Origin of the sequence: Pseudomonas sp. TWI923, assembly GCF_039673365.1 — a bacterium.
Taxonomy (GTDB): Bacteria; Pseudomonadota; Gammaproteobacteria; order Pseudomonadales; family Pseudomonadaceae; genus Aquipseudomonas; species Aquipseudomonas sichuanensis.
The window spans coordinates 1-55,880 of the sequence record NZ_JBDJLM010000027.1 but is presented as its reverse complement, the minus strand read 5'-3'; the positions used below and the strand labels follow the sequence as shown (position 1 = coordinate 55,880).

The following is a 55,880-nucleotide window of genomic DNA, read 5'->3' as shown; positions in this document are numbered from 1 at the left end:
GCATCAGCTTCACCCATTTCCAGCCCAAGGACGTGGTGCGCCATCCGTTGGTGCAACGCATCGTCGAAGCCTACGACCGCTTCGAAGCCCGACAGGCCCAACCCGAGGCGCGCGGCAAAGATGCTTGAACTCGATCTGCAACGGGCAACGGATGCTGCCAGCCCGGATGACGCCGCCTTCCGCCGCTGGTGCGAGCTTGCCCTGCGCCAGCGCAGCGCCGACTCCGAGATGACCATCCGCCTGGTCGACGAAGCCGAAGGCCGCGAGCTGAACCATACCTACCGGCACAAGGACTACGCGACCAACGTGCTGTCCTTCCCCGCCGATGTGCCCGACGACCTGCTGGACATCCCGCTACTCGGCGACCTGGTGATCTGTGTCGCCGTGGTCGAGCGCGAAGCTCAAGAACAAGGCAAATCCCTCGAAGCGCACTGGGCCCATCTGGTCATCCATGGCTGCCTGCACCTGCTCGGCTACGACCACATCGACGACGACGAAGCCGAAGAGATGGAAGCGCTGGAACGGGAATTGCTGGCGGAACTGGGTCACCCGGACCCGTACGCTGACGACGAAACCGACCCAATCACACACTGACACTGCAAGGAACACGAGTAACCGCCATGAGCGAAGACCGATCGAGCAACGGGCAAAAGTCCTGGCTGGGTAAACTGACCCAGGCTTTTGCCCATGAGCCGAAAAACCGCCAGCAGCTGCTTGAACTGCTGCGCGAAGCCCATCAGAACAAGCTGCTCGACAGCGAAGCGCTGACCATCGTCGAAGGCGCCATCCAGGTCGCCGACCTGCAGGTGCGCGACATCATGGTGCCGCGCTCGCAGATGATCAGCATCAAGGCCAGCCAGTCGCCACGCGAGTTCCTGCCAGCGGTGATCGATGCCGCGCACTCGCGTTACCCGGTGATCGGCGAGAGCCATGACGATGTGCTTGGCATCCTGCTCGCCAAGGACCTGCTGCCGCTGATCCTCAAAGAGAACGGCGACAGCTTCAATATCAAGGACCTGCTGCGCCCGGCCACCTTCGTGCCCGAGTCCAAACGCCTGAACGTGCTGTTGCGCGAGTTCCGCGCCAACCACAACCACATGGCCATCGTCATCGACGAATACGGCGGTGTGGCCGGCCTGGTCACCATCGAAGACGTGCTTGAACAGATCGTCGGCGACATCGAAGACGAGCACGACGTCGAGGAAGACAGCTACATCAAGCCGCTGCCCAGCGGCGACTTCCTGGTCAAGGCACTCACCCCGATCGAGAACTTCAACGAGTTCTTCGACAGCGAATTCTCCGATGACGAGTTCGACACGGTCGGCGGCCTGGTGATGAGTGCGTTCGGCCACCTGCCCAAACGCAACGAGACCACCGAGATCGGCGGCTACCGCTTCCGCATTCTCAACGCCGATAGCCGGCGGATACACCTGCTACGCCTGACACCGATCAACCGTTAAGGACGAACATGCGCTGGATCACCCGCCCCGGCTGGCCCGGTAACCTGCTGGCCATGGTGGCCGGCGCTTCCACCCTCCTGGCCCTGGCGCCTTTCGACATCTGGCCGTTGGCGCTGCTGTCCATCGCCGTGTTCTACGCCGGCCTGCGTACCCTCAGCCCGCGCCAGGCCCTGGCCCGCGGCTGGAGCTTCGGCTTCGGCCTGTATGGCGCCGGCACCTGGTGGATCTACGTCAGCATGAACACCTACGGCGGCGCCTCGCCGCTGTTGGCGATCCTGCTGCTGCTGGCGTTCTTCGCCTGCCTGGCGTTTTTCTTCGCCTTGCCGGCCTGGCTCTGGGCGCGCTGGTTGCGCCGCGACGAGGCGCCCTTGGCCGATGCGCTGAGCTTCGCTGCGCTGTGGCTGCTGCAGGAAGCTTTTCGCGGCTGGTTCCTGACCGGCTTCCCATGGCTCTACGCCGGCTACAGCCAGCTTGACGGCCCCTTGGCCGGGCTGGCGCCGCTCGGCGGTGTGTGGCTGGTGTCGTTCTGCCTTGCGCTGACCGCGGCATTGCTGTGCAACCTGCTCCGCCTGCGCGCGCGCCCATCGTTCCTGGCCATCGGCGCCGTGTTGCTGGTGGCGCCCTGGGTCGTCGGCATGGCGCTCAAGGGCCACGCCTGGACCCAGCCGGCCGGCGACCCGCTCAAGGTCGCCGCGCTGCAGGGCAACGTCGAACAGGACCTGAAATGGGACCCGGCCCACGTCAACGCCCAGCTGGCGCTGTACCGTGACATGAGCTTCAGCTCAAAACCGGTAGACCTGCTGATCTGGCCGGAAACCGCGGTACCGGTGCTCAAGGACCAGGCCCAGGGCTACATCGACATGATGGGGGCGTTTGCCGCCGAGCGGCATTCGGCGCTGATCACCGGGGTGCCGGTACGGCAGATGGTCCACCACCAGCGGCGCTACTTCAACGGCATCACCGTGACCGGTGAAGGCGACGGCCTGTACCTCAAGCAGAAGCTGGTGCCGTTTGGTGAATACGTGCCGCTGCAGGACATGCTGCGCGGGGCGATCGAGTTCTTCAACCTGCCGATGTCGGACTTTGCCCGCGGCCCCGCGGACCAGCCGCTGCTGCAGGCCAAGGGCTACCAGATCGCGCCGTACATCTGCTACGAAGTGGTCTACCCCGAGTTCGCCGCCAGCCTGGCAGCCCGCAGCGACCTGCTGCTGACCATCAGCAACGACACCTGGTTCGGCACTTCGATCGGCCCGCTGCAGCACCTGCAGATGGCGCAGATGCGGGCATTGGAAGCCGGCCGCTGGATGATCCGCGCCACCAACAACGGCGTAACCGCGCTGATCGACCCGTTCGGCAAGATCACCACGCAGATCCCGCAGTTCGAGCGTGCGGTGCTGTATGGCGAGGTAGTGCCGATGCAACAGCTGACGCCTTACCTGCAATGGCGTTCGTGGCCGCTGGCGATTGTCTGTGCATTGCTGCTGGGTTGGGCGCTGCTGGCCGGGCGGATTGCCAAGACTGTCTGACCGGCGCCGCTCACCCTGTAGGAGCGGCCTCGTGTCGCGAAAGGGCCGCAAAGCGGCCCCGCGATCTGTGCATGTACGCCAATGCCCTGGGGCTGCTACGCAGCCCTTTCGCGACACAAGGCCGCTCCTACAGGGGCCAGTGCATGCTGGATATCAGTAGAACACCCGATACCCCACCAGCCCCACCGCTTCGTTCAATAACTGTCCGCTCTGCCAGATCGCCCGGCTTTCCGGCAGCAACCCCGCGAACGGCCGGGCATGATCGCGCCCGAGGAACCCCACCGGCGCCGGCACCACCTCGAACCCGGCACGCTCAAAGCTCCAGCGCGAGCGCTGCATGTGCCAGGCCTGGGTCACCACCACCACACGGCGGATCCCCAGCGGCTGCAAAACCTGCGCGCTGAGCGCGGCGTTCTCCCAAGTGGTGTGGCTGGCCTCTTCCTTCCAGCTGACCGAGACACCGAAATCTGCCTGCAGCCGCTCAGCCATCAACTGCGCCTCACTCGGCGGCGTGCCATAGTGCAGGCCGCCGCTGGTCAGCACCGGCAATCCGGATGCCTTGGCCAGTTGCGCGGCATAGCGCATGCGCTCCAGGGCCAGGTAGGAAGGTTGATCGCTGCCGCCCCAGGCCGGATCGCCTCGATCACGCCCGGCGCCGAGCACCACGATGGCATCGGCACGGCTTGCCAGGCTCGCCCAGCTCTGCGGCGCCAACGCAGGCTCCGTTTCCAACTGCCGGGCCGCCTGCTCCACGACCAACGGCAGGCTCATCAGCCACAGCCCGCCCAGGCCCAGGGCAAAGCACGCAGCCGCCAGGCGCGGCCGGCGCCGGCGCCACCACCAGGCCGCCAGCAGCAACAGCAGCAGCACGCCCGGCGGCATCAGCCATTGTTTGATGAAAAAGCGAATCGGCATCGCACACCTCCATGGAAGGCATGCAGCCTAAGAGGATCGGCGTCGGGCCTCAAGGGGAGGTCGACGCCGATCGCAGTGTGGGTATTGAAGAACCGGCGCGTGAGCACGTGCGCCTGCAAACCTGAACGGCTATCGGGATGGCTGCGTCCTGGATCTTGCTGGAGCAGTGGCGCGTTTTCGATCCTTGAGCCAGATGATCCTGGCCGAGGATGGTTCCGGTTGCGGGTAGGCACCGGCGCTTGCATGGCGACCTGCCGGGAGTGACTCCAGGTAGGCCTTGATCACCTCGAACTCGGCGTGGCTCAGGCCACGCAATTCCAGCTCGGCAGGCATCTCGTCGCGCAATCGTACCGAGGTTCTGGCCACTTCCAGTGCCAGGCCCAGGCGGTCGATCAGGCGTTCGTAAAGCTCCGGTTTGCTTGCAGGTAGTTGCGACTCTCCCATCCGTTCACCTCATTGAAGGTAAGAATATCTCCCCCCACAAATGAGCTTAGCGTTGTCATGAAAAGCAGCTGCCCGCCGCGACCAACGGCCCGCGCGGCAGGGGACGCAATCAGGGTTTCCCACGATGCGCGACGCTCATGTATGCTACGGCGTTCACTCTATCGACACCGGAGTGCCGGTCGCAGCGAGGTTCCGCTGCCTGGAAACAGGGTCCTTTCTCTCTCAGTTAAAAAGTAGCCATGCACGAACAATACACGCCCCGTGATATCGAAGCCGCCGCCCAGAAGTTCTGGGACGAGCAACAGTCGTTCGCTGTTACCGAACAGCCAGGCAAGGACACCTACTACTGCCTGTCGATGTTCCCGTACCCGAGCGGCAAGCTACACATGGGCCACGTGCGCAACTACACCATCGGCGACGTGATTGCCCGCTACCAGCGCATGCTGGGCAAGAACGTCCTGCAGCCGATGGGCTGGGACGCCTTCGGCATGCCGGCGGAAAACGCGGCGATGAAGAACAACGTCGCCCCGGCCAAGTGGACTTACGAAAACATCGACTACATGAAGACCCAGCTCAAGAGCCTGGGCCTTGGTATCGATTGGGCGCGTGAAGTCACCACCTGCAAGCCGGACTACTACCGCTGGGAACAGTGGCTGTTCACCCGCCTGTTCGAGAAAGGCATCATCTACCGCAAGAACGGTACCGTGAACTGGGACCCGGCCGACCAGACCGTGCTCGCCAACGAGCAGGTCATCGATGGCCGTGGCTGGCGCTCGGGCGCGCTGATCGAAAAGCGCGAAATCCCGATGTACTACTTCCGCATCACCGACTACGCCGACGAGCTGCTGGAAAGCCTCGACGAGCTGCCGGGCTGGCCTGAGCAGGTCAAGACCATGCAGCGCAACTGGATCGGCAAGTCGCGCGGCATGGAAGTGCAGTTCCCCTACGACCAGGCCAGCATCGGCCACGAAGGCACGCTGAAAGTCTTCACCACCCGCCCCGACACCCTGATGGGCGCCACTTACGTCGCCGTCGCCGCCGAGCACCCGCTGGCCACCCAGGCCGCCCAGGGCAACCCGGCGCTGCAGGCGTTCATCGACGAGTGCAAGAGCGGCAGCGTCGCCGAAGCCGACATGGCCACCCAGGAGAAGAAGGGCATGGCCACTTCCCTGCTGGTCGAACACCCGCTGACCGGCGAGAAGCTGCCGGTGTGGGTCGCCAACTACGTGCTGATGCACTACGGCGACGGCGCCGTGATGGCCGTGCCGGCCCACGACGAGCGCGACTTCGAGTTCGCCCACAAGTACAACCTGCCGGTGAAGGCCGTTGTGCGCACCAGCGCCGGTGATGAAGTTTCCAGCGAATGGCAGGCCGCCTATGGCGAGCACGGCCAACTGATCAACTCCGGCGACTTCGACGGCCTGGACTTCGCCGGCGCCTTCGACGCCATGGAAGCCGCCCTGATCCGCAAGGACCTCGGCAAGTCGCGCACCCAGTTCCGCCTGCGCGACTGGGGTATCAGCCGCCAGCGCTACTGGGGCTGCCCGATCCCGATCATCCACTGCCCAGCGTGCGGCGACGTGCCGGTGCCGGAAGACCAGCTGCCGGTCACCCTGCCGGAGAACGTGGTGCCGGACGGCGCCGGCTCGCCGCTGGCGCGCATGCCCGAATTCTATGAATGCACCTGCCCGAAATGCGGCACTGCGGCCAAGCGCGAAACCGACACCATGGACACCTTCGTCGAGTCGTCCTGGTACTTCGCCCGCTACGCCTCGCCGAACTACGACAAGGGCCTGGTGGACCCGAAAGCTGCCAACCACTGGCTGCCGGTCGACCAGTACATCGGTGGCATCGAACACGCCATCCTGCACCTGCTGTACGCGCGCTTCTTCCACAAGCTGATGCGCGACGAAGGCCTGGTCACCTCCAACGAGCCGTTCAAGAACCTGCTCACCCAGGGCATGGTCGTCGCCGAAACCTACTACCGCGTCGCCAGCAACGGCGGCAAGGACTGGTTCAACCCGGCCGACGTCGAGATCGAGCGTGATGCCAAAGCCAAGATCATCGGCGCACGCCTGAAGACCGACGGCTTGCCGGTGGAAATCGGCGGCACCGAGAAGATGTCGAAGTCGAAGAACAACGGCGTCGACCCGCAGTCGATGATCGACGTCTACGGCGCCGACACCTGCCGTCTGTTCATGATGTTCGCCTCGCCGCCCGACATGAGCCTGGAATGGTCCGACTCCGGCGTCGAGGGCGCGAGCCGCTTCCTGCGCCGCGTCTGGCGCCTGGCCCAGGCCCACGTTGCCCAGGGCCTGCCAGGCAAACTGGATGTCGCCTCGCTCGACGACGCACAAAAAGTCATCCGCCGCGCCATCCACGCGGCGATCAAGCAGGCCAGCACCGATGTCGGCCAGTTCCACAAGTTCAACACCGCCATCGCCCAGGTGATGACCGTGATGAACGTGCTGGAAAAGGCCCCGCAAGCTACCGCCCAGGACCGTGCCTTGCTGCAGGAAGGCCTCGAAGCCGTAACCCTGCTGCTGTCGCCGATCACCCCGCACATTTCCCACGAGCTGTGGAAACACCTGGGCCACGACCAGGCCGTGATCGACGCCGGCTGGCCGGCCGTTGACGAAAGCGCGCTGGTGCAGGACACCGTCACGCTGGTGGTACAGGTCAACGGCAAGCTGCGCGGCCAGGTGGACATGCCTGCCGCCGCCAGTCGCGAGCAGATCGAAGCGGCCGCCCGCAACAACGAGAATGTCCTGCGCTTCACCGATGGCCTGACCATCCGCAAGGTCATCGTGGTACCGGGCAAGCTGGTCAACATCGTCGCCAATTGATGGCAACGCCCGCCCGCGAATGCCGAGGGCGGGCGTATTCGGCCCACGAGGGAGCTACAACATGATCAAACGCAATCTGCTGGTAATGGGCCTGGCCGTACTGCTCAGCGCCTGTGGTTTCCAGCTGCGCGGCACCGGCACCACCGAACTGACCATCAAGGAGCTGGACCTCAGCGCCCGCAATGCCTACGGCGAAACCGTCAAGCAACTGCGCAACACCCTGCAGAACAGTGGCGTGAAGGTGTACAGCGGTGCTCCGTATAAGCTGGTGCTCACAAACGAGCAGGAAACCCAGCGCGCGGCGACCTACAGCGGCGGTAACCGCTCGGCGGAATACGAGCTGACCACGGTGCTGAACTATGCCATCGAAGGCCAGAACGACACCGTGCTTCTGGAAGACAAACTGCAAGTGCAGCGCTACTACGTGCACGATGGCAACAACATCACCGGTTCTGGTCAGGAAGCGACCCAGGTTCGTCAGGAAATGCGCACCGACCTGGTGCAGAACATGATGGTCCGCCTGCAACAGCTGACCCCGGATCGTCTGGCCGACCTGCAGCACAAGGCCGACGAACGCGCCCGCGCCGAAGCCCAGGCACTGCAGGAAGCACAACGCGTCCGCGACGAGACGCCCCAGCAGTCCCCGCTGGAAGTCCCGGCCAACTGAGCCTGAACGGGGTGCCCCGGCACCCCGCCTTTCGCCATGAAACTCTCCCCAGCCCAACTCAACAAACACCTGCAGGGCCAGCTGGCGCCTGTGTATATCGTCAGCGGCGACGACCCGCTGCTGTGCCAGGAAGCCGCCGACGCCATTCGAGGCGCCGCGCGCCAGCAAGGTTACGACGAGCGCCAGGTGTTCAGCGCCGATGCCAACTTCGACTGGGGCAACCTGTTGCTGGCCGGAGCCAGCCTCTCGCTGTTCGCCCAGCGCCGCCTGCTGGAGTTGCGCCTGCCTTCGGGCAAGCCTGGCGACAAGGGCGCGGCCGCACTCATCGAGTACTGCGCCAACCCCGCCGAAGACACCTTGCTGCTGATCAGCCTGCCCAAGCTCGATGGCAGCGCGCAGAAAACCAAGTGGGGCAAGGCACTGATCGAGGGCGGTCACTGCCAGTTCATCCAGATCTGGCCGGTGGACGCCCAGCAGTTGCCGCAGTGGATCAACCAGCGCCTCTCACAGGCCGGCCTGACAGCCCAGCGCGATGCGGTCGACATGATCGCTGCCAGGGTCGAAGGCAACCTGCTGGCCGCCGCCCAGGAAATCGAAAAGCTCAAGCTGTTGGCCGATGGCAACCAGATCACCGTCGAGACCGTGCAGGCGGCGGTTGCCGACAGCGCACGTTTCGATGTGTTCGGCCTGGTCGATGCCATCCTCAACGGCGAGGCAGCCCATGCTCTGCGTATGCTCGAGGGGCTGCGCGGCGAAGGTGTCGAGCCGCCGGTGATCCTCTGGGCCCTGGCCCGTGAACTGCGCCTGCTGGCGGGGCTGGCCCAGCAGTTCAGCCAGGGGGTGCCGCTGGACAAGGCCTTCAGCCAGGCCCGGCCACCGGTGTGGGACAAGCGCCGTCCGCTGGTGAGCAAAGCCCTGCAACGTCTCTCGGCGCAGCGCTGGGCCATGCTGTTGCAGGATGCCCAGCGTATTGATGCGCAAATCAAAGGGCAGGCCCAGGGTTCGCCCTGGACCAGCCTGGCGCGCTTGTCGCTGCTGATGGCCGGGCAGCGATTGGCACTGCCGGCCGAGTAAACGACCTGCCCTCACCTCATCGTCAGTACCCTTGGTCTTCCCGACGATAGCTGAATACCTGCTCAGCCACACCGAAGTCCACGCGCACGACCGGTTTTACAAGGCTGGCGGAGCTACGGAACAGATCCTGCTGTATCTGCTTCGCCTGCCCGAGTGCAGCTGCGCCACCCGCAGAGGTGTAAAAGACCGCATCCAGTGGCAACTGATCAGGGATGTTCTGCGCCCAGGCATTGAGCAGAATTTCGTTGTACCCGTGATACGGGCTCTCCGTTCCGTTGATCAACTGGGCTCGCCCATCGATCGCGAGCATGAAGCTGTTGGGCTCGATCGCCAAGCTGCACTGATGATGCAAGCGCTGCCAGGTCGGACTTGCAGGCACTTGTCGAAAATGCGTGCCAAGTGCCGTCAGATCATTGATGTTCATCGACGCGCAAGGACCACTGTCGGTAGGGTAGCCACCTTCCGCACCACAGCCTTGGAGCGTGGCGCGGCCCCATGTGTTGGCGTCAGCCATGAAAATGCAAAGTGGTGCGATCGCTACCAGGCCGCCTGGCGTGTACCCCAGATGGTCGAAAAGCAGCCCCTGCGGGTAGAACAGTTTCACCGTCTTGACGTCCGCTCTCATGTACGAGAATGGAACCGCATCCTTGGGATTGGTATTCGGATTCGGGTTCCAGGCATGGAACGCGGTGCTGTATTGCGTGGCGCGCGCCAGCACGCCATTGCAATACACCGGTGCACGACCGTCGGCGCACTGCCGGGACTTGTCCGCGAAACGGGCGTTGAGCCGCTCGGCTACCTGCCAGCCATCCTCTTGGTCCTGGGGACGCTGACTGAAGCGCTGGGTCGCAGGCTTGGCAAAGTCGAGCCTGACGAGCGGCAGCGACAGGCCGGTTCGCACGCGGTAATCGTGACGCAGCATTTGGGCGGTGATCAGGCTGCCGGGACTAGCAGCGTTGTAGAAGAAGGCTTCGATGGGCAGCCGCTCCGGCGTGTTCGCATCCCAGGTCGGGATCAACAGTTCGTTCAGCAGGGTGCTGGCCTGTTGCAAAGAGCCCCGCACCTTGAGACTGACCATGAACTGTTTGGCATCACGCGTGCTCAGCGAGCATTGATTACGGGGATTCGACCCGTACTTTTTAAAATTCGCTAACCATGACTCGACAGTCTCCACTCGGTCGGTCAACCCGCTACAGGTGCTTTGCTCAGCGCCCGCACGTGTCGCAAAACCGCAGCCATTTTCCGGCCTTCCGGCATTCTGAGTACCTGCGATCAACGGATAGATACAGCGCGGCTCAGCCCATGACTTGCCTTGCTGCTGGGCAGTCTGTTTGTCCATGAAGATGAAGCCACTGGCATCCGCCAGCGAAATCGTCGCATCGGCACGCAGGTAGGAGAAAGTGACCGAACCCAATGCTGCAGCCGCCGTGCTGTGTACCCAGAAGTTGCTGGAACTCGAGCGCCTGATCAATACCCCCGAGCACTCAAGGGCAGCCCCGCCATTGCTGCAACTCTCCACCGTGTTCGCATAACGCGCATTCAGCCGGGCCGCGACATCAAGTACCCCCGATGGCTGCGGTGGCGCTGGAGGGGGGCGCAAGGGCTCATCGACACGCGGCCCGATACAGCCACTCAAGCCCAGAATAATGAACATCACTAACGGTAGGGCGAAGCTTGGCTTTATTGATCTTGTGATGTTCATCGACGCCATCCTCACATAGTTTCAATCAATTGGCTCGGTAGTCCAGGGATGGCTTACTCTGCCCGCCCTACTCGAGAGGTATCGAAATGACCAGGAAATCCAAGAAGCATCCGCCCAACAAAGCCAAGTCGATCGTCGCCCAACCCCTGTTCCACTGCCGCCAGGAAAAACCGGAAAAGGGCAAAGGCAGCTACCGCCGCGAAGCCTTCCAATCGAGAAATTGGGAGGTTTCTTGCTTAATGGCCGCCTGAAATTACTGTTCGACGGACAAGCGAACGAACTTCGAAAGTTTGCGGCAAACTTCACTGATACAACGACCATTAAACTTACTGACGATACGCAACATATAAAACGGCGTATCCAGGCACAACTGACAGTTCTGTCAGTTGACAATCACTTGAGCAAGCGCCCATCGATACGATTGCTCACATGCATAATTTTCCGGTCGGCCCGGCAGCCATGGTAAGGTTCACGCCTGACCTGTAAGCCTTGGACCTGTGCATGCTTTCCAGCCTTTCCCACCGCTGGCCCCCCCGCCAGCTGATCGCAGCCACCAGCTTCGTCCTGCTCGTCGCCTGCGCTGAGAAACCCACCGCCGCCGACGCCCTACCGCTGGCACCTGCCCAGCCCGCCCCTGTAGTGACGCTGCCCGGTACCAGCGCCGACACCAGCACAGAAATCCAGCCCCTGCAGACTTTCGCCCAATGGCAGGCGGGTTTCCGTCAACAGGCCCTGCAAGCCGGCATCAGCCCGAACCTGTTCGACCGTGCCTTCCTCGGCGTTACCCCGGACATGGACGTGATCAAGGCCGACCGCAGCCAACCCGAGTTCACCCGCCCGGTCTGGGAATACCTGGACGGCGCGCTCTCACCCCTGCGCGTGCGCAACGGCAAGAAGCTGCTGGAGCAGAACGCCGAGTTGCTGACCCGTATCGAGCAGCGCTACGGCGTCGACCGCCAGGTGCTGGTGTCGGTGTGGGGCATGGAGAGCAACTTCGGTCAGTTCCAGGGCAGCAAATCGGTGATCCGCTCGCTGGCTACCCTGGCTTACGAAGGCCGTCGCCCGCAGTTCGCCCAAGACCAGCTGATCGCCGCCCTGCAGATCCTGCAGAACGGCGACATCCAGCCCGACGCCATGCGCGGCTCCTGGGCCGGGGCCATGGGCCAGACCCAGTTCATCCCCACCACCTACCTGACCCACGCCGTGGACTTCGACGGTGACGGCCGCCGCGATATCTGGAACAGCACCGCCGACGCCCTGGCGTCGACCGCGCACTACTTGCAGGCGTCTGGCTGGAAACGCGGTCAACCCTGGGGCTTCGAAGTGCAGGTACCTGCCGGCTTCGACTTCTGGCTGGCCGACGGCAGCCAGCGCAAGAGCGTCAACGAATGGTTGCAACTAGGCGTGAGACTACCGACGGGCACCCAGCTGCCGGCCAACAGCAGCCAACTGTCCGCCGCCCTGCTGCTGCCGGCTGGCGCTCGCGGCCCGGCGTTCCTGGTGCTGGACAACTTCCGCGCGATCCTCAAGTACAACAACTCGTCGTCCTACGCGCTGGCGGTCAGCCTGCTGGGCGATCGTTTCTATGGCTGGGGGTTCATCGCCGGCAACTGGCCGAAGGACGACCTGCCCTTGAGCCGCAGCGAGCGAATCGAACTGCAGACCCTGCTCAATGCCAGCGGGCACGAGGCGGGTAACCCCGATGGCATCATCGGCGCCAACACCCGCAAGGCCATTCGCAATGCCCAGCAGGGCCAGGGCTGGCCGGCGGATGGCTATCCGACGCACAAATTGCTGGATAGCCTGCGCCGCTAGTGAATATGAGGGGCGCTTTGCGCCCCTTTCGCGGCACAAGGCCGCTCCTACAGAGAAATGCGACCTACCTGTAGGAGCGGCCTCGCGCCGCGATAGGGCTGCAAAGCAGCCCCGGCGATCTCAACCCTTGAACAGATCCTGCGACAGCACCACGCGCTGCTCTTCAGCATCCAGCCGCACTCTGGCCCCCATCGGCAAACACAGGTTCGGATCACAGTGCCCGCTGCGCCACCCGGCCAGTACCGGCACCCCGAGCGGACCGAAGATATCCAGCAGCAGCGGCGTTATCGCTGCAACCGTCACCCCGGCAAAGTCCCCCACCAGCACACCCCGCAGGCCTTGCAGCTTGCCCGCCAGGCGCAGCTGGGTCAGCAGGCGGTCAACCCGGTATAGCGGCTCGTTGACGTCCTCGATGAACAGAATGGCGCCCTGGCTATCCAGCTCGGCCACCGTGCCCAAGGTGGCACCGAGCATCGACAGGTTGCCCCCCACCAGCCGCCCGCTCGCCACGCCCGGCACAACCGTCGTCAGCGGGTAAGCCGTCGGATGAACAATCGCATCCCCCTCCCCCAGCCGCCCATCCAGCTGCTCGAACAGTGAGCTCACCGTCGGCTCAAGCTTGCCCCCCAACAGATCGGCATTGAGCATCGTGCCGTGGAAGGTAATCAGCCCGGCATGCCGATTGAGCGCCGTATGCAGCGCGGTGATATCGCTGTAGCCCACCAGCGGCTTGGGGTGGCGACGGATCAGGTCGAAGTCCAGCGCATCCAGCAGGCGCATGCTGCCGTAGCCGCCACGCATGCACACAATGGCGTCGATGTCCGGGGCCTGGAAGGCATCGTGCAGGTCTTGCAGGCGCTGCTGGTCGCTACCGGCCAGGTAACCTTCGGCCATGTTCACACCAGGGTATAGCCGGCATTGGTAGCCACGATCGCTGAACCACTGAAGCGCTTTGTGGGCGTCCAGCCGGGCAGGCCCGGCCGGGGCGACAATGGCGAAGCGCGCATTGGCCGGCAAGGCCCGGGGCAGTGGTGAGTCGAGCGTTTCAACACAATTCATCGAGCAACTCCTTGCAGTTTCAGGTGCGCCAGACTGGCTGGAACTCACGTACCTGGGCATGGGGAATGCCCCCCACACAAACAAAAATGCCGATGCGGCCTCGCGGCGCACATCGGCATGTTCAGCTCAAGCCCGTGTCAGAGTTTGATCTTGGCTTCGTGAGCCTGCTGGTCGGCGTGGTACGAGGAGCGTACCAGCGGGCCGGAAGCGACGTTCTTGAAGCCCATCTTGTAGCCTTCCTCGGCGAACCAGGCGAAGGTGTCCGGGTGCACGAAGCGCTGCACCGGCAGGTGGCTGCGCGACGGCTGCAAGTACTGGCCGAGGGTGAGCATGTCGATCTCGTGCTCACGCATGCGGTGCATGACCTCGATCACTTCCTCGTCGGTCTCGCCCAGGCCCAGCATCAGCCCGGACTTGGTCGGTACGTGCGGCACCATCTGCTTGAACTTCTGCAGCAGGTCCAGCGACCAGTCGTAGTCCGAGCCCGGGCGCGCGGCCTTGTACAGGCGCGGTACGGTTTCGAGGTTGTGGTTGAACACATCCGGCGGGGTCTGCGCGGTGATTTCCAGCGCCACGTCCATACGGCCGCGGTAGTCCGGAACCAGGGTTTCGAGCTGCACACCCGGCGACAGCGCGCGAATCTCGCGAATGCAGTCGGCGAAGTGCTGGGCACCGCCGTCGCGCAGGTCGTCGCGGTCCACCGAAGTGATCACCACGTACTTCAAGCGCAGGTCGGCAATGGCCACGGCAAGGTTCTTCGGCTCGTCCAGGTCCAACGGCTTCGGCCGGCCATGGCCGACGTCGCAGAACGGGCAGCGACGTGTGCAGATGTCACCCATGATCATGAAGGTGGCGGTGCCACCCGAGAAGCACTCACCCAGGTTCGGGCAGGAGGCCTCTTCGCACACGCTGTGCAGCTTGTGCTTGCGCAGCAGCTGCTTGATACGGTCGACTTCCGGCGAAACCGGGATGCGCACGCGAATCCAGTCGGGTTTCTTCGGCAGTTCTTCGGTGGGGATGATCTTCACCGGAATGCGCGCCACCTTTTCGGCGCCGCGCAGCTTCACGCCGGCTTCGACTTTCTTGGGCGCGGGGCGCGAGGTGACGTCTTGCGTCGGGATCAGGTTCGGCACGGCTTCTTGCACAGTTGTCATATTCAGTCGATTCCGCCCGTGAGGGTCGTCTGCTCAGCGTAGTCGAGGTGCTTGACCAGCTGTCCGCGCAGCCTTGTCCTGACCTCGTCGAGTTCGATCGGGCCTGCCAGGTCGCGCAGCTGGGTCATCGCCAGCCCCGCATACCCACAGGGATTGATTCGGCGGAATGGCGCAAGGTCCATGTCCACATTCAGAGCAAGGCCGTGGAAGCAACGACCGTTGCGGATTCGCAGGCCAAGGGAGGCGATTTTCGCTCCATCGACATATACGCCAGGGGCATCGGGCTTGGCGTTAGCCTGCACGCCGTAGCTGGCGAGCAGCTCGATCAGCGTCTGCTCGATGCGGCTGACCAGTTCGCGCACACCAAAGCCCAGGCGGCGCACATCCAGCAGCAGGTAGGCGACCAATTGGCCGGGGCCGTGGTAGGTCACCTGGCCGCCACGATCGGTCTTCACCACCGGGATGTCGCCAGGCACCAGCAGATGCTCGGCCTTGCCAGCCTGGCCCTGGGTGAACACCGCCGGGTGCTCCACCAGCCAGACTTCGTCCTGGGCATCCGGGCCACGCGCCTCGGTAAAGCGACGCATGGCCTCCAGCACCGGTTCATAGGGCTGCAGGCCGAGCTCGCGTATACCGAGGCATGCGCTCATCACAGCACCATTTTCACGATGCCGGTGGCACGCAGGGCACTGTTGATGTCGTGCAGTTGATCTTCGCTTTCGGCAATGATGTGCAGCTGCACCGTGGTGTACTTGCCTTCCTTGCTCTGGCGCTCCGCCAGCGTGGCCAGATCGACCTTGGCGTACTTGCTGAGGATCTCGATCACCGTGTCCTTGAAACCGACCACGGTATCGCCGATCACTTTGATCGGATAGTCCTCGCAAGGGAATTCGATCTTATGCGACTTGACGTCTTCTTCGCTCATTGCGGGATGGCCTCGTAAGCCGTGGCAACAGCAACGCCCCCGCCTGGTTCACGGGGGCATGCAGGTCACGTATCAGTTGAACAAACCATAGAAGAACAGGCGGATGCTGTCCCACATACGGCCGAAGAAACCAGCTTCTTCCACGCCATCGAGGGCGATCAGGTCGGCGCTGTGAATCACTTTCTCGTCCAGTTTGACTTCCACTTTGCCGATCACGTCACCTTTGGCGATCGGAGCGGTCAGTTGCGGATTCATGCTCATCGAAGCCTGCAGGCGTTTCAACTGGCCTTTAGGCATGGTCATGGTCAGGTCGTTGGCCAGGCCAGCTTTCACCTGGTTGGTAGCGCCTTTCCAAACCGGGGCCTGAGTCAGCTCGGTGCCCTTCTGATAGAAGGTCTGGGTTTCGAAGAAGCGGAAGCCGTAGGTCAGCAGCTTTTGCGTTTCGGCGGCACGCGATTGCTCGCTGTTGGTGCCGAACACCACGGCGATCAGGCGCTGGCCGTCACGGACGGCGGAGGCGACCATGCAGTAGCCGGCTTCGTCGGTGTGGCCGGTTTTCAGGCCGTCGACGGTCTTGTCGCGCCACAGCAGCAGGTTGCGGTTAGGCTGCTTGATGTTGTTCCAGAAGAACTCTTTCTGCGAGTAGATGGCGTAGTGCGCAGGGTCTTCGTTGATGATCGCGCGTGCCAGCAGGGCCATGTCGTGGGCCGAGGAGTAGTGCTCCGGGTTCGGCAGGCCGGTCGGGTTCATGAAGTGGCTGTTGCCCATGCCCAGGTCGGCGGCAGTCTTGTTCATCATGTCGGCGAAGGCGTCTTCGCTGCCGGCGATGTGCTCGGACAGGGCCACCGATGCATCGTTGCCGGACTGGATGATGATGCCGTGCAGCAGGTCGCTGACGGTCACCTGGCTGCCGACCTTGATGAACATGCGCGAACCGCCGGTGCGCCAGGCGTTTTCGCTGACGGTCACCGGGTCGTTCTCGCCGATCTGGCCACGACGGATGTCGAGGGTGGCGATGTAAGCGGTCATCAGCTTGGTCAGGCTGGCTGGTGGCAGACGCTCGTCACCGTTGTTCTCGACCAGCACGTTGCCGCTGGCCGCGTCCATGAGTACATAGGATTTGGCGGCCAGTTGCGGTGGTGCCGGCATCATCTGCTCGGCCGCGAAGGCGACAGGCGTGATCAGCAGCAGAACAGGCAGGCAAAGTCGTTTGGCAAGGTTGGTGATGTTCATCCGTCTCTCGTAAATCGCTAATGGTCTGATGTTCCGCGGGCCACATCGTGTGCCCGGCGCCCCGTCAGTCTAGTTTTATGGCCAATGGCCTGGCCCGCAAAAGTGCGACCTAATGCCGCTGCGGGCAAAAGCGGGCATTGTACATGGCAACGCCCGGCAATTCATGAACAAACCGACAGCAAGAGCTGCAAGCCGCAAGCTTCAAGCGGCAAGAAAGAGCAGGCGTGCACCGTGGCTTTTTCTTGAGGCTTGCAGCTTGAAGCTTGCCGCTGCTAGTCGGTGACGACTTTGGCCTGGCCGAGATTGGCCAGGCGAATGCTGTCCTGGGTCTGCTGGATCTCGCCCTGGCTGTTGATCGGCCCCAGGCGGACTCGGTGCAGGGTCTGCTGATTACGCACGACGGAGCTGATGAACACCGGCGCACTGACCATGGTGCTCAGCTTGGAGCGCAGCAGCTCGGCGGCGTCCGGGTTGGCGAAGGCGCCCACCTGCAGGATGCTGCCACCGTTGCTGTTCGGCACGTTGTTGCCGCTCAGCTGCACCGGCACCACGGGTGCCGCGTGCTGCTGCGGCGGCGGGGTCCACTGCTCGACACGCCCGGTGCTGGCGGCGATCGGCTGGGCCTGGGCGACCTGCGGCTCCTTGAGCATCAGCGGCGGCTGCTGGCCACGCTGGGCCCACCATTGCTGCGGGTCGATACCTTCGACGCGCACATGGGCGGTACCGCTCTCGGCATAGCCGAGCTTCTTCGCCGCAGCGTAGGACAGGTCGATGATGCGGTCGGAATAGAACGGCCCACGGTCGTTGACCCGCAGGATCACGCTGCGGCCGTTGGCCAGGTTGGTCACCCGCACGTAGGCCGGCAGCGGCAAGGTCTTGTGCGCCGCGCTCATGCCATAGAGGTCGTACAGTTCGCCGTTGGCGGTGTTCTGCCCGTGGAACTTGGTGCCGTACCACGAGGCAGTGCCCTCGGCGCGGTAGTTGCGCGAGTCCTGCATCGGGTAATAGGTCTTGCCCAGCACCGTGTACGGGTTGGCCTTGTAGTTGCCGGTGTGCACGGTCGGGGTGGCATCGGGGATCTTGTTGACGTCCACGTCCCACCACGGCGCGCCATCCTTGTGGGCGCGGTTGATGTCCAGGCCCGGCTGCGAACGCACCGCGTTGCCGCTGCCCTGGGAGGTCGGGCGGCTGGTAGAGCAGCTGACCAGGAGCATGCCGACGGTGACGCAGGTCAGCAGCTTGAAGGTGTTGGCAGATATGATTGCGCGCATTACTTGACGCCCCGTGCTTGAACCAGCTGTTCGGCAAGCTGATGCACCGCCATGGCATACATCACGCTGCGGTTATAGCGAGTGATCGCGTAGAAGTTCTTCTGGCCCATCCAGTACTCGGGGCCGTACTCACCTTCCAGGCGGAAGGCGGTGACCGGCAGATCATCGCGCAGCGCATCATGACTCGACCAGCCCAGCGCTCGCAACTGCCCCACGGTCTTGACCGGCTCGATGCCGGTGGTCAGGCCTTCGTCGGCGCTGGCGCCTGCGACCTGCGCGCGGCTGACCACGGCCCCACCGGCTACCCAGCCGTGACGCTTGAAGTAGCTGGCGACGCTGCCGATGGCATCGTCAGGGTTGTTCCAGATATTGATGTGGCCGTCGCCGTCGAAATCCACCGCGTAGTTGCGAAAGCTGCTCGGCATGAATTGCGGCAGGCCCATGGCGCCGGCGTAGGAGCCCTTGAGCGTCAGCGGGTCGAGCTGCTCGTCACGGGCCAGCAGCAGGAACTCGCGCAGCTCCTTGCGGAAGAATTCGGCACGCGGCGGATAGTCGAAACCGAGGGTGGACAGTGCGTCGATCACCCGGTAGTTGCCGGTGTTGCGGCCGAAGAAGGTCTCCACGCCGATGATCGAGACGATGTACTGCGCCGGCACGCCGTATTCCTGCTCGGCGCGGGCCAGCACCGCCTCGTGCTGGCGCCAGAAGTCCACCCCGCGGGCGATGCGCGCGTCGGTGATGAACATCGGACGGTACTCTTTCCACGGCTTGACCCGCTCGGCCGGCCGCGAGATCGCGTCGAGGATCGCCTGCTTGCGCTGTACCTCGCTGAACACGCCCAGCAACTGCTCACTGGCAAAGCCGTAATCACGGGTCATCTCGCCAACGAACTCGGCCACCTGGGGCGAGCCGTCGTAATCGCCGGCAAGGGCTTGCTGGACAGCGCCGCACAGGCCCACCACACCGATCCACGGCACACAACGGGCAAACCAGCCACGCACTGCTTGCATTGAATTCTTCACCTTTTTCAAACTTGAGCAATCCATTTGCGGTGCGTATGGATCGACATCAGAACGCCAAACGCTGACAGCAGCGTCACCAACGAAGTTCCGCCATAGCTGATGAAGGGCAGCGGCACGCCCACCACGGGCAGAAGGCCGCTGACCATACCGATATTGACGAACACATAAACAAAGAAGGTCATGGTCAGGCTGCCCGCGAGCAGCTTGCCGAACAGGGTCTGCGCCTGGGCCGTGATCATCAGCCCACGGCCGATCAGCAGCATGTAGATCAGCAGCAGCAGGCAAATGCCGACCAGGCCGAATTCCTCGCCCAGCACGGCGATGATGAAGTCGGTGTGGCTTTCCGGAAGAAAGTCCAGGTGCGACTGGGTGCCCAGCAACCAGCCCTTGCCGAATACCCCACCCGAGCCGATCGCCGCCTTGGACTGGATGATGTTCCAGCCGGTGCCCAGCGGGTCGCTTTCCGGGTCGAGGAAGGTCAGCACGCGCTGCTTCTGGTAGTCGTGCATGACGAAGAACCACATGGCCACTGCCACCGGCACCGCCGCGGCGATCACACTGATGATCCAGCGCCAGCGCAGGCCGCCCATGAACAGCACGAAGGCGCCGGAGGCGAGGATCAGCAGCGCCGTGCCGAGGTCGGGCTGGCGCACGATGAGGATGAACGGTACGCCGATCAGCACCAGGCTGATCGCCACGTGCTTCAGATGCGGCGGCAGGGTGCGCTTGGACAGGTACCAGGCGATGGTCGCCGGCATGATGATCTTCATGAACTCCGAGGGCTGGAAGCGAATCACCCCGGGGATGTTGATCCAGCGCGTGGCGCCCATGGCGTTGTGGCCCATCACGTCCACCACCACCAGCAGCATCACCCCGGTGAGGTAGGCCAGCGGCACCCAGCGTGCCATGAAGCGCGGCTCCAGTTGGGCAATGATGAACATCGACACCAGGCCGATGCCGAAGGAAGAGGCCTGCTTCATCAGCAGGTCCCAGTTCTTGCCGCTGGCCGAATACAGCACGAACAGGCTGCCGGCGGCCAGCGTCAGCAGGATGAGCAGCAAGGGGCCGTCGACGTGGATGCGCTGCAGGAAGCTGGCGCGTCGGCGCATCACGTCTTCGCTGGAGAGCATGCGATCGAAGTTGTTCATCACGGGGCCGTTTCCTGGGCGACTGTGGCGGGGCCGAACTCAGGCTTGAGCCGGCCGTTCTCGTCGAGCAGCCAGGCGTCCATGACCTGGCGTACCACGGGGGCGGCGACACCGGAGCCGGACTCGCCGTTCTCGACCATCACCGAGACCACGATCTTCGGGTCTTCGGCGGGGGCGAAGGCAACGAACAGGGCGTGGTCGCGGTGGCGCTCCTGGAGCTTGTTGCGGTCGTACTTCTCGCCCTGCTTGATCGCCACCACCTGCGCGGTGCCGCTCTTGCCGGCGATACGGTATTGCGAGCCAAGGGCCGCCTTGCGCGCGGTACCACGGGCACCGTGCATCACCTGCTCCATGCCATGGGTGACCTTGGCCCAGTCGGACTTGTCGCGCAGGACGATGTTCTCCATCGGGTTCTCGTCCACCGGCGGCTGGCCTTCGATGGTCTTGGCCAGGTGCGGGCGGTTCCACACCCCCTTGTTGGCGATCAGCGCGGTGGCCTGGGCCAGTTGCAGCGGCGTGGTCTGCATGTAGCCCTGGCCGATACCGAGGATCAGCGTTTCGCCCGGGAACCAGGCCTGGCGGCGGGTGGCGCGCTTCCATTCACGGGACGGCATCAGACCGGGGGATTCCTCGAACATGTCCAGCGAGACCTTCTGCCCGATGCCGAACCGGTTCATGTAGTTGGACAAGCGGTCGATGCCCATCTTGTGTGCAAGATCGTAGAAGTACGTGTCATTCGAGCGCATGATCGCCACATCCAGGTCCACCCAGCCATCGCCGGTGCGGTTCCAGTTGCGGTACTTGTGGTCGTAGTTGGGCAGTTGGTAGTAGCCCGGGTCGAACACCCGGCTGGAGGCGGTCACCACCCCACTGTCCAGGCCGGCAATGGCCACCGCCGGCTTGATGGTCGAGCCCGGCGGGTACAGGCCGCGCAGCACACGGTTGAACAGTGGCCGGTCGATCGAGTCGCGCAGCTCGGCATAGGCCTTGAAGCTGATGCCGGTGACGAACAGGTTGGGGTCGAAGCTCGGCTGGCTGACCATCGCCAGCACTTCGCCGGTGCGCGGGTCGAGCGCCACGATCGCGCCGCGCCGCCCGCCCAGCGCCTGCTCGGCCGCTTCCTGCAGCTTGATGTCGAGGCTCAGCACGATATCCTTGCCCGGCTTGGGGTCGGTGCGCTTGAGCACCCGCAGCACCCGGCCCCGGGCATTGGTCTCGACTTCCTCGTAGCCCACCTGGCCGTGCAGGTCGTCTTCGTAGAATCGCTCGATGCCGGTCTTGCCGATGTGGTGGGTGCCGCTGTAGTTCACCGGGTCGAGGGTCTTCAGCTCTTTCTCGTTGATCCGCCCCACGTAGCCCACCGAGTGGGCAAAGTGCGCGCCCTGCGGGTAGTGACGTACCAACTGCGCCGCCACCTCGACACCGGGCAGGCGGAACTGGTTGACCGCGATACGGGCGATCTGTTCTTCGTTGAGCTCGAACAGGATCGGCACCGGCTCGAATGGCCGACGCCCCTGCTTCATGCGCTTCTCGAACAGGGCGCGGTCATCCGGGGTGAGGTCCAGCACCTCGACGATCACATCCAGCACTTCCTGCCACTTGCCAGGGTTGCCGGAGCGCTCGCGGGTCATCACCAGGCTGAAGCTGGGCCGGTTGTCGGCGACGATCACCCCGTTGCGGTCGAAGATCAGCCCGCGGGTCGGCGGGATCGGCTGCACATGCACCCGGTTGTTTTCCGACAGCGTCGAGTGGTAGTCGAACTGGATGACCTGAAGGAAGTAGAGCCGGGCGATCAATACGCAGACGAGCAGCACCACCGCCACGGCGCCCACGACGACGCGGTTGCGCACCAGGCGGGCGTCTTTCTCGTGGTCCTTGAGGCGGATCTGCTGCGGCATCGGCGGGCTTACAGGTTCATTTGTGGTACGGATGCCCGGACAGCACGGTCCAGGCGCGATAGATCTGCTCGCCGATCAGTATCCTTACCAACGGGTGCGGCAACGTCAGCGGCGACAGCGACCAACGCTGCTCGCTGCGTGCGCAGACCTCCGGCGCCAGCCCTTCCGGGCCGCCCACCATCAGGTTGACCGTACGCGCATCCAGGCGCCAACGGTCCAGCTCGCCCGCCAGCTGCTCGGTACTCCACGGCTTGCCATGGACCTCCAGCGTGACGATGCGTTCCCCGGGCTGCACCTTGCTCAGCATCGCCTCGCCCTCCTGACGGATCAGGCGGGCGACATCGGCGTTCTTGCCGCGGGTATTCAGCGGGATTTCCACCAGCTCGAGCGCAAGCTCCGGGGGCAGGCGCTTGGCATATTCATGCCAGCCTTCCTCGACCCACTTGGGCATGCGCGAGCCGACCGCGATCAGACGCAGACGCACGACGCTTCCTTATTCCCGGTCTTTGAGCTTGTCGGAATACTCGTGCGCGTGCTCCGGGCTGTGGTGCTTGCCATCGTTGGCGCGGCTCTGCTCGGCACCCAGCCACAGGCGCTCCAGGTCGTAGAACTGGCGCGCGGCGGCGGTCATCATGTGCACGATGACGTCGTTCAGGTCCAGCAGCACCCAGTCGCTGTCGCCCTTGCCTTCTTCGCCCAGTGGCTGAGCGCCCTTGGCCTTGACCGCTTCACGGACCTTTTCCAGCATCGCGTTGATCTGGCGATTGGAAGTACCGGTGGCGATGATCATGAAGTCGGTCAGGCTGTGCTTCTCGCGCACGTCGATAACCTGGATGTCCTGGGCCTTGACGTCTTCCAGCGCGGCCTTGGTCAGCGCGACCAGCTCTTCGCCACTGATGCCATTGATTTTCTGCTTGGTCATATAAAACTCGTTCAACTCATTGAATGAGGCGCCCGTGGGCGCCGTCAGTTGGACGCACGATACAGATCGTGCGCCTCGATATAGGCCAGTACTGCGTCCGGCACCAGGAACCGCGCCGACTTGCCGCTGGCCAGCAGCTGTCGGATCTGCGTGGCGGACACCGCGAGCGGCGTCTGCCAGACGAACGAAATATGCCCCGCCGGGCCGGACATGGCGGTGGGGTCGTTCTGTGAGCGCGCAGCCAGCAGGTTGCGCAGCTCGTCAGGGGGTTCGACATCAGCATCCGGGCGTTGCAGCACCAGGATGTGACAGTGTTGCAACAACTCTTCCCAGCGGTGCCAGCTGGGCAGGCCGCAGAACGCGTCCCAACCCATGATCAGGAACAACTGGTCGTGCCCGTTCAGCTCGGCACGCACCGATTCCAGGGTGTCGATGGTGTACGACGGCTTGTCGCGCGCCAGCTCACGCGCGTCCACGCTCAGGCAGCCGACACCCTCTACGGCGCTGCGCACCATGGCCAAGCGGTCCTGCGCCGCCACTTGTGGCGTATCGCGGTGCGGCGGGCGGGCGTTGGGCAGCAGACGCAACTCGTCCAGGTGCATGAATTCGGCCACTTCCAGCGCACTGCGCAGGTGACCGATATGCACCGGGTCGAAGGTACCGCCGAGCATGCCGACGCGCCGAACTGCCACCGCCTTGCTCAACTCAGCAGGACTCCTGGCCGCGCAGCTGGCCGTCGCCGATCACCACGTACTTCTCGCAGGTCAGGCCTTCCAGGCCGACCGGGCCGCGGGCATGCAGCTTGTCGGTGGAAATGCCGATCTCCGCGCCCAAGCCGTACTCGAAGCCATCGGCGAAGCAGGTCGGGGTGTTGAGCATGACCGACGCCGAGTCGACCTCGGCGATGAAGCGCCGGGCCTGGCCCTGGTGTTCGGTGATGATCGAATCGGTGTGGTGCGAGCCATAGTGATTGATGTGCTCGATGGCCTGGTCCAGGCCGTCGACCACACGGATCGACAGGATCGCGTCGAGGTATTCGGTGTGCCAGTCGTCTTCAGTGGCCGGCTGGCAGTCGATGATCGCCTGGGTGCGCTGGCAACCGCGCAGCTCGACGCCCTTTTCCTGGAAGCGGCGGGCCATCTCCGGCAGGAAGCGCTCGGCCACGCGCTGGTCGACCAGCAGCGTTTCCATGGCGCCGCAGATGCCGTAGCGGTAGGTCTTGGCGTTGAAGGCAACGCGCCAGGCCTTGTCCAGGTCGGCGTGTTCGTCGACGAAAACGTGACAGATGCCATCCAGGTGCTTGATCACCGGCACCCGCGCGTCGCGGCTGATGCGTTCGATCAGGCCACGGCCGCCGCGCGGCACGATCACATCGACGAACTCGGGCATGCTGATCAGCGCGCCCACCGCGGCACGGTCGGTGGTCTCGACCACCTGCACCACCGCCGGCGGCAAGCCGGCCTCGGCCAGGCCACGCTGGATGCAGGTGGCAATGGCGCGGTTGGAATGGATGGCTTCGGAACCGCCGCGCAGGATGGTGGCGTTGCCCGACTTGAGGCACAGGCTGGCGGCGTCGATGGTCACGTTGGGACGCGATTCGTAGATGATCCCGATCACCCCCAGCGGCACGCGCATCTTGCCGACCTGGATGCCCGACGGGCGGTAGCTCATGTCCCGTATGGCGCCGACCGGGTCCGGCAGGCTGGCCACCTGGCGCAGGCCGGTGATCATGCCGTCGATACGCGCCGGGGTGAGTGCCAGGCGGTCGAGCAGTGCGGGCTCCAGGCCATTGGCGCGGCCATTGGCAAGGTCCTGTTCATTGGCTGCGGTGAGCACGTCGCGGGCGGCGTCCAGCGCGTCGGCGGCGGCCTGCAGGGCGCGGTTCTTCTGCGCGGTGCTGGCACGGCCGATGACCCGCGAGGCCTCACGGGCGGCGTGACCCAGGCGGGTCATGTAGTCAAGAACGGACTCAGTCATGGGCTCGGTGTCTTGGCGAAAGGGGAAATCGGCTGATTATAACTGGCGCGCTTCGGTACGCCCAGCGGTGGGTGGCGGATGGTAGAAAATGGTGGGCGTCGATGTGTAGGAAAGATGTAACCAGCCTTATCGAAAAATCCTGCGCCTGCACTACCGTCATCGCTGGCAAGCCAGCTCCCACAGACGTGGCTCCCTCCTGTGGGAGCTGGCTTGCCAGCGATGAAGCTACCCGCGATTCAGCCTCGATTAAGCCATTCATTGCTATCATCCCCGGCTTTACCGCCACGAACCGCCCGCATGCCCGAACACGCCCCCTGCCCGGCCCGCGCCCTGCCCGACAGCTTTTTCGACCGCGACGCCCAGACCCTCGCCCGCGACCTGCTCGGCAAGGTGATCCGCCACCGTCACGGCAATCTCTGGCTGGCGGCGCGGATCATCGAGACCGAGGCCTACTACCTCACCGACAAGGGCAGCCACGCGTCCCTGGGTTTCACCGAAAAGCGCAAGGCGCTGTTCCTCGATGGCGGGCATATCTACATGTACTACGCCCGCGGCGGCGACTCACTGAACTTCAGCGCCCATGGCCCGGGCAACGCGGTGCTGATCAAGTCCGCCTACCCTTGGGTCGATGCCCTGTCCGACGAAAACAGCCTGGCGCAGATGCAACTGAACAACCCCGACGCCAGCGGCAACCTGCGCCCGCCAGAACGCCTGTGCAACGGCCAGACCCTGTTATGCCGGGCCATGGGCCTCAAGGTGCCGCACTGGGACGCCAAGCGCTTCGACCCCGAGCGGTTGTACGTCGAGGACTGCGGCATCCGCGTGCCCCGGGTGCTGCAGGCCGCCCGACTGGGGATCCCCCACGGCCGTGACGAGCACCTGCCCTATCGTTTCGTCGACGCCGAATATGCCCGCTACTGCACGCGCAACCCACTGCGCCGCGGCCAGGTCGAAGGCCAAGACTTCTTCATTCTCGAACAAGGAAACTGACCCATGGGCCAATGGCTAGACAGCCTGACCTCCTGGCTTGGCGCCAACCCGCAGTGGCTGGGCCTGGCGATCTTCGTGGTGGCCTGCGTGGAATGCCTGGCGATCGCCGGCATCATCGTGCCCGGCACCGTACTGCTGTTCGCAGTCGCCGTGCTGGCCGGCAGCGGCGCCTTCAGCCTGGGCGAAACCCTGTTGCTGGGTTTCCTCGGCGGCCTGCTGGGTGACGCCATTTCCTATGCCGTGGGCAAGTATTTCCACCAGAACATCCGCCGCCTGCCGCTGCTGCGCAGCCACCCAGAATGGATTGGCAGCGCCGAGGCCTACTTCCAGCGCTACGGCATCGCCAGCCTGCTGGTGGGCCGCTTCATCGGCCCGCTGCGGCCGATGCTGCCGATGGTCGCGGGCATGTTCGACATGCCGCTGCCGCGCTTCATCGCCGTCAGCCTGGTGGCCGGCGCCGGCTGGTCGGTGGCCTACCTGCTGCCTGGCTGGGCCACCGGCGCCGCCATGCGCCTGCCGCTGCCCGAGGGGTTCTGGCTGGATGCCGGGATCATCTTCGGCACCCTTGCGGTACTGATTGGCCTGAGCCTGAACAGCAGCATCCGCGACCAGCGCCACGGCACCCGCCTGGTCGCCGCGCTCAGCGGCGTGGCGGTGGCCGCCCTGTTCGTCGGCTGGCCGTTCCTGAGCGAATTCGATCAAGGGGTGATGACCCTGGTGCAGGAGCACCGCAGCCAGGCACTCGACGGCGCCGTGGTGATGATCACCCGCCTGGGCGACTTCCGTACGCAGTTCTTCCTTGGTGGGCTGCTGACCGGGTTGTTGCTGCTGGCCCGGCAGTGGCGCCATGCACTGTTCGCAGGCTCGGTACTGATCGGCACGGCAATCGCCAATGGCACGCTGAAATGGCTGTTTGCCCGGGCCCGACCAGAGGTGCTGAGCGACCCCCTGACCAGCTACAGCATGCCCAGCGGCCACAGCTCGGCGGCGTTCGCCTTCTTCCTGGTGCTGGCGGTACTGGCCGGGCGCGGGCAACCACCGCGCATGCGCCTGACCTGGGTGATGCTGGGCTGCCTGCCGGCCCTGGCGATCGCCCTGTCGCGGGTGTACCTGGGGGCACACTGGCCGACCGATATCCTGGCCGGGGCGCTGTTGGCGTGCTGCGTGTGCGCGCTGGGCCTGACGCTGGTGCAGTATCGCCAGCCGCTCACGGCCTTGTCGCAACGGGTGTGGTGGCTGGTGCTGCCGGCGTGTGTCGCGCTGCTGGCGTTCTTTGTGCTGCATGCATTGCCGAAGGCGTTGCTGCGTTATCAGTATTGACTGACTGCCCTCAGGTATCGCGAATCCCTGTAGGAGCGGCCTTGTGCCGCGAAAGGGCTGCGCAGCAGCCCCAGCAATTTTGCATGAAGCCGAGATCCTGGGGCCGCTGCGCGCCCCTTTCGCGGCACAAGGCCGCTCCTACAGGGACCGCATAGCCCGCCGGATCAGGCGAACAGCTCGCCCTGGATCCGCTCCAGCAACGCCTGGATCGCCTCCAGCCGTTGCTGCGGCGAATCGATCGCCAGCAAATCGAGCTTGTCTTCTTCCATGAACGGCAACAGATAGGCGAGCTGGTTGCCCAGCGACTGCCGCCCGTCCACGTCACGCGGCATGTCCAGCGCCTCTACCATCGGGTGCTCGCCCAGCGCCAGCAGCAGCGCCAGCAGGTCATCGTCCTGCTCTACCAGCGGACTGTCGGCCAGTTCCGGCAGCCAGTTGACTTCACCGACCAGCAACTGGTCCTTCTGCACCTCGGTCTGCTCGACACTGAAGCGCCGCACACCTTCGACGCGAATCCCCAGCAGGCCGTTGTCCTGCTGCACGAAATCGCGGATCAGGGCCTCACAACCTATCGATGCCACCGCCGGCGGGGCCTTGCCCACCTGCTCGCCCTCGAGGATGCACACCACACCAAAGCCTGCACCTTGCTTCATGCAGCGGCCGATCATGTCCAGGTAGCGCGCCTCGAAGATCTGCAGGTCGAGCAGGCAACCGGGGAACAGCACGGTATTGAGGGGAAACAGCGGTAACGTCATCTCAAGTCCTCATGCCACCAGGCTGACCGCCAACGGCAGAAACACCGCCGTGGCCACCCCCATCAGGCTCATCGCCAGCGCGGCGAAGGCGCCGCATTCATCACTTTCCTGCAAGGCCACCGAGGTACCCACCGCGTGGGCGGTTACGCCAAGGGCCATGCCGCGGGCCTCGGGGCTGAGCACGCCGAAGCGGGTCAACAGCGCCGGGCCGAAGATCGCCCCGATCACCCCGGTGATCAGCACGAACACCGCCGCCAGCGCCGCCACGCCACCAATCTGTTCAGCCACCAGCATGGCGATCGGCGAGGTGACCGACTTGGGCGCCATGGTCATCAGGATCATATGCTCGGCACCGAACCACCAGCCCAGCGCCAGGCAGGCCAGCGTGGCGAACAAACCTCCGATTACCAGCGTAGTAAATGTCGGCCAGAACAGCTGACGGATGCGTCGCAGGTTCAGGTAGAGCGGCACCGCCAGGGCAACGGTAGCCGGCCCAAGCAACGTCCCCATGATCTCGGTGCTCTTGCGGTACTCGGCGTAGTCGATGCCGCACACCAGCAGCACGCCGATCACCACCAGCATCGACACCAGCACCGGCTGCAGGAAGATCCAGCGGGTCTTTTCATAAGCCGCCAGCACCAACTGGTAGGCCGCCAGGGTGATACCGATGCCGAACAACGGATGATGGATCACCGCGTCGAGCGCGCCGTGCCAGTCGAGGGTCATGGCAGCTCCTCGCGCTTGCCCTGGCGGTGGATCAGCTTCTGCATGAGCACGCCAACGAACACCAGGGTCACCAGGCAGGAGATCAGCAAGGCGCCGGCGATGGCCCAGAAGTCGGCGGCAATGTCCCTGGCGTAGACCATCACCCCCACGGCCGGCGGCACCAGCAGCAACGGCAGGTAACGCAGCAGGCTGCTGGCGGCTTCGTTGAGCGGCTTGCCCACTTCACCGCGCGCCATCAGGAAGGCCAACAGCAGCAACAGGCCGATGATCGGCCCGGGCAGGATAGGCAGGAACAGATGATTGATCGCCGTCCCCAGCAGCTGGAACAGCACCAGCCAGGTCAACCCACGCAACAGCATAAAGACCTCCTGAAAGCAGGCGGCCATTATAAGCACGCCAAGCACGCGGCTATAAGGCGATATTCGGCGAAAAAGGCATAACTTGACTGCAACGGCTGGCCGTGCTGATCTTGCACATTCGTACCAAATGACAACCTGGAGAGTCGCGATGCCCCATGTACCAGTTACAGAGCTTTCGCAGTACGTTGGTAAGGAACTGGGACGTTCCGCCTGGCTGAAGATTGATCAGCAACGCATCAACCTGTTCGCCGAGGCCACCGGCGATTTCCAGTTCATCCATGTCGACCCGGTCAAAGCGGCGAAGACCCCGTTCGGTACCACCATCGCCCATGGTTTCCTCACGCTGTCGCTGATCCCCAAGCTGATGGAGGACCTGCTGGTGCTGCCCGAAGGCCTGAAGATGGTGGTCAACTACGGCCTGGACAGCGTGCGCTTCATCCAACCGGTCAAAGTCGACAGCAATGTGCGGCTGAAGGTGGACCTGACCGACGCCATCGAGAAGAAGCCCGGCCAGTGGCTGCTCAAGGCCACCGTCACCCTCGAGATCGAAGGTGAGGAGAAACCTGCCTATATCGCCGAGCCGCTGTCGCTCTGCTTCGTCTGAAGGGCTGACTGAACACCTGTGGGAGTGGGCTTACCCACTCCCACAAACGCCCCAATTCACCCTTTCACGCATTGTGCGGCATACTCCATGCGTCGTTCGGCCCGGAACCCGCCATGCGCCCCCTGCTACCCCTGACCCTGATCCTGCTGCTCGCCGCCTGCGGCGATGGCGAACCCCTGTCGCCACCTGACGCCCGCCTGCCCGATGGCGGCCGCTACCGGGGCCAGGTGGTCAACGGCCTGTTGCAGGGCGAGGGGCGCATCGACTACCCCAATGGCAGCTGGTACGCCGGCACCTTCAAGGATGGCCAATGGCATGGCCAGGGCGAATGGCACGGCAGCAACGGCGAGGTCTACCGTGGCCAGTTCGCCGCCGGGCTGTTCCAGGGCCTGGGCGACCTCACCACCCCAGGCAGCCATTACGCCGGCACCTTCAAGCACGGCCGCCGCGACGGCGAAGGCACCCTCAAGCAACATGACCAGACCTACCGCGGCCAGTTCAAGGACGACCAGTACGACGGCGCCGGCCAGCTCGACCTGGCCGACGGCAGCCGTTACCAGGGCCTTTTCGCCAAAGGCAAGCCCAATGGCGCCGGGGTACGCAGCGATGCCAGCGGCAATCAGTTCAGCGGCCATTTCATCGACGGCCAGCTGCAGGGCGCCGGCACCTACGACAGCGCCGACGGCGAGCAGTACATCGGTGAGTTCAAGGACAACCGCCTCGAAGGCCGAGGGCGCTACGAGAATGCCGACGGCGATGTGTGGATCGGCGACTTCAAGGATGGCTCGCTGGTGGGCCAGGGCGAACTGCTGGGCAGCGACGGCAGCCGCTACAAAGGGGCTTTTCGTGACTGGAAGTTCAACGGCAACGGCAGCCTGCAACTGGCCGATGGCAGCGAGTACATTGGCGGCTTCGCCGACGACGCCTATCAGGGCCATGGCCGCCTGACCCACCCCGACGGCCGGGTCGAGGCTGGCTACTGGACCAACGGCGTGCGTGTGCGTGACGAGAACAGCAAGCTGCTGCCCGACCCACTCGACCTGGCCCTGCTCAACCAGGGCAAGCTGCTGGACGATGCCCTGAGCAAGGTGCCGCGCTCGCTCCCCCCCGTGCAGCTGTACAGCCTGGTGGTGGCCGGCGATGGCCAGCAAAGCGTGTTCATGCGCGAGGCCGACTACGTCAGCAACATGCTCAAGGTTCGCTTCGGCGCCCATGGCCAGGTAACCCTGGTCAACCATCGCGACCACCTTGCCGACCGCCCCATGGCCACCCGCGAGAACCTCACCCGCGCCGCCCGCGTGATCGCCGAGCGCAGCGGCCCGGAAGACCTGGTGTTCGTCTACCTGACCAGCCACGGCAGCCATGACCACCAGCTGGTGCTCGACCAGCCGCGCCTGCAACTGGCCGACCTGACCGCCGACGAGCTGACCAGCGCCCTCGCCCCCCTCAAGGACCGCGACAAGGTCATCGTTGTCTCCGCCTGCTACTCCGGTGGCTACATCGCCCCGCTCAAGGACGACCGAACCTTGATCATGACCGCCGCCCGCCCCGACCGGGTATCGTTCGGCTGCTCGGAAGAGGCCGACTTCACCTATTTCGGCGATGCCCTGTTCGCCCAGGCATTGAACCAGACCGACGACCTGAAACAGGCGTTTGAACTGGCGCGGCAAAGTGTTGCCGAACGGGAGAGAAGGGAAGGTTTCGAAGCCTCTGAGCCGCAGCTCTGGGCGCCGCCGGCCGTGGTCACGCACTGGCAGCGCCTGCGCCGCCAACAGGCCGAACAAGCCTTGCGCAATAGCACACAGCCAGTACCGGGCGAACAGGCAAAAATACCTGCCACCCACTAAGCTGTGTGTAACAAGGGAGAGACATCATGTACTTGACGCCTCAGCATGTCCTGCTTGCCGGTGCCACGGGTCTGACGGGTGAACACCTGCTCGACCGCCTGCTCAACGAGCCCACCATCAGCCGCGTGCTGGCGCCGACTCGCCGGCCGCTGGCCGAGCACCCGCACCTGGAAAACCCGGTGGGTGACCCGGCCGTGTTTCTCCCGCAACTGGCCGGCCGTGTCGATATCGCCTTCTGCTGCCTGGGCACCACGCTCAAGCAGGCCGGCTCGGAAAACGCCTTCCGTGCGGTCGACCTGGACATGGTCGTGGCCTTCAGCAAGCGCGCCCGCGAGATGGGTGCGCGCCACCTGCTGGTGATCAGCGCGCTGGGGGCCGACGCAAAATCTTCGATCTTCTACAACCGGGTCAAGGGCGAGATGGAAGAGGCGCTCAAGCGTCAGGACTGGCCGCAGCTGACCATCGTGCGGCCGTCATTGCTGCTGGGCGAGCGCATCGAGCCTCGACTGGGTGAGCGCATGGCCGCGCCCTTCTCTCGCCTGATCCCGGGCAAGTATCGTGGGATCGAGGCCTGTACGCTGGCCAGGGCGCTGTGGCGCCTGGCGCTGGAAGAAGAGGACGGGATTCGGGTGGTCGAGTCGGACGAACTGCGCAGGCTGGGCAAAAAGTGAATTGAAACGCGAAGTGCATAACCTGTGGGAGCGGGTTCACCCGCGAATGCGCCATTGAACCCAAAGACGCATTCGCGGGTAAACCCGCTCCCACAGTCTCTACCTGATCAATGACTAACCTTTTGCTACAGCCCACCTGTGGCGTTAAAGCCAATCCCCGCCGCCGTCAGCAACGACAACGGCAACAGCAAGGTGTCGAGCAACGCGCTCCCCGGCAGGTCCAGCCCCGGATAGGCCGGCGCCAGCGCACCGAAGTGATCTTGCGGGCAACAGCCGCCATTGATCACATACAGGTCCAGCCGCGTCCCGGCATACACCACCGGGGCGCCCGGCTTGTTCGCGTCCAGCGTGCGCACCGTGGCGCAACCGCCAAGCTGGGTCAGCACCAGCAGCCCGAACAGAACCCGCCTCAATCGTCGACCCCGTAGTGATGCTCACCCCAGCGCGGCAGCATGTCCTGGGGAATGTTCAGCAGGTTGAGAATGCGCGCCACGACGAAATCCACCAGGTCGTCGATGGTCTGCGGCTGGTGGTAGAAGCCCGGCGCCGCCGGCAAGATCACCGCGCCCATCTGCGAAAGCTTGAGCATGTTCTCCAGGTGGATGGTGGAGAACGGTGCTTCACGCGGCACCAGGATCAACTGGCGTCTCTCCTTGAGCGTGACGTCGGCCGCGCGTTCGATCAGGTTGTTGCAGGCGCCGGTGGCAATCGCCGAGAGCGTACCGGTGGAACAGGGCACCACCACCATCGCCGCCGGCGCGCCGGAGCCCGAAGCCACCGGCGACATCCAGTCTTCCTTGCCATACACACGGATCTGCCCATCGGCGGCGCCGGTGTACTCGGTGAGGAAGGCCTGCATCGCCTGGGGCTTGGCCGGCAGCAGCACATCGGTCTCGGTGGCCATCACCAACTGCGCAGCCTTGGAGATGAGGAAGTGCACCTCGCGGTCCTCACGCACCAGGCAGTCGAGCAGGCGCAGGCCATATTGCGCCCCAGAGGCGCCGGTCATGGCCAGGGTGATGCGCTGCGGCCCGTTCACTTCAGTGCCTCGGCCAGCTTGCCATGCAGGCCGCCGAAACCGCCGTTGCTCATGATCACCACATGGGTGCCCGGGCGGGCCTGGCCCTTGATGCGTTCGATGATCGCTTCAAGGCTGTCGGCGACCACACTGGGTACCTTGCACTGGGCGGCCGTGGCGGCGAGGTCCCAGCCCAGGTTGGCCGGGGCATACCAGATCACCTGGTCGGCATCGTTGACACTTTCCGGCAAGCCATCGCGGTGCGCGCCGAGCTTCATGGAGTTGGAGCGCGGCTCGATCACCGCGATCACCGGTGCCTCGCCGACGCGCTTGCGCAGGCCATCGAGGGTGGTAGCGATGGCGGTCGGGTGGTGGGCGAAGTCGTCGTAGATGGTCACGCCCTGCACTTCGGCAACCTTCTCCATGCGCCGCTTCACACTCTTGAACGCACTGAGGCCGTCGATGGCCATGGCCGGCACCACACCGACATGACGGGCGGCGGCCAGGGTGGCCAGGGCGTTGGCGACGTTATGCTGGCCGGTCATTTCCCAGTCCACCACGCCTTGCACCTCACCGCCGAACAGCACTTCGAAGCGCGAGCCGTCGGCACTGAGCAGGCGCGCCTGCCATTGGCCACCCTCGCCGGTGGTCTGCACCGGGGTCCAGCAGCCCATGCCGATTACCCGCTCCAGGGCCTGCTCGGTGGTCGGGTGGATCACCAGGCCTTCGCTCGGGATGGTGCGCACCAGGTGATGGAACTGCCGCTCGATGGATGCAAGGTCCGGGAAGATGTCCGCGTGATCGAACTCAAGGTTGTTGAGGATCGCGGTGCGCGGGTGGTAGTGGACGAACTTCGAGCGCTTGTCGAAGAACGCGCTGTCGTATTCGTCGGCCTCGACCACGAAGAACGGCGTATCGCCCAGGCGGGCGGAGACCGAGAAGTTCTGCGGTACGCCACCGATGAGGAAGCCCGGGCTCATGCCGGCGTGTTCGAGCACCCAGGCCAGCATGCTGCTGGTGGTGGTCTTGCCGTGGGTGCCGGCCACTGCCAGCACCCAACGGCCCTGCAGCACATGGTCGGCCAGCCACTGCGGGCCGGACACATAAGGCAGGCCCTTGTTCAGCACGTACTCCACCGCCGGGTTGCCCCGCGACATGGCGTTGCCGATCACCACCAGGTCCGGGGCCGGCTCCAGTTGTGCAGGGTCATAGCCCTGGGTGAGCTCGATGCCCTGGGCTTCGAGCTGGGTGCTCATGGGCGGATAAACGTTGGCGTCCGAGCCGGTGACGCGATGGCCAAGTGCCTTGGCCAGCACCGCCAGCGAGCCCATGAAAGTGCCGCAAATACCGAGAATATGAATGTGCATGGTCGACCTCGCAAAACGTCGACGCAGGGTAGCCCAGGGCGCGGGAAATCGCACCCGCTGTTTCGCTCAGCCGGCCCTGGCGATGCCGTGTTTGCGCAGTTTCCGATACAGGGTGTTGCGGCTGATGCCCAAGTGCTCGGCGACATGGGTCATGTGCCAGCGGTTGGCTTCCAGTACTGCCAGCAATGCATCACGTTCGGCATTCTCAAGGCGAGCATGACCATTGTGGGAGCGGGCTTGCCCCGCGATGGCGTCGGCAGGGCCATCGTCCTTGCCTGGTCGGACGCCATCGCGGGGCAAGCCCGCTCCCACGTTACGAACCAAAGCCGGGAGGTCCTGAAACTCGATCAGGCCCTCATCACACAACGCCACCAGCGTGCGCAGCACGTTACGCATCTGCCGCACGTTACCCGGCCAGGCAAAATCGAGCAGCGCCTGACGCGCCGCGGGCTCGATAGCCAGCGCCTGCCCTTCGGCCTCCTGACCCAGCAAAAAGTCCAGCAACTGCCCTTTGTCACTGCGCTCACGCAGCGCCGGCAACGCCACCTCCAGGCCATTGAGGCGGTAATAAAGGTCTTCGCGAAAGCCGCCCTGCTCCACCCGCTCGAGCAAATCGCGGTGGGTGGCGCTGATGATGCGCACATCCACAGCTTGCGGCTCACCGCCAATCGGCACCACCTGACGCTCTTCCAGCACTCGCAGCAAGCGGGTCTGCAATGTCAGCGGCATGTCGCCGATCTCGTCGAGCAACAGGGTGCCGCCATCGGCCTGCAACAGCTTGCCGCGCATGCCTTCCTTGCGTGCCCCGGTGAAACTGCCGCCGCGATAGCCGAACAGCTCGCTCTCGATCAGGCTTTCCGGGATCGACGCGCAGTTGATCGCCACGAAGGGCTTGTGACGGCGGGCACTGGCCTGGTGCACGGCCTGGGCGAACGCCTCCTTGCCACAACCGGTCTCACCGCGCAGCAGCAGCGGTACATCACGCTCGAAGACCCGCACCGCCCGGCGAAAGTCATGTTGCAACGCCGGGTCGAGCAGGCAGATGCCTGGCTCGGCGGCCTGGCGTGCCTGGGGCAACGCTGCCGGTACCGACCACACAGGTTTACGCGCCTGCCCGCGCAGGCTGGCGAACACCTGCCGGCCATCACGGGTATGCAGTGGCCACGCCGTGCTGCCTTGCGCCGTGGCGCGGCTGAACAGTTCGTCATGACTGCAGGCAAAGAACCGATCAACCGGCTTGCCCAGCACGCCACCGCGAATGCTGCCCAGCAGGTTCAGCGCGCTCTGGTTGGCAGCACAGATCCGCCCGTCGCCGTCGAACGCCAGCAAGCCCTCGCTGAACAAACCGACCGATTCGGCCTGCAGGTGGAAACGCAGCAGCCATTGCTGCTCGAAGTGGCGCAGGAAGTAACAGCTCTCGATCATCTTCGCCGACAGGTTGACCAGCGCCATGGTGTGGAACTGGCTCTGGCGCGACACGTCAGGCCGCGCCGACGACACGTCGAGCACCGCCAGCAGTTCACCGTGGGGATCGAACACCGGGCTGGCCGAGCAGGTCAGGCCGGTATGACGGCCACGAAAGTGCTCGCCCTGGTGGATGGTCAGGGCCTGGCGCTCGACCAGGCAAGTGCCGATGCCGTTGGTGCCCTCGCGCGCCTCGCTCCAGTCGGCACCAAGCCACAACCCGGCACGCTCGAAAATGCGCCGCTCGCCGGGTGCGGTCACGCAGTTGAGGATCACCCCGCGGGCATCGGTGAGCAGCACCGCATGCCCGCTGCCCGAAAGCTGCTGGTGCAGGCTGTTCATCTCGTTGTCGGCGATCTGCAGCACCTGCTGCAGGCGCTCGCGGCTTTCCAGCAGGCGGCCGTGTTCGAGCACCACCGGGGCCTGGGCGCGCGCAGGGTCGAGGTGATAGTCCTCCAGGCAACGCAGCCAGGAGCGGGCGATGGAGGGGTCGCTGCCTGGCCCGCTGGCCTGGCCATGGGCGACAGTCAGCACTTGCTGGGCGTGGCGGCTGAACGAATTGCTCTGCATTTGTTGTTGTTCTCCGCAGATAGAGCGTTGCGCCAGCATCCTCCAGGCACGAGCGCTTTGCAATGCTGGCTGACCACCGAGTCACCGGCTGTGTCATCAACGGTACAAAGTGTCACCCGGCCCGTGCCAACCTTGGTACAGCGTCATGCCGACCCGCCTGGAAAAATGACCCAAGTCATTGATCTGCAAGGGCCCGACGGCACTGGCCCGACCTTTGCTCTACGCTTGGTAACTCCGCAACAATCACAATGACCAGGAGACACACCATGCGTTACGCACATCCCGGTACCGAGGGCGCCAAGGTCAACTTCAAGACCCGCTACGGCAACTACATCGGTGGTGAGTTCGTTCCTCCGGTAAAGGGTGAGTACTTCACCAACACCTCGCCGGTGAACGGCCAGCCGATCGCCGAGTTCCCTCGTTCCACTGCCGAAGACATCGACAAGGCCCTCGACGCCGCCCACGCCGCCGCCGATGCCTGGGGCCGCACTTCAGTGCAGGACCGCTCCAACGTGCTGCTGAAGATCGCCGACCGCATCGAGCAGAACCTCGAACTGCTGGCCATCACCGAAACCTGGGACAACGGCAAGCCGATCCGCGAAACCCTCAACGCCGACATCCCGCTGGCCGTCGACCATTTCCGCTACTTCGCCGGCTGCATTCGCGCCCAGGAAGGCGGCGCCGCCGAGATCAACGAGAACACCGTGGCCTACCACATCCACGAGCCGCTGGGCGTGGTCGGGCAGATCATCCCCTGGAACTTCCCGCTGCTGATGGCCGCCTGGAAGCTCGCCCCGGCCCTGGCCGCCGGCAACTGCGTGGTGCTCAAGCCCGCCGAACAGACCCCGCTGGGCATCACCGTGCTGCTTGAGCTGATCGGCGACCTGCTGCCCAAAGGCGTGCTCAACGTGGTGCAAGGCTATGGCCGCGAAGCCGGTGAAGCGCTGGCCACCAGCAAGCGCATCGCCAAGATCGCCTTCACCGGCTCCACCCCGGTCGGCTCGCACATCATGAAGTGCGCGGCCGAGAACATCATCCCGTCGACCGTCGAACTGGGCGGCAAGTCGCCGAACGTGTACTTCGAAGACATCATGCAGGCCGAGCCGAGCTTCATCGACAAGGCCGCCGAAGGCATGGTGCTGGCATTCTTCAACCAGGGCGAAGTGTGCACCTGCCCGTCGCGGGCGCTGGTACAGGAGTCGATCTACCCGCAGTTCATGGAAGTGGTGATGAAGAAGGTGCTGCAGATCAAGCGCGGCGACCCGCTGGACACCGACACCATGGTCGGCGCCCAGGCCTCGCAGCAGCAGTTCGACAAGATCCAGTCCTACCTGAAGATCGCCCAGGAAGAAGGCGCCGAGCTGCTGACCGGCGGCAAGGTGGAGCAACTCGAAGGGTCGCTGGCCACGGGTTACTACATTCAGCCGACCCTGCTCAAGGGCAACAACAAGATGCGCGTGTTCCAGGAAGAAATCTTCGGCCCGGTGGTCAGCGTCACCACCTTCAAGGACGAAGCCGAAGCCCTGGCGATTGCCAACGACACCGAGTTCGGCCTCGGCGCCGGTGTGTGGACCCGCGACATCAACCGCGCCTACCGCATGGGCCGCGGCATCAAGGCCGGCCGTGTGTGGACCAACTGCTACCACCTGTACCCGGCGCATGCCGCGTTCGGTGGCTACAAAAAGTCCGGCGTCGGCCGTGAAACCCACAAGATGATGCTCGACCACTACCAGCAGACCAAGAACCTGCTGGTGAGCTACGACATCAACCCGCTGGGCTTCTTCTAAACCGCGTCGCCTGCTTCGCGGGTAAATCGCATCGGCGCACCGCCGCTCCCACAGGTTCAGCACAAGGCCTGTGGGAGCGGGTTTACCCGCGAAGAGGCCAGACCTGCAACACCAGAACCCAGGCCGGTTGCCGTGCAGCAACCGCTCTGGCTCGCTTCCTGCAACACAAATCACCAAGGCCCGGAACCCTTCCGGCCACCAAGAAAAACAACAGGTGAATCCATGCCAAGCGATCATTCCGCCGGCGCGCCGGCAAGCTCTTCCGTCGACTTTGAAAAGGTCAATTCCGAGTATTTCCAGCAACGTGAACTGAAAAAAGGTGCCGCCGGCTGGGTCCTGCTGGTCGGCCTGGGCGTGGCCTACGTGATTTCCGGCGACTACGCCGGCTGGAACTTCGGCCTCGCCCAGGGTGGCTGGGGCGGCATGTTCCTCGCCACCTTGCTGATGGCCACCATGTACCTGTGCATGTGCTTCTCGCTGGCCGAGCTGTCCTCGATGATCCCCACCGCCGGCGGCGGCTACGGCTTTGCCCGCAGCGCGTTCGGGCCCTGGGGCGGCTTCCTTACCGGCACGGCGATCCTCATCGAATACGCCATCGCCCCCGCGGCCATCGCCGTGTTCATCGGTGCCTACTGCCAGTCGCTGTTCGGCATCGGCGGCTGGATGATCTACCTGGCGTTCTACATCATCTTCATCGGCATCCACATCTTCGGCGTGGGTGAGGCACTGAAACTGATGTTCATCATCACCGCCGTCGCCGCCATCGCCCTGGCGGTGTTCCTGATCGGCATGGTGCCCCATTTCGATGCAGCCAACCTGTTCGACATCGCCAAGACCGACGCTGTCGGTGCCAGCAGCTTCCTGCCGTTCGGTTATGTCGGCGTGTGGGCCGCGATCCCCTATGCGATCTGGTTCTTCCTCGCCGTCGAAGGCGTGCCCCTGGCCGCCGAAGAAACCAAGAACCCCAAACGTGACCTGCCGCGCGGCCTGATCGGCGCCATGCTGGTGCTGCTGGCCTTCGCCCTGCTGATCCTGGTGGTCGGCCCCGGCGGCGCAGGGGCCGACGCCCTCAAGGCCTCGGGCAACCCGCTGGTCGAGGCGCTGGCCAAAGCCTACGGCGGCTCCACCTGGATGGGCGGCTTCGTCAACCTGGTCGGCCTGGCCGGCCTGATTGCCAGCTTCTTCTCGATCATCTACGCCTATTCGCGGCAGATCTTCGCACTGTCCCGTGCCGGCTACCTGCCGCGCAAACTGTCGCAGACCAACAAGAGCAAGGCCCCGGTACTGGCCCTGGTGATCCCCGGGATCATCGGCTTCGCCCTGTCGCTGACCGGCCAGGGCGACCTGCTGATCCTGGTGGCGGTATTCGGCGCTACGCTGTCCTATGTGCTGATGATGGCCGCGCACATCACCCTGCGTATCCGTCGCCCGAAAATGGAGCGCCCGTATCGCACCCCCGGTGGCATCTTCACCTCGGGCGTGGCCCTGGTGCTGGCCTGTATCGCCGTGGTCGCCGGCTTCCTGGTCGACCCGCGGGTGGTGATTGGCGCCGCGGTGATCTACGCGGTGTTGATTGCCTACTTTGCGTTCTACAGCCGCCACCACCTGGTGGCCGGCACGCCGGAAGAGGAATTCGCCGCGATCCAGAAGGCCGAAGAGGCCCTGCACTGATCGTCGACCCGCGCCGCAGGCCAGCCCTGCGGCGCTCTGGAGATTCTGTATGGCAAGTTTCGTACACACGGTGGGCAACCAGCTCTACCGTTTCGACAGCCTCAAAGAGGTCATGGCCAAGGCCAGCCCGGCACGCTCGGGCGACTACCTGGCCGGGGTGGCCGCCAGCAACGATGGCGAACGGGTCGCCGCGCAGATGGCCCTGGCCAATATCCCGCTCAAGCATTTCCTCAGCGAAGCGCTGATCCCCTACGAAGACGATGAAGTCACCCGGCTGATCATCGACAGTCATGACCCGCAGGCCTTCGCCCCGGTCAGCCACCTGACCGTCGGCGGCCTGCGCGACTGGCTGCTCGGCGAGCAGGCCGACGAACACAGCCTGCGCGCCCTGGCCCCCGGCCTGACACCAGAAATGGCTGCGGCCGTGTCGAAGATCATGCGTGTGCAGGACCTGGTGCTGGTGGCGCAGAAGATCCGCGTGGTCACCGCCTTCCGCGGCACCATGGGCCTGCGTGGGCGGCTGTCGACACGACTGCAACCCAACCACCCCACCGACGAACCCGCCGGGATCGCCGCCAGCATCCTCGACGGCCTGCTGTACGGCAACGGCGATGCCATGATCGGCATCAACCCGGCCACCGACAGCATCGCCTCGATCTGCGACCTACTGGTGATGCTCGACAACATCATCCAGCGCTACCAGATCCCCACCCAGTCCTGCGTGCTGACCCACGTCACCACCAGCATCGAGGCGATCAACCGGGGCGTGCCACTGGACCTGGTGTTCCAGTCGATCGCCGGCACGGAAGCTGCGAATGCCGGCTTCGGCATCAACCTCAACGTGCTGCAGGAAGGCTACGAGGCCGGGTTGTCGCTCAAGCGCGGCACCCTCGGACAGAACCTGATGTACTTCGAAACCGGCCAGGGCAGCGCCCTGTCGGCCAACGCCCACCACGGCGTCGACCAGCAAACCTGCGAAACCCGCGCCTATGCCGTGGCCCGGCATTTCAAACCCTTCCTGGTCAACACCGTGGTCGGCTTCATCGGCCCGGAGTACCTCTACAACGGCAAGCAGATCATCCGCGCCGGCCTCGAGGATCACTTCTGCGGCAAGCTGCTGGGCGTGCCGATGGGCTGCGACATCTGCTACACCAACCATGCCGAAGCCGACCAGGACGACATGGACACCCTGCTCACCCTGCTGGGCGTGGCCGGGATCAACTTCATCATGGGCATCCCCGGCTCCGACGACATCATGCTCAACTACCAGACCACCTCGTTCCACGATGCGCTGTATGCACGGCAAACCCTCGGCCTCAAACCCGGGCCGGAATTCGAAGCATGGCTCGAGCGCACCGGCATCTTCACCCAGGCCGATGGCCGTGTCCGCTTCGGCGACAACCTGCCGCCGGCCTTCCGCCACGCGCTCGCGCAGCTGGCCTAGGAGCGCCCATGGACCGACATACCCCCACCGAGCAAAACCCCTGGCTGGCCTTGCGTAACCTCACCCCGGCGCGCATCGCCCTGGGCCGCACCGGTATCAGCCTGCCGACCAGCGCCCAACTGGACTTCCAGTACGCTCACGCCCAGGCCCGCGATGCCGTGCACCTGCCCTTCGACCATGCCGGCCTGCGCCAGCAGCTCAGTGATCGTGGCCGCGCCAGCCTGCTGCTGCACAGCGCCGCCAGCGACCGCAACCAGTACCTGCAGCGCCCCGACCTAGGCCGGCGCCTGCACGCGGACTCTGCCCAGCAACTGCGTGAACACGCCCAGGCCAACCCGGCGGGCGTCGACCTGGCCATCGTCGTCGCCGACGGCCTGTCGGCCCTGGCCGTGCACCGCCACACCCTGCCCTTCCTCAGCCGCTTCGAGGAGCAGGCCGCCGCCGACGGCTGGACCAGCGCCCCGGTGGTGCTGGTGGAACAAGGCCGGGTGGCGGTGGCCGATGAAGTGGGCGAGCTGCTCAAGGCACGCATGACCGTGATGCTGATCGGCGAACGCCCGGGGCTGAGCTCGCCCGACAGCCTCGGGCTGTACTTCACCTACGCGCCCAAGGTCGGCCTGACCGACGCCTATCGCAACTGCATTTCCAACGTGCGCCTGGAAGGCCTGAGCTATGGCATGGCCGCCCATCGCCTGCTGTACCTGATGCGCGAAGCCTGCAAAAGGCAACTGTCGGGGGTGAATCTGAAGGATGAGGCCGAGGTCCACAGCATTGAAAGTGATAATTCGGGCAAAAAAAATGGAAACTTCCTGCTAGGAGAAGGGTAAAAAACATGTCACGGAAGGCGGATTGCACTTGTAGGCTGCTTTAGGCAGCATGCTGTTGACTGCTGGCAATCCGCCGTATCCCCCAAATGGACACTGAGGCCCGCACATGCGAATCATCAAGGCTACCCTGGAGCACCTCGACCTGCTCACGCCGTTGTTTGTGAAGTACCGTGAGTTCTATGGCCAGCTGCCATACCCGGACAGCTCCCGCAGCTTCCTGGAAAAGCGCCTCAAGCGCGGCGAATCGATCATCTACCTCGCCCTGCCCGTCGACGACGACAGCAAGTTGCTGGGTTTCTGCCAGCTCTACCCGAGCTTCTCGTCGCTGTCGCTCAAACGTGTGTGGATCCTCAACGATATCTACGTCGCCGAAGACTCGCGGCGCATGCTGGTGGCCGACCACCTGATGCGCGAAGCCAAGAAGATGGCCAAGGAATCGAACGCCGTGCGCATGCGCGTGTCCACCAGCAGCGACAACGAGGTGGCGCGCAAGACCTACGAGTCCATGGGTTTTCGCAAGGACACCGAGTTCGAAAACTACATCCTGCCGATCAGCCAGGATTGATCACAAGCGCTGCGCGAGGCTGTTCTCACAGATCTGCACAGATGTAACTGGTGTGGCAGGGCCCTGTGGGAGCGGCTTCAGCCGCGAACACCGGCGCAGCCGGTGCCATGCACCGCGTCGCTTGCTTCGCGGCTAAAGCCGCTCCCACAGGTTATGCGTAAGTCCATCGTAACCCCCCGCTACAAACTCTCCGGGCACAATCGGTACTTCGCCGTATAATCCCCATCCAGTCATGTGTGAAAAGTTACCTTTCCCCAGGTGAATCTGCCCACGTCCAAGACGCTGTCCGTCATCGCGCGCCCGTGGAAGCGGGTCATGAACTCAGGTGCTGTACATGGATTTCAACCCGCTGGACCTCATCCTGCATCTCGATGCCTACCTTGATCTGCTGGTCACCAACTACGGCCCCTGGATCTACGCCATCCTGTTCGCCGTGATCTTCTGCGAAACCGGCCTGGTGGTGATGCCTTTCCTGCCGGGTGACTCGCTGTTGTTCATCGCCGGTGCCGTGGCCGCAGGCGGCGGCATGGACCCGGTGCTGCTGGCCGGCCTGCTGATGGCGGCAGCGATCCTCGGCGACAGCACCAACTATGTGATCGGGCGCACGGCAGGCGAGCGGCTGTTCAGCAACCCCAAGTCGAAGATCTTCCGCCAGGACTACCTGCAGCGGACCCACGACTTCTACGCCCGCCATGGCGGCAAGACCGTCACCCTCGCCCGCTTCCTGCCGATCCTGCGTACCTTCGCGCCGTTCGTCGCCGGCATTGCCCACATGCACTACCCGCGCTTCCTGGCCTTCAGCGTGACCGGCTCGCTGCTGTGGGTGGGCGGCCTGGTCACGCTGGGCTACTTCTTCGGCAATGTGCCGTTCATCAAGCAACACCTGTCGCTGATGGTGGTGGCCATCATCATCCTGTCGCTGGTGCCGATGCTCCTCGGCCTGCTGCGCGGCCGCCTGGGCCGCACCGCCAAGGCCCACTGACGCAAATGTGGTCGTTCAGCGCCTGGCGGCGCCGGCGCACCCTGGCCCGCTACCCGGTCGATGATCAACTGTGGCAGGCCATTCGCCAGCGCCTGCCAGTGCTCGACGGCATCAGCGACGACGAAGACCGCTGGCTGCGCGAGGCTTGCGTGCTGTTCCTGCACGACAAGCACCTGACCGCCCTGCCCGGGGTCGAACTGGATGACCAGCAGCGTCTGTTCCTCGCCGCCCAGGCCCAGCTGCCACTGCTGCACCTGGGCGAGCTGAACTGGTACCAGGGCTTCCATGAGCTCATTCTCTACCCCGACGACTTCGTCAGCCCCCAGCGCCACCGCGACAGCAGCGGCGTGGAACACGTGTGGGATGCCGAGCACAGTGGCGAAGCCTGGCAACAGGGCCCGGTGATCCTGGCCTGGCCGGGGGTGCTGGCCAGCGGCGGCTGGGAGGCCTACAACCTGGTAATCCACGAACTGGCGCACAAGCTCGACATGCTCAATGGCGACGCCAACGGCCTGCCGCCGCTGCACAGCGGCATGCAGGTCGAAGACTGGGCCAACGCCATGCAGCACGCCTACGACGACCTGAACCGTCAGCTCGACGCCAACCCCGATGCCGAGACCGCCATCGACCCCTACGCGGCCGAGAATCCGGCGGAGTTCTTTGCCGTCAGCAGTGAGTACTTCTTCAGCGCCCCCGACCTGCTGCACGCCGCTTATCCAAAGGTCTACCTTCAGTTGTCGCTGTTCTACCGCCAGGACCCGCTGGCCCGTCTGGCACGCCTGCAGGCCGAGCATCCGGACTACCGCGAAAGCCACGCCTGACAGCCCCGCACATCAGGCCGGGCGTGGCATGCCCTGTCGGAATGTGCCTATAATCGCGCCACTTTTTTTTGATCAAACACGGGGGCATAGCCCAATGAGCTACAGCAAGATCCCGGCTGGCAAAGACCTGCCGAACGACATCTACGTCGCTATCGAGATCCCGGCCAACCACGCGCCGATCAAGTACGAAATCGACAAGGACAGCGACACCCTGTTCGTCGACCGCTTCATGGCCACCCCGATGTTCTACCCGGCCAACTACGGTTTCATCCCCAACACCCTGGCTGACGACGGCGATCCGCTGGACGTGCTGGTCGTCACCCCGTACCCGGTTGCCCCAGGCTCGGTCATCCGCGCCCGCCCGGTCGGCGTGCTGAACATGACCGACGACGGCGGCGGCGACGCCAAGGTCATCGCCGTCCCGCACGACAAGCTGTCCCAGCTGTACGTTGACGTGAAGGAATACACCGACCTGCCAGCCCTGCTGATCCAGCAGATCGAGCACTTCTTCGCCAACTACAAGGATCTGGAGAAGGGCAAGTGGGTCAAGATCGAAGGCTGGGAAGGCGCTGACGCCGCCCGCGCCGCGATCACCAAGTCGGTTGCTGCCTACAAAGGCTGAAGCTGATGCATGAAAAAGCCCTGCCTCGGCAGGGCTTTTTTGTGGGCGATGGAAAATTCCTACTTGCTCCTAGGCAAATGCCTGCGAACCGCAATGATTCCCACAGATCGCCTCCACATCGAGTTCATTTCCACACATTAATGAGGGCGATAGACTCGCCACCATGAACTCATCCGGTGATCGCCTCAAAGCCCTCCTGCAGGAGTGCAACCTGACCCCTTCCGACTTTGCTGCCCAGCGCAACGTCACGCCCCAACACATCAACAACTGGTTCAAGCGTGGCGTGCCACAAGCTCGGCTCGACGAAATCGCCGACCTTTTCTGCGTGTACCCGCGCTGGCTACGTAGCGGCGAAGGCCCCAAACATCCCGACCCTCTCGCGCCTGCCCGCCCTGCGCATGCTCCCACCGAGGGCCCAGCGCCGCTGCTGGCGCTGGGCACGCAAAGCGTGCAACTGCCCTTGCACCAGCTGCAGCAGGGTAGCCTGAGTGCCACACCCGGGCTGTTCCAACCGATCCCCCGCCAAGCCCTCGACAGCGTCGGCGTTGCCGCGCACAACGCCTTCTGTATCGGCATGCCGGCCAGCAACATGGCGCCGCTATTGCCCCAGGGCACGCTCCTGGCCATCGACTCCACCCTCACCCGGGTGATCGAAGGCGAGTACTACGCACTGCTGCACAACGGCCAGTTGCGCGTGCACCGACTCACCCAAGGCAACAACGGCACCTTGTGCCTGCACAGCCACGACCGTCTCAACCACCCGGTCGAGCGCTTTACCGCCCCACAGCGCAGAACGCAGAAACTGCAGATCCTCGGCTGGGTGTTCTGGTGGTCCTGCCTGCGCCCGGCGCGGCCATTCTGAAACACTTCGCACCACTTTTTGCTGGGCATCCCCGGCGAGCCCTAGTATGCTACGCGCCACATCACGCCCCCTGATGGTGCAAGCCGCATTGCAGAGGGCCTGGCGACGCCTCACACAGCCGTCCGCCATCTTTTTCAGGCCATGTTGCCAACCGTTTAAGGCGATTGCGGCTTATCAAAAATGAGCCAAGATCGTCCCCGAGAAGCCGGCCACAAGCCGGCTTTTTAATGCCTGCACCCTACCCCCGCATTTTTCTGCCACCGGGCATAGCCTGAGGTTGTCATGCGCGTCTTACGCGCACCCATCGAACTAATGGATGAGGTCGTCGGCCAACCATTGAGCAATGTCGCGCTTGGCATGCAAAACACGCCAGACATCGATGTGGTCATCGCGCTCGACGTAGAACACCAGGTAGGGGTAACGCTTCAACGGCCAGCAGAACAACCCTGGCAGATCCAGATCGTGGCCATAGCGGCTGATACCCGATGTCGGATGGCGGCTGATATGCCCGTAGCCTTGCTGAAGCGCATCGATGAATCCGACTGCAACTTGCTCTGTAGCCTCAGCAAGGTAGTAACTGACAGCATGCTCGACATCTTCACGCGCGAGGACTCGCGGGATCACTGGCTTGGCCGTTGCCTTCACCCCCTGCGTGCCTTTGCCCGCAGTGATTCGAAGTAGTCATCATCCACCGAAGTGGTGGGAGCCGAGCCAGCCCCAGCCAGAAGCAGCCCCCGTAGATGCTGCCGATCCTGATCCTTTCGGATCAGTTCGCGCACGTACTCGCTACTGGTGCTGTAGCCGCGCTGGCTGACCTGATCGTCAACGAACGACTTCAATGAGTCCGGCAGGGAAATATTCATGGTGCTCATGGCTGCGTCCGGATTTGCCAAAATTTGCCAAAGCATACACCCCAGAAAGCACTGTTGAAGCCCTGCACGACAGAAGGATGGCCAAGCATTACCCCTGCGACGAAACGCCAGCACCAAGCCAAGCATTCAACAGCCCAGCCGAGTGACACCCCTGATGCTCAGGGATGCAAGTACTTGAGCACATACAGGGACAGTTCGCGGAACACGTCGGCCGGGATCCGCTCACTCAACGCCTGGGCCTTTCCCAGCGTTGCGCAGCAAGCCTTGAGCATGTTGCTGCGCACCTGATCATCGACCATGCCGGTATGCACCAGCTGGAAGTACTGCGGATAGGTACTGGGCACCTGATCCAGGGACGCACGGCGAATCTCGAACCGCCCCTCTATATGGGGCGGCTGGAAGTACGCTTCATCGGCCCCTGCCGCCTGCGGTACCAGTTGCAACGCTGTGGAGCAGGCGCTGCGGCACAGCAATCTGCTCTCCCGGTCGGTTTCCATGCCGCGTTGGTACAAGCTGATCTGCGAGCCGGGACTGACCAGGCAGGCGGCCTCGAAGGCATCGATGATCCTTGCGGCATTGGCTTGCGACACCTCGATCTTGCTGAGGGAAACGAAGCGTTCGAGCTTGTCCTCGGCAACGCTCTTCACCCCGCGCTCCAGGGTGTTCCAATGACCGAATTCCTTCTGGCAGGCGATCAGGTGCAGCTCCAACTGGTAACCCGCCTGCAGTGCCAGGGCCGGCACATCGGCGAAGGCCGCGTCGTCCAGCGCGGTCTCCATGATGATGTCGTAGTGGTTGGCCAGCGCATGCTCGAAGAGCTTGCCGCCCAACTGCCAGATGAACTGCTCGGTGTGGGCGTAGACATACCGGCCACCGCCGGCCTTCATCTGCTCGTACTGTGGATGCAGCTTGCGATAAGCCGGGTCGTAGAGACTGACGTAGTCGTCATAGCGCCTGCTCGCCAGCAGCGAGTTGTTGAGCAGATAGGTCTTGCCCGAGCCTTCGGCGCCGGCCACGACCAGCATTTTCGGCGCCGGGTTGCCCTGGGCGTCGGTCCGTCGTTTGCGGCTGAACAGAAGGGGTTCGAGGGTTTCGAAAGCGGCTGCAACGTCTTCGGCGGTGAAAGTGTGGCGCTGGGACATGCTGGTCATTCCTGTTGGCTGCCCGGGAATGGGCGAGCCAAAAAGGTAGAGCCCGCTCAGGCGATGCCTGCGGTAGATAACGCAGCCTCTGGTCGCAACTTCAGCCTTTCACGCACACCACCTGACGCAGGGTATGCACCACCTCGACCAACTCGCGCTGGGCCAGCATGACCGCGTCGATATCCTTGTAGGCCATCGGGATCTCGTCGATCACGTCCTTGTCCTTGCGGCACTCGACATGGGCCGTGGCGCGCCGCTGGTCATCGACGCTGAAGCGACTCTTGGCCTTGGTGCGACTCATCACCCGGCCTGCACCATGGCTGCACGAGCAGAACGATTCCTCGTTGCCCAGGCCGCGCACGATGAAACTCTTGGCGCCCATGGAGCCCGGGATGATGCCCAACTGCCCCCTCTGCGCCGACACCGCCCCTTTGCGCGTCACCAGCACTTCACGGCCGAAGTGTTGTTCCTTCTGCACATAGTTGTGGTGGCAGTTGACCGCCTCGAGGCTGGCCTCGAACGGTTTGCCCAGCACCTTGCGAGTGGCTGCCACTACCGCCTTCATCATCAGCTCGCGGTTGTGCCGGGCGAAATCCTGGGCCCACTCCACCGCCTCCACGTAGTCGGCGAAATGCCGGCTGCCCTCTTCGAAATAGGCCAGGTCCTTGTCCGGCAGATTGGCCAGATGCTGGCGCATGTCGGCCTGGGCCAGCTCGATGAACAGGTTGCCGATGGCATTGCCGACGCCCCGCGAGCCACTGTGCAACATGAACCAGACCCGGTCGGCCTCGTCCAGGCAGACCTCGATGAAGTGGTTGCCACCGCCCAGGGTGCCCAGGTGCTGGCGGTTATTGGTCTTTTCCAGCCGTGGATATTTGTCGGTGATGGCCTTGAAGCGCCCGGCCAGGCCTTGCCACTGCTGGTCGGCTTGCCTGGGCACGTTGTCCCAGGCGCCCTGGTCGCGGCGACCGAAGGTCTTGCCGTGGGGCACGGCCTGCTCGATGGCCGTACGCAGGCCGTGCAGGTTGTCCGGCAGGTCACGGGCATGCAGCGAGGTCCGCGCGGCGATCATGCCGCAGCCGATGTCCACCCCCACCGCCGCCGGGATGATCGCGCCCAGCGTGGGGATCACGCTGCCGATGGTCGAGCCCTTGCCCAGGTGCACGTCCGGCATCACCGCCAGGTGCTTGAAGATGAACGGCATCTGCGCCGTGTTGAGCAGCTGTTTGCGGGCCTCGTCTTCGACTGGCACGCCGTCGGTCCACAGTTTGATCGGCTTGCCGCCGGCGCCTTGCAAGGTGTCCATGTCATCGCTTCCGCAGAGCTGTTGCCGCCATGATACCGCCGAAGGTCGTAGACCGGCCGCTTGCCAGCAAGGTGGCACAGTGCTGTATGCTTGCCCGGTCTTCAGGGCGGGGTGAAAGTCCCCACCGGCGGTAAATCGAAAGATGAGCCCGCGAGCGCCCCGGCCATGCCGGGGGTCAGCAGATCTGGTGCGACTCCAGAGCCGACGGTCATAGTCCGGATGAAAGAAGGCGTCAGGCAGGGGCCATCCGGGCGCCCCTGCGCGCGCATTTTGTTCGCCCCGAGACGTTCATCGATCATTCACGAGGAGCGTTTCATGTCCACCTTGCACTCCAAGCAATTCCCCAACGTCACTGCCGCCATCGCCGCCTTCCAGGCCGGGCGCCCGGTGCTGCTGCTCGACGACGACGACCGCGAGGACGAAGCCGATATCGTCGCCGCCGCCGAGAACCTTTCGCTGCAGACCATGGCCATGATGATCCGCGACTGCAGCGGCATCGTCTGCCTGTGCCTGGACGAAGCCACCGTCGACGCCCTGCAGCTGGCGCCTATGGTGCCGAACAACCAGGCCCGCCACGGTACCGGCTTCACCGTCACCATCGAGGCGGCCGAAGGCGTGAGCACCGGCGTCTCGGCACAGGACCGCATCACCACCATCGAAGCGGCGCTGCGCTCCACCGCGCAGCAGCGGCATATCGTCAGCCCCGGCCACGTGTTCCCGCTGCGCGCCCGCGACGGCGGCGTGCTGACCCGCCGCGGCCACACCGAAGGCTCGGTGGACCTGGCGCGCCTGGCCGGCCTGCGCCCGGCGGCGGTGCTGTGCGAATTGATGAACCCCGATGGCTGCATGGCCCGGGGTGAGCAGGTGGCGGTGTATGCCCGGCAGTACAACCTGCCGGTGCTGACCATCGAGGAGCTGGCGCGCTATCGCGAAGCCATGCTGGAGCTTGAGACCGAGCCGGCCTGACCTTTGTCGGGGGCGCTTTGCGCCCCTATCGCCGGCAAGCCGGCTCCCACAGGGATAGCGCATAGCTTGGGTTTATACGGTCGGGGTGGGAGCCGGCTTGCCGGCGATAGGGCCTGAAGCTCAACGCAACCCCAACGGCCCCTTCAAGAACGCATACAACCCCGCCGCACTCTTGCGATAGCCGTCAGCCGTCAGGTGCACCAGGTCTGGCCGCGCCAGCCCATTGGCCTGCCAACCGGCAATCGAGCACGGCCCGCCCATGAACGCCTGCCAGTCCCAGAACAGCGCCTTGTGCCGCTGTGCCAGTTGCTTCTGAATGCGGATCACCGACGCCAGCGGCTGTGGTTGACGCGCCGCGCAACTGCCCGCCTTGCGCCGCTTGATAGAGTCCGGCGGCCCGACCAGCAGGATCGCTGCTTGCGGCAGGTCCTTGCGCAGGCTGCGCAGCGTCGCCTCCAGCTGCGACTGGTACAGCCCCAGGTCGAGCGTGTCGTCGAAGGCCTCGTTGGTGCCATAGGCCAGGATCACCAGGTCCGGCCGCACAGCCTTGAGGCTGTCCAGCCAACCCGGCTGCCACTTGTCCACCACCTCCTGGCGGGCACCATTGATGCCCAGCGCCGAGTAGATCACCCCGGCATTCTTCTGCCCCTGCAGATACCAGCCGCCCAACGCGATGTTGCCCCCGCCCTCGACGCCCAGTTGCAGCGGCAGGCCGAGATTGGCGAAGGCCGGGCTGAAGCGCCACTGCCCGTTGGTGATGGCCAAAGGGCGACGCTGACCGCCGTTGGCCAGCAACGTGGCATTGCCGGTGGACTGGTACAGCGCCGAGACCTTGTAGCGCTGGCGGTCTTCATCGCGCGCCTTCAGCAGCACACTGGAGCGGTTGGCCTGTGGCAGCGACAGGTAACCGCCAAGCGGGAACTGACTGCTCTGCTGGTTGCGTGCCGACAGCAGTTGCCACTGGCGCGCCTCGCTCTTGATGATCACCCGGTCATTGCGGATGCCCGGCACCGACGAAGCCGGCACCAGGCCGATGCCGCCATCGCCGTATTGCGCCTGCAGCAGGCGGCGCAGCTCACCGCTGAACAGGTCGGCGGCGGTGTGCGAGTCGCCCAGCTGGACGATGCCAACCGGTGCGCGGCCGGCATTGCGCAACTTGCCGGCGAGCAGGCCGACATTGCCGTCCTGGCGCACAACGGGCGCGGCTGCCGGCCGTGCGGCGGGCTGGGTGACCACACTGTTGGCGCCGGTGCTGCACGCAGGTACGGCGCTGATCAGCAGGGCCAGGCCCAGCAAGTGATGCCATTGGCGCATCTTAGTGTCCTGTAACGGTCAGGCCCGGCAAGCTGATCAGCGACAGTACCTGTGCGGCGATCATCTTCTGGCCCGTGATGGTGAAATGAATGCCGTCATCGACCCGCACCTTGACCCGCTTGCCCTCGGGCGTCAGCACCGTCGCGGCGAACCCGTCGTCGGTATAGCCGAGGATCGGGTTGGCCGACACATAGTGCTGGCCGTACAGCGCAGTCTGCTGCTGGTACAGGTCGCTCAGGTAGCCCATGGCCGTGGACAGCCGCGGCTTCTCCATGTTCGGCGGCCCGACCCACAGCACCTGCACGTTGTGCGCACGGGCCTGGTCGAGGATCGAGTCGATACGTGCACGATAGGCCACTTCCCACTCCGGCGACTTGAAGCGCAGGAACGGCTTGCCCTTGCCCTGGGGCATGTCCCAGGGGTCGTTGGGGCCGAGGAACACCACCATCAGGCGGATGTTCGGCTCGTGGGCGAGGGTCTCGGCCACGGTTTTCGGCCAGTTGAAGAAGCCCGGGTAGGCAAGGCCGGTACTCTGCTTGCTGAGGTTGACCGTGCGGATCTGGTAGCGCTTGCGCAGGCTGTTGGCCAGGTGTGGGGCCACGCCCTGCATCAGCGAGTCGCCGACCAGCAGTACGTCGTCGCCGGCGGCCAGGGAAACCACGGTGCCAGGTTGCAGCAAGGTCGGGGCAGGTGCCGCCGGCGGTGCTGCAACGGCCACCTGGGGCGGCAGGGCATGCTGGGGTGCAGGCGCAGGCAGGGCCACTGGCGCCGCCGGCAAGGGCTGGGCCAGCGCCGCCGGTGTTTCCAGGTTGACCGTGACCACCGGCATCGGCGCGGGCAGCACCTCGGGCAATGGGCCTGCGACCTGCTGCTGCGCCTCTTGCAGTTGCGCGATGACGCTGTCGCGGCCCTGCTCCAGCGCCGCCGTCAGTTGCGCCCCGAAGCGCCAGGCCGGCAGTTGGCCGAGCAGCGGGATCTCGCAGCTCTGGTGGTACTTCTGCTGGCAGTACAGCCTGATCGAGTCCTGGTTCAGCCAGAACAACAAGGCGGTCGTGACCACGATCGCGTACAACGCACGGGCCGCGCCCATCTGCACCTGAAACAGCTGTTTGCTATCAGAAGCTTGCATAGATGAACCCCGGCACGCCCGATTGCGAAGCGAAAATCACCAGCGACACGCCAATCCCCAGCGGCACTGGGTACAGCTGCCAGGGCAGCCGCTGGCTGGCGGCAAAGCCCTTGCGCAGCACTGCCAGCCACTGTGGATAAGTGGCGATGTACAGCACGCAGGCCAGCAGCATCAGGCCGGTGGCGCTGTTGAGCCCGGCCAGGCTCAGTTGGGCGATGTCGCCGAGCATCTCGACGGCGCCGTCCAGCGTCGGGCTGCGGAAGAAGATCCAGGCAAAGGCCACGTAGTGGAAGGTCATCAGGCGTGCCAGCAGGCCAGCGCCCGGCATCTGCGCAAAGCCTGGCAGCAGTTGGCTGAACAGCTTAGAGAGGGCCAGGCCAACCCCGTGCAGCGCGCCCCACAGGATGAAGTTGATGCTGGCGCCATGCCACAGCCCGGAAACCAGCATCGCCAGCAGCATGTTCAGGTTGCCGCGCCACACGCCCTTGCGGTTACCGCCCAGCGGGATATAGACGTAGTCGCGGATGAAACGCGACAGGCTGATGTGCCAGCGCCCCCAGAACTCCTTGAGGTTGTGCGCGGCATAAGGTGCGTTGAAGTTCTCCGGCAGACGGAACCCCAACAGCAAAGCGATGCCGGTGACCAGGTTGGTGTAGCCGCTGAAGTTGAAGTAGATCAGCAGGCTGTAGCCGTACACGCTCAGCAGCACCTGCTCGGGGGTGAAGCTGCCCGGGGTTTCGAACACCGGGTCGACCCACTCGCTGCCCAGCCAGGCGCTGAGGAAGAACAGCTTGACCACCGCCAGCGCGATCAGCCCCAGTGCCCGCTGCGGCTCCAGTACCTGGCGCATGCCCTGCGGGCGGATCTGCGGCAGCATGTGCAGGGCGCGGTTGACCGGGCCGGCCACAAGGCTGGGGAAGAACGCCAGGTACAGGGCCAGGTCCAGCGCCGTGGCCGGCGCCAGTTCGCGACGGTTGATCGATACCAGGTAGCTGACCGAATGGAAGGTGTAGAACGACAGGCCGATGGGCACCAGCAGTTCCAGCAACGGCAGCGACACGTCCAGCCCGGCCGCCGCCAGCGCGGCTTGCACGCCTTCGACGAAGAATGCCTGGTACTTGAACAGGTAGAAGCAGCCCAGCACCAAGGTCAGCAGCAGCACGCCGCAGAACCGGCGCCCGGGGTAGCGCCCGGCCAGCAGCCCAAGCAGGTACACCAGTGCGCTGTAGCCCAGCAGGATGTACAGCGAGTTCAGGCTGAAACTCGCCACCAGGCCATAGCTTGCCGCCAGTAGCAGGAGGTTCTGTAGCCGTGCACTCCAGCACAGGCTCCAGTAGACAATGAAGAACAGCGTGAAGCAGAGGCCGAATTCGATAGAAAGGAAGCTCACAACGTAGTCCGTTACGTGACATCAAAGGGGGGGCGCCAGCCCGCGGGCCAGAGGGCGCGGAGTATGGCAGAGGGCCAACCCCCTCACAATCTGAAAACGACTGGATTTGCAAGACATCCGCACCGGCACAAATGCTACAAAATAAGACCAAAGCCTTGCTGATTTGCTCCCCCTGCCCCGCTCTGCTAGTGTCGCGCCGTTCTGAATACCACCGAGACAGTCGCCATGGCCCGCAAAAAAGCCTCCATCGATTTCGAACAGTCCCTCGCCGACCTGCAAGCCCTGGTCGAGCGCCTGGAGAACGGCGAATTGTCGCTGGAAGAGTCGCTGGCCGCCTTCGAGCAAGGCATCGCCCTGACCCGTGACTGCCAGGGCGCCCTGGCCCAGGCCGAGCAAAAGGTGCAAATCCTGCTGGAACGTGACGGAGAGCTGGCTGCCCAGCCGTTCGACGCGGAGCCAGAGGCATGATCGGCGGTTACCAGGCCAGCGCCCAGGTACGGGTCGACGCCGCACTGGAAACGCTGTTCAAGGCCCCCTCCAAAGAACTCGAGCGCCTTTACGCCGCCATGCGCTACAGCGTGATGAACGGTGGCAAGCGCGTGCGCCCGCTGCTCGCCTACGCCGCCTGCGAGGCCCTGGGCGCGCCGGCCGAACAGGCCAACGGGGCGGCCTGCGCTGTGGAACTGATCCACGCCTACTCGCTGGTGCATGACGACCTGCCGGCGATGGACGACGACGACCTGCGTCGCGGCCAACCGACCACCCACAAAGCCTTCGACGAAGCCTGTGCCATCCTCGCCGGCGACGGCCTGCAAAGCCTGGCGTTCAGCGCCCTGCTCGACCCGGCGCTGAGCCCCCAGGCCGACAGCATCCGCCTGCAGATGGTCCAGGCCCTGGCCAAGGCCGCGGGCCCCGCCGGCATGGTCGGCGGCCAGGCCATCGACCTTGGCTCGGTGGGCGTCAAGCTCGACCAGCAGGCCCTGGAATACATGCACCGGCACAAGACCGGCGCGCTGATCGAAGCCAGCGTGCGCCTCGGCGCCCTGGCCAGCGCCCGCGCCGAACAGGCCCAGCTCGACGCCCTGCAGACTTATGCACAGGCCATCGGCCTGGCCTTCCAGGTGCAGGACGACATCCTCGATGTGGAGAGCGACACCGCCACCCTGGGCAAACGCCAGGGCGCCGACATCGCCCGCGACAAACCGACCTACCCGGCGCTGCTCGGGCTGGACGCCGCCAAGGCCTATGCCCTGGAACTGCGCGACCAGGCGCTGGGCGCCCTCGCCGGCTTCGGCGACAGCGCCGAGCCGCTGCGGGCGCTGGCCCGCTATATCGTCGAACGCCGTCATTGAACCTTGACGCCTCTCCCTGTGGGAGCGGGTTTACCCGCGAATGCGGTAGTTGATGCAACATCGCATTCGCGGGTAAACC

The 55,880-nt window shown here is 64.4% G+C and carries 56 protein-coding genes and 1 riboswitch (1 of these 57 running past the window's edge); of the genes, 26 read left to right on the top strand and 30 right to left on the bottom strand.

The features are described from left to right. The 4 genes in view from ABE459_RS13060 to lnt are tightly spaced (at most 26 nt apart) and all read left to right on the top strand, a layout consistent with a single transcriptional unit that may run on beyond the window. Positions 1-128 carry the final stretch of a PhoH family protein gene (locus ABE459_RS13060; protein WP_125462483.1) on the top strand. Its footprint begins 871 nt before the window's first position, so only the last 128 of its 999 coding nucleotides appear in the window; the start codon falls outside the window, past its left edge; it ends in the stop codon at positions 126-128. Continuing rightward, positions 121-594 (top strand): rRNA maturation RNase YbeY, encoded by a 474-nt coding sequence (ybeY, locus tag ABE459_RS13055; RefSeq protein WP_125462482.1) that lies wholly within the window; start codon positions 121-123, stop codon positions 592-594. The genes ABE459_RS13060 and ybeY overlap by 8 nt, the downstream gene beginning before the upstream one ends. Before the next feature lie 26 nt (positions 595-620). Further along, positions 621-1,460, top strand: coding sequence for an HlyC/CorC family transporter (locus tag ABE459_RS13050; protein WP_110993410.1), 840 nt, complete (start codon positions 621-623; stop codon positions 1,458-1,460). 8 nt (positions 1,461-1,468) lie between these two features. Beyond that, entirely contained in the window at positions 1,469-2,986 is a 1,518-nt protein-coding gene (lnt, locus tag ABE459_RS13045) for an apolipoprotein N-acyltransferase (protein ID WP_323830329.1), read from the top strand. Positions 2,987-3,139: 153 nt separating this feature from the next. Here lnt and ABE459_RS13040 read toward each other — a convergent pair whose 3' ends face one another. Both ABE459_RS13040 and ABE459_RS13035 read right to left on the bottom strand, forming a co-directional pair. Continuing rightward, complete coding sequence (locus ABE459_RS13040; protein WP_323830328.1) at positions 3,140-3,901, bottom strand: YdcF family protein; 762 nt, start codon at positions 3,899-3,901, stop codon at positions 3,140-3,142. A 129-nt stretch (positions 3,902-4,030) separates the two neighbouring features. Continuing rightward, positions 4,031-4,345 (bottom strand): hypothetical protein, encoded by a 315-nt coding sequence (locus ABE459_RS13035; RefSeq protein ID WP_125462479.1) that lies wholly within the window; start codon positions 4,343-4,345, stop codon positions 4,031-4,033. 239 nt (positions 4,346-4,584) lie between these two features. Here ABE459_RS13035 and leuS point away from each other — a divergent pair, with 239 nt between their 5' ends. From leuS to holA, 3 genes are all read left to right on the top strand, one after another. Then, positions 4,585-7,191, top strand: a complete 2,607-nt coding sequence (gene leuS, locus ABE459_RS13030; protein ID WP_323830327.1) for a leucine--tRNA ligase — start codon at positions 4,585-4,587, stop codon at positions 7,189-7,191. Positions 7,192-7,252: 61 nt separating this feature from the next. Continuing rightward, entirely contained in the window at positions 7,253-7,858 is a 606-nt protein-coding gene (gene lptE, locus ABE459_RS13025; RefSeq protein ID WP_323830326.1) for an LPS assembly lipoprotein LptE, read from the top strand. A 36-nt stretch (positions 7,859-7,894) separates the two neighbouring features. Further along, positions 7,895-8,932, top strand: coding sequence for a DNA polymerase III subunit delta (gene holA / locus ABE459_RS13020; protein WP_279846266.1), 1,038 nt, complete (start codon positions 7,895-7,897; stop codon positions 8,930-8,932). A 22-nt stretch (positions 8,933-8,954) separates the two neighbouring features. Here holA and ABE459_RS13015 read toward each other — a convergent pair whose 3' ends face one another. Further along, complete coding sequence (locus ABE459_RS13015; protein ID WP_323830325.1) at positions 8,955-10,634, bottom strand: hypothetical protein; 1,680 nt, start codon at positions 10,632-10,634, stop codon at positions 8,955-8,957. An 86-nt stretch (positions 10,635-10,720) separates the two neighbouring features. Between ABE459_RS13015 and arfA the strand changes: the two genes are divergently transcribed. Further along, a complete protein-coding gene (gene arfA, locus ABE459_RS13010; RefSeq protein ID WP_346648041.1) occupies positions 10,721-10,885 on the top strand; it encodes an alternative ribosome rescue factor ArfA in 165 nt (54 codons plus the stop codon). Positions 10,886-11,135: 250 nt separating this feature from the next. Next, complete coding sequence (locus ABE459_RS13005; RefSeq protein ID WP_323830323.1) at positions 11,136-12,449, top strand: lytic murein transglycosylase; 1,314 nt, start codon at positions 11,136-11,138, stop codon at positions 12,447-12,449. Positions 12,450-12,569: 120 nt separating this feature from the next. On the opposite strand, the gene ABE459_RS13000 is transcribed toward ABE459_RS13005, so the two are convergent. The 13 genes from ABE459_RS13000 to ABE459_RS12940 all read right to left on the bottom strand — a co-directional run bounded on the left by ABE459_RS13000 (position 12,570) and on the right by ABE459_RS12940 (position 25,058). Beyond that, complete coding sequence (locus tag ABE459_RS13000; protein WP_323830322.1) at positions 12,570-13,508, bottom strand: LD-carboxypeptidase; 939 nt, start codon at positions 13,506-13,508, stop codon at positions 12,570-12,572. Positions 13,509-13,645: 137 nt separating this feature from the next. Next, positions 13,646-14,662: a lipoyl synthase gene (gene lipA, locus ABE459_RS12995; protein ID WP_110993399.1), complete on the bottom strand. Its 1,017-nt coding sequence runs from the start codon at positions 14,660-14,662 to the stop codon at positions 13,646-13,648. Positions 14,663-14,664: 2 nt separating this feature from the next. Continuing rightward, entirely contained in the window at positions 14,665-15,312 is a 648-nt protein-coding gene (gene lipB / locus ABE459_RS12990) for a lipoyl(octanoyl) transferase LipB (protein ID WP_125462473.1), read from the bottom strand. Next, entirely contained in the window at positions 15,312-15,587 is a 276-nt protein-coding gene (locus ABE459_RS12985; RefSeq protein WP_110993397.1) for a DUF493 domain-containing protein, read from the bottom strand. Before ABE459_RS12985 ends, lipB begins: the two co-directional genes overlap by 1 nt. A gap of 72 nt (positions 15,588-15,659) precedes the next feature. Next, positions 15,660-16,820, bottom strand: a complete 1,161-nt coding sequence (locus ABE459_RS12980) for a D-alanyl-D-alanine carboxypeptidase family protein (RefSeq protein ID WP_110993396.1) — start codon at positions 16,818-16,820, stop codon at positions 15,660-15,662. 272 nt (positions 16,821-17,092) lie between these two features. Further along, complete coding sequence (locus ABE459_RS12975; RefSeq protein WP_323830321.1) at positions 17,093-18,091, bottom strand: septal ring lytic transglycosylase RlpA family protein; 999 nt, start codon at positions 18,089-18,091, stop codon at positions 17,093-17,095. After that, positions 18,091-19,101, bottom strand: a complete 1,011-nt coding sequence (mltB, locus tag ABE459_RS12970; RefSeq protein WP_125462471.1) for a lytic murein transglycosylase B — start codon at positions 19,099-19,101, stop codon at positions 18,091-18,093. The genes ABE459_RS12975 and mltB overlap by 1 nt, the downstream gene beginning before the upstream one ends. A 17-nt stretch (positions 19,102-19,118) precedes the next feature. Continuing rightward, positions 19,119-20,222, bottom strand: coding sequence for a rod shape-determining protein RodA (rodA, locus tag ABE459_RS12965; protein WP_323830373.1), 1,104 nt, complete (start codon positions 20,220-20,222; stop codon positions 19,119-19,121). 38 nt (positions 20,223-20,260) lie between these two features. Further along, positions 20,261-22,159: a penicillin-binding protein 2 gene (gene mrdA, locus ABE459_RS12960; protein WP_323830320.1), complete on the bottom strand. Its 1,899-nt coding sequence runs from the start codon at positions 22,157-22,159 to the stop codon at positions 20,261-20,263. A 16-nt stretch (positions 22,160-22,175) separates the two neighbouring features. Then, positions 22,176-22,643, bottom strand: coding sequence for a 23S rRNA (pseudouridine(1915)-N(3))-methyltransferase RlmH (rlmH, locus tag ABE459_RS12955; protein WP_023631106.1), 468 nt, complete (start codon positions 22,641-22,643; stop codon positions 22,176-22,178). A 9-nt stretch (positions 22,644-22,652) separates the two neighbouring features. Then, complete coding sequence (gene rsfS / locus ABE459_RS12950) at positions 22,653-23,081, bottom strand: ribosome silencing factor (RefSeq protein ID WP_110993391.1); 429 nt, start codon at positions 23,079-23,081, stop codon at positions 22,653-22,655. 44 nt (positions 23,082-23,125) lie between these two features. Next, positions 23,126-23,752 (bottom strand): nicotinate-nucleotide adenylyltransferase, encoded by a 627-nt coding sequence (gene nadD / locus ABE459_RS12945; protein ID WP_189654551.1) that lies wholly within the window; start codon positions 23,750-23,752, stop codon positions 23,126-23,128. A 34-nt stretch (positions 23,753-23,786) separates the two neighbouring features. Beyond that, positions 23,787-25,058: a glutamate-5-semialdehyde dehydrogenase gene (locus ABE459_RS12940; RefSeq protein ID WP_125462468.1), complete on the bottom strand. Its 1,272-nt coding sequence runs from the start codon at positions 25,056-25,058 to the stop codon at positions 23,787-23,789. A 297-nt stretch (positions 25,059-25,355) separates the two neighbouring features. Here ABE459_RS12940 and ABE459_RS12935 point away from each other — a divergent pair, with 297 nt between their 5' ends. Further along, positions 25,356-26,048 (top strand): DNA-3-methyladenine glycosylase, encoded by a 693-nt coding sequence (locus ABE459_RS12935; protein WP_323830319.1) that lies wholly within the window; start codon positions 25,356-25,358, stop codon positions 26,046-26,048. A gap of 3 nt (positions 26,049-26,051) precedes the next feature. Beyond that, positions 26,052-27,368, top strand: a complete 1,317-nt coding sequence (locus ABE459_RS12930; protein WP_323830318.1) for a bifunctional DedA family/phosphatase PAP2 family protein — start codon at positions 26,052-26,054, stop codon at positions 27,366-27,368. A gap of 164 nt (positions 27,369-27,532) precedes the next feature. Here the strand turns inward: ABE459_RS12930 and ABE459_RS12925 are convergent, their stop codons facing one another. From ABE459_RS12925 to ABE459_RS12915, 3 genes are read right to left on the bottom strand one after another with little or no spacing between them, the layout of a single operon-like run. Then, positions 27,533-28,123 (bottom strand): LON peptidase substrate-binding domain-containing protein, encoded by a 591-nt coding sequence (locus tag ABE459_RS12925; RefSeq protein ID WP_125462465.1) that lies wholly within the window; start codon positions 28,121-28,123, stop codon positions 27,533-27,535. Positions 28,124-28,132: 9 nt separating this feature from the next. Next, positions 28,133-28,849: an LrgB family protein gene (locus ABE459_RS12920; protein ID WP_110993385.1), complete on the bottom strand. Its 717-nt coding sequence runs from the start codon at positions 28,847-28,849 to the stop codon at positions 28,133-28,135. Continuing rightward, on the bottom strand, positions 28,846-29,208 hold the full coding sequence (locus ABE459_RS12915; RefSeq protein WP_125857298.1) for a CidA/LrgA family protein: 363 nt from the start codon (positions 29,206-29,208) through the stop codon (positions 28,846-28,848). The genes ABE459_RS12920 and ABE459_RS12915 overlap by 4 nt, the downstream gene beginning before the upstream one ends. A 148-nt stretch (positions 29,209-29,356) precedes the next feature. Between ABE459_RS12915 and ABE459_RS12910 the strand changes: the two genes are divergently transcribed. The 3 genes from ABE459_RS12910 (at position 29,357) to ABE459_RS12900 (ending at position 32,330) form a co-directional block, all read left to right on the top strand. Continuing rightward, positions 29,357-29,812, top strand: coding sequence for a MaoC family dehydratase (locus ABE459_RS12910; protein WP_125462463.1), 456 nt, complete (start codon positions 29,357-29,359; stop codon positions 29,810-29,812). Positions 29,813-29,925: 113 nt separating this feature from the next. Continuing rightward, entirely contained in the window at positions 29,926-31,659 is a 1,734-nt protein-coding gene (locus tag ABE459_RS12905) for a C13 family peptidase (RefSeq protein ID WP_323830317.1), read from the top strand. Between the two features lie 26 nt (positions 31,660-31,685). After that, complete coding sequence (locus tag ABE459_RS12900; RefSeq protein WP_125462461.1) at positions 31,686-32,330, top strand: oxidoreductase; 645 nt, start codon at positions 31,686-31,688, stop codon at positions 32,328-32,330. A 125-nt stretch (positions 32,331-32,455) separates the two neighbouring features. Here ABE459_RS12900 and ABE459_RS12895 read toward each other — a convergent pair whose 3' ends face one another. The 4 genes from ABE459_RS12895 to ABE459_RS12880 all read right to left on the bottom strand — a co-directional run bounded on the left by ABE459_RS12895 (position 32,456) and on the right by ABE459_RS12880 (position 36,749). After that, on the bottom strand, positions 32,456-32,743 hold the full coding sequence (locus tag ABE459_RS12895; RefSeq protein WP_258705627.1) for a YceK/YidQ family lipoprotein: 288 nt from the start codon (positions 32,741-32,743) through the stop codon (positions 32,456-32,458). Continuing rightward, entirely contained in the window at positions 32,740-33,369 is a 630-nt protein-coding gene (gene ubiX, locus ABE459_RS12890; RefSeq protein ID WP_125462459.1) for a flavin prenyltransferase UbiX, read from the bottom strand. Before ubiX ends, ABE459_RS12895 begins: the two co-directional genes overlap by 4 nt. Beyond that, positions 33,366-34,715, bottom strand: a complete 1,350-nt coding sequence (gene mpl, locus ABE459_RS12885) for a UDP-N-acetylmuramate:L-alanyl-gamma-D-glutamyl-meso-diaminopimelate ligase (RefSeq protein ID WP_323830316.1) — start codon at positions 34,713-34,715, stop codon at positions 33,366-33,368. Before mpl ends, ubiX begins: the two co-directional genes overlap by 4 nt. 66 nt (positions 34,716-34,781) lie before the next feature. Continuing rightward, complete coding sequence (locus ABE459_RS12880) at positions 34,782-36,749, bottom strand: sigma-54-dependent Fis family transcriptional regulator (RefSeq protein WP_323830315.1); 1,968 nt, start codon at positions 36,747-36,749, stop codon at positions 34,782-34,784. 266 nt (positions 36,750-37,015) lie between these two features. On the opposite strand from ABE459_RS12880, the gene ABE459_RS12875 reads away from it, so the two are divergent. The 9 genes from ABE459_RS12875 to ABE459_RS12835 all read left to right on the top strand — a co-directional run bounded on the left by ABE459_RS12875 (position 37,016) and on the right by ABE459_RS12835 (position 46,330). Continuing rightward, positions 37,016-38,536 (top strand): aldehyde dehydrogenase family protein, encoded by a 1,521-nt coding sequence (locus tag ABE459_RS12875; protein WP_125462456.1) that lies wholly within the window; start codon positions 37,016-37,018, stop codon positions 38,534-38,536. Between the two features lie 222 nt (positions 38,537-38,758). Then, complete coding sequence (eat, locus tag ABE459_RS12870) at positions 38,759-40,207, top strand: ethanolamine permease (protein WP_125857293.1); 1,449 nt, start codon at positions 38,759-38,761, stop codon at positions 40,205-40,207. 49 nt (positions 40,208-40,256) lie between these two features. Further along, complete coding sequence (locus ABE459_RS12865; protein ID WP_125462454.1) at positions 40,257-41,651, top strand: ethanolamine ammonia-lyase subunit EutB; 1,395 nt, start codon at positions 40,257-40,259, stop codon at positions 41,649-41,651. Positions 41,652-41,659: 8 nt separating this feature from the next. Beyond that, a complete protein-coding gene (gene eutC / locus ABE459_RS12860; RefSeq protein WP_125462453.1) occupies positions 41,660-42,478 on the top strand; it encodes an ethanolamine ammonia-lyase subunit EutC in 819 nt (272 codons plus the stop codon). Between the two features lie 106 nt (positions 42,479-42,584). Further along, a complete protein-coding gene (locus ABE459_RS12855) occupies positions 42,585-43,043 on the top strand; it encodes a GNAT family N-acetyltransferase (protein ID WP_125462452.1) in 459 nt (152 codons plus the stop codon). A gap of 334 nt (positions 43,044-43,377) precedes the next feature. Next, a complete protein-coding gene (locus tag ABE459_RS12850) occupies positions 43,378-44,025 on the top strand; it encodes a DedA family protein (protein ID WP_125462451.1) in 648 nt (215 codons plus the stop codon). 5 nt (positions 44,026-44,030) lie between these two features. Beyond that, positions 44,031-44,846, top strand: coding sequence for a M90 family metallopeptidase (locus ABE459_RS12845; RefSeq protein ID WP_323830314.1), 816 nt, complete (start codon positions 44,031-44,033; stop codon positions 44,844-44,846). A gap of 94 nt (positions 44,847-44,940) precedes the next feature. Further along, on the top strand, positions 44,941-45,468 hold the full coding sequence (gene ppa / locus ABE459_RS12840) for an inorganic diphosphatase (protein WP_003255365.1): 528 nt from the start codon (positions 44,941-44,943) through the stop codon (positions 45,466-45,468). A gap of 163 nt (positions 45,469-45,631) precedes the next feature. Further along, a complete protein-coding gene (locus ABE459_RS12835; RefSeq protein WP_323830313.1) occupies positions 45,632-46,330 on the top strand; it encodes a S24 family peptidase in 699 nt (232 codons plus the stop codon). Positions 46,331-46,639: 309 nt separating this feature from the next. Here ABE459_RS12835 and ABE459_RS12830 read toward each other — a convergent pair whose 3' ends face one another. The 4 genes from ABE459_RS12830 to ABE459_RS12815 form a co-directional block, all read right to left on the bottom strand. Beyond that, positions 46,640-46,975, bottom strand: coding sequence for a type II toxin-antitoxin system RelE/ParE family toxin (locus ABE459_RS12830; protein ID WP_323830312.1), 336 nt, complete (start codon positions 46,973-46,975; stop codon positions 46,640-46,642). After that, positions 46,972-47,202, bottom strand: a complete 231-nt coding sequence (locus ABE459_RS12825; protein WP_258705624.1) for a type II toxin-antitoxin system ParD family antitoxin — start codon at positions 47,200-47,202, stop codon at positions 46,972-46,974. The genes ABE459_RS12830 and ABE459_RS12825 overlap by 4 nt, the downstream gene beginning before the upstream one ends. A 158-nt stretch (positions 47,203-47,360) precedes the next feature. After that, a complete protein-coding gene (locus ABE459_RS12820; protein ID WP_323830311.1) occupies positions 47,361-48,344 on the bottom strand; it encodes a zeta toxin family protein in 984 nt (327 codons plus the stop codon). Between the two features lie 100 nt (positions 48,345-48,444). Beyond that, on the bottom strand, positions 48,445-49,650 hold the full coding sequence (locus ABE459_RS12815; RefSeq protein WP_323830310.1) for an RtcB family protein: 1,206 nt from the start codon (positions 49,648-49,650) through the stop codon (positions 48,445-48,447). Positions 49,651-49,743: 93 nt separating this feature from the next. After that, positions 49,744-49,885: riboswitch (FMN riboswitch) on the top strand. A gap of 80 nt (positions 49,886-49,965) precedes the next feature. Here ABE459_RS12815 and ribB point away from each other — a divergent pair. After that, positions 49,966-50,616: a 3,4-dihydroxy-2-butanone-4-phosphate synthase gene (ribB, locus tag ABE459_RS12810; protein WP_323830309.1), complete on the top strand. Its 651-nt coding sequence runs from the start codon at positions 49,966-49,968 to the stop codon at positions 50,614-50,616. Between the two features lie 120 nt (positions 50,617-50,736). On the opposite strand, the gene ABE459_RS12805 is transcribed toward ribB, so the two are convergent. The 3 genes from ABE459_RS12805 to ABE459_RS12795 are packed head-to-tail and all read right to left on the bottom strand — an operon-like array spanning position 50,737 to position 54,449. Beyond that, positions 50,737-51,930 (bottom strand): SGNH/GDSL hydrolase family protein, encoded by a 1,194-nt coding sequence (locus ABE459_RS12805; protein ID WP_323830308.1) that lies wholly within the window; start codon positions 51,928-51,930, stop codon positions 50,737-50,739. 1 nt (position 51,931) lies between these two features. Beyond that, positions 51,932-53,059 carry an SGNH family hydrolase gene (locus tag ABE459_RS12800; protein ID WP_323830307.1) on the bottom strand — a complete coding sequence of 376 codons (1,128 nt, stop codon included), beginning with the start codon at positions 53,057-53,059 and terminating at the stop codon, positions 51,932-51,934. Next, positions 53,046-54,449, bottom strand: coding sequence for an MBOAT family O-acyltransferase (locus tag ABE459_RS12795; protein WP_322359874.1), 1,404 nt, complete (start codon positions 54,447-54,449; stop codon positions 53,046-53,048). Before ABE459_RS12795 ends, ABE459_RS12800 begins: the two co-directional genes overlap by 14 nt. 225 nt (positions 54,450-54,674) lie before the next feature. On the opposite strand from ABE459_RS12795, the gene ABE459_RS12790 reads away from it, so the two are divergent. Then, complete coding sequence (locus tag ABE459_RS12790) at positions 54,675-54,917, top strand: exodeoxyribonuclease VII small subunit (protein ID WP_011531978.1); 243 nt, start codon at positions 54,675-54,677, stop codon at positions 54,915-54,917. After that, positions 54,914-55,801, top strand: a complete 888-nt coding sequence (locus ABE459_RS12785; RefSeq protein ID WP_125857281.1) for a farnesyl diphosphate synthase — start codon at positions 54,914-54,916, stop codon at positions 55,799-55,801. Before ABE459_RS12790 ends, ABE459_RS12785 begins: the two co-directional genes overlap by 4 nt. The last annotated feature ends 79 nt before the right edge of the window (positions 55,802-55,880 follow it).

Excerpts from the sequence above, each read along its gene's own strand:
- ybeY (WP_125462482.1), top strand. The coding sequence starts at position 121 with ATGCTTGAACTCGATCTGCAACGGGCAACGGATGCTGCCAGCCCGGAT.
- ABE459_RS13050 (WP_110993410.1), top strand. The coding sequence starts at position 621 with ATGAGCGAAGACCGATCGAGCAACGGGCAAAAGTCCTGGCTGGGTAAA.
- lnt (WP_323830329.1), top strand. The coding sequence starts at position 1,469 with ATGCGCTGGATCACCCGCCCCGGCTGGCCCGGTAACCTGCTGGCCATG.
- ABE459_RS13040 (WP_323830328.1), bottom strand. The coding sequence starts at position 3,901 with ATGCCGATTCGCTTTTTCATCAAACAATGGCTGATGCCGCCGGGCGTG.
- ABE459_RS13035 (WP_125462479.1), bottom strand. The coding sequence starts at position 4,345 with ATGGGAGAGTCGCAACTACCTGCAAGCAAACCGGAGCTTTACGAACGC.
- leuS (WP_323830327.1), top strand. The coding sequence starts at position 4,585 with ATGCACGAACAATACACGCCCCGTGATATCGAAGCCGCCGCCCAGAAG.
- lptE (WP_323830326.1), top strand. The coding sequence starts at position 7,253 with ATGATCAAACGCAATCTGCTGGTAATGGGCCTGGCCGTACTGCTCAGC.
- holA (WP_279846266.1), top strand. The coding sequence starts at position 7,895 with ATGAAACTCTCCCCAGCCCAACTCAACAAACACCTGCAGGGCCAGCTG.
- ABE459_RS13015 (WP_323830325.1), bottom strand. The coding sequence starts at position 10,634 with ATGAACATCACAAGATCAATAAAGCCAAGCTTCGCCCTACCGTTAGTG.
- arfA (WP_346648041.1), top strand. The coding sequence starts at position 10,721 with ATGACCAGGAAATCCAAGAAGCATCCGCCCAACAAAGCCAAGTCGATC.
- ABE459_RS13005 (WP_323830323.1), top strand. The coding sequence starts at position 11,136 with ATGCTTTCCAGCCTTTCCCACCGCTGGCCCCCCCGCCAGCTGATCGCA.
- ABE459_RS13000 (WP_323830322.1), bottom strand. The coding sequence starts at position 13,508 with ATGAATTGTGTTGAAACGCTCGACTCACCACTGCCCCGGGCCTTGCCG.
- lipA (WP_110993399.1), bottom strand. The coding sequence starts at position 14,662 with ATGACAACTGTGCAAGAAGCCGTGCCGAACCTGATCCCGACGCAAGAC.
- lipB (WP_125462473.1), bottom strand. The coding sequence starts at position 15,312 with ATGAGCGCATGCCTCGGTATACGCGAGCTCGGCCTGCAGCCCTATGAA.
- ABE459_RS12985 (WP_110993397.1), bottom strand. The coding sequence starts at position 15,587 with ATGAGCGAAGAAGACGTCAAGTCGCATAAGATCGAATTCCCTTGCGAG.
- ABE459_RS12980 (WP_110993396.1), bottom strand. The coding sequence starts at position 16,820 with ATGAACATCACCAACCTTGCCAAACGACTTTGCCTGCCTGTTCTGCTG.
- ABE459_RS12975 (WP_323830321.1), bottom strand. The coding sequence starts at position 18,091 with ATGCGCGCAATCATATCTGCCAACACCTTCAAGCTGCTGACCTGCGTC.
- mltB (WP_125462471.1), bottom strand. The coding sequence starts at position 19,101 with ATGCAAGCAGTGCGTGGCTGGTTTGCCCGTTGTGTGCCGTGGATCGGT.
- rodA (WP_323830373.1), bottom strand. The coding sequence starts at position 20,222 with ATGCGCCGACGCGCCAGCTTCCTGCAGCGCATCCACGTCGACGGCCCC.
- mrdA (WP_323830320.1), bottom strand. The coding sequence starts at position 22,159 with ATGCCGCAGCAGATCCGCCTCAAGGACCACGAGAAAGACGCCCGCCTG.
- rsfS (WP_110993391.1), bottom strand. The coding sequence starts at position 23,081 with ATGACCAAGCAGAAAATCAATGGCATCAGTGGCGAAGAGCTGGTCGCG.
- nadD (WP_189654551.1), bottom strand. The coding sequence starts at position 23,752 with ATGCTCGGCGGTACCTTCGACCCGGTGCATATCGGTCACCTGCGCAGT.
- ABE459_RS12940 (WP_125462468.1), bottom strand. The coding sequence starts at position 25,058 with ATGACTGAGTCCGTTCTTGACTACATGACCCGCCTGGGTCACGCCGCC.
- ABE459_RS12935 (WP_323830319.1), top strand. The coding sequence starts at position 25,356 with ATGCCCGAACACGCCCCCTGCCCGGCCCGCGCCCTGCCCGACAGCTTT.
- ABE459_RS12930 (WP_323830318.1), top strand. The coding sequence starts at position 26,052 with ATGGGCCAATGGCTAGACAGCCTGACCTCCTGGCTTGGCGCCAACCCG.
- ABE459_RS12925 (WP_125462465.1), bottom strand. The coding sequence starts at position 28,123 with ATGACGTTACCGCTGTTTCCCCTCAATACCGTGCTGTTCCCCGGTTGC.
- ABE459_RS12920 (WP_110993385.1), bottom strand. The coding sequence starts at position 28,849 with ATGACCCTCGACTGGCACGGCGCGCTCGACGCGGTGATCCATCATCCG.
- ABE459_RS12915 (WP_125857298.1), bottom strand. The coding sequence starts at position 29,208 with ATGCTGTTGCGTGGGTTGACCTGGCTGGTGCTGTTCCAGCTGCTGGGG.
- ABE459_RS12910 (WP_125462463.1), top strand. The coding sequence starts at position 29,357 with ATGCCCCATGTACCAGTTACAGAGCTTTCGCAGTACGTTGGTAAGGAA.
- ABE459_RS12905 (WP_323830317.1), top strand. The coding sequence starts at position 29,926 with ATGCGCCCCCTGCTACCCCTGACCCTGATCCTGCTGCTCGCCGCCTGC.
- ABE459_RS12900 (WP_125462461.1), top strand. The coding sequence starts at position 31,686 with ATGTACTTGACGCCTCAGCATGTCCTGCTTGCCGGTGCCACGGGTCTG.
- mpl (WP_323830316.1), bottom strand. The coding sequence starts at position 34,715 with ATGCACATTCATATTCTCGGTATTTGCGGCACTTTCATGGGCTCGCTG.
- ABE459_RS12880 (WP_323830315.1), bottom strand. The coding sequence starts at position 36,749 with ATGCAGAGCAATTCGTTCAGCCGCCACGCCCAGCAAGTGCTGACTGTC.
- ABE459_RS12875 (WP_125462456.1), top strand. The coding sequence starts at position 37,016 with ATGCGTTACGCACATCCCGGTACCGAGGGCGCCAAGGTCAACTTCAAG.
- eat (WP_125857293.1), top strand. The coding sequence starts at position 38,759 with ATGCCAAGCGATCATTCCGCCGGCGCGCCGGCAAGCTCTTCCGTCGAC.
- ABE459_RS12865 (WP_125462454.1), top strand. The coding sequence starts at position 40,257 with ATGGCAAGTTTCGTACACACGGTGGGCAACCAGCTCTACCGTTTCGAC.
- eutC (WP_125462453.1), top strand. The coding sequence starts at position 41,660 with ATGGACCGACATACCCCCACCGAGCAAAACCCCTGGCTGGCCTTGCGT.
- ABE459_RS12855 (WP_125462452.1), top strand. The coding sequence starts at position 42,585 with ATGCGAATCATCAAGGCTACCCTGGAGCACCTCGACCTGCTCACGCCG.
- ABE459_RS12850 (WP_125462451.1), top strand. The coding sequence starts at position 43,378 with ATGGATTTCAACCCGCTGGACCTCATCCTGCATCTCGATGCCTACCTT.
- ABE459_RS12845 (WP_323830314.1), top strand. The coding sequence starts at position 44,031 with ATGTGGTCGTTCAGCGCCTGGCGGCGCCGGCGCACCCTGGCCCGCTAC.
- ppa (WP_003255365.1), top strand. The coding sequence starts at position 44,941 with ATGAGCTACAGCAAGATCCCGGCTGGCAAAGACCTGCCGAACGACATC.
- ABE459_RS12835 (WP_323830313.1), top strand. The coding sequence starts at position 45,632 with ATGAACTCATCCGGTGATCGCCTCAAAGCCCTCCTGCAGGAGTGCAAC.
- ABE459_RS12825 (WP_258705624.1), bottom strand. The coding sequence starts at position 47,202 with ATGAGCACCATGAATATTTCCCTGCCGGACTCATTGAAGTCGTTCGTT.
- ABE459_RS12820 (WP_323830311.1), bottom strand. The coding sequence starts at position 48,344 with ATGTCCCAGCGCCACACTTTCACCGCCGAAGACGTTGCAGCCGCTTTC.
- ABE459_RS12815 (WP_323830310.1), bottom strand. The coding sequence starts at position 49,650 with ATGGACACCTTGCAAGGCGCCGGCGGCAAGCCGATCAAACTGTGGACC.
- ribB (WP_323830309.1), top strand. The coding sequence starts at position 49,966 with ATGTCCACCTTGCACTCCAAGCAATTCCCCAACGTCACTGCCGCCATC.
- ABE459_RS12805 (WP_323830308.1), bottom strand. The coding sequence starts at position 51,930 with ATGCGCCAATGGCATCACTTGCTGGGCCTGGCCCTGCTGATCAGCGCC.
- ABE459_RS12800 (WP_323830307.1), bottom strand. The coding sequence starts at position 53,059 with ATGCAAGCTTCTGATAGCAAACAGCTGTTTCAGGTGCAGATGGGCGCG.
- ABE459_RS12790 (WP_011531978.1), top strand. The coding sequence starts at position 54,675 with ATGGCCCGCAAAAAAGCCTCCATCGATTTCGAACAGTCCCTCGCCGAC.
- ABE459_RS12785 (WP_125857281.1), top strand. The coding sequence starts at position 54,914 with ATGATCGGCGGTTACCAGGCCAGCGCCCAGGTACGGGTCGACGCCGCA.